General features: G+C 49.7%; 58 protein-coding genes (2 of these 58 cut by a window edge). 19 read left to right on the forward strand and 39 right to left on the reverse strand.

Annotated features, from left to right (window positions below; genetic code table 11):
- The 4 genes from rpiA to KJS69_RS19080 all read right to left on the reverse strand — a co-directional run.
- A protein-coding gene (rpiA, locus tag KJS69_RS19070; protein WP_213585376.1) for a ribose-5-phosphate isomerase RpiA crosses the window boundary here: on the reverse strand, positions 1 to 636 show its 5' portion. Its footprint begins 48 nt before the window's first position; 636 of the gene's 684 nt are visible here — the first part of the coding sequence; its start codon is at positions 634 to 636; its stop codon lies off the left edge, out of view.
- Between the two features lie 101 nt (positions 637 to 737).
- Complete coding sequence (locus KJS69_RS19075) at positions 738 to 1,217, reverse strand: class I SAM-dependent methyltransferase (RefSeq protein ID WP_306434419.1); 480 nt, start codon at positions 1,215 to 1,217, stop codon at positions 738 to 740.
- Positions 1,151 to 1,357 carry a hypothetical protein gene (locus tag KJS69_RS29740; RefSeq protein WP_249730613.1) on the reverse strand — a complete coding sequence of 69 codons (207 nt, stop codon included), beginning with the start codon at positions 1,355 to 1,357 and terminating at the stop codon, positions 1,151 to 1,153. Before KJS69_RS29740 ends, KJS69_RS19075 begins: the two co-directional genes overlap by 67 nt.
- Before the next feature lie 106 nt (positions 1,358 to 1,463).
- Positions 1,464 to 2,240, reverse strand: a complete 777-nt coding sequence (locus KJS69_RS19080) for a hypothetical protein (protein ID WP_213585377.1) — start codon at positions 2,238 to 2,240, stop codon at positions 1,464 to 1,466.
- A gap of 249 nt (positions 2,241 to 2,489) precedes the next feature.
- On the opposite strand from KJS69_RS19080, the gene KJS69_RS19085 reads away from it, so the two are divergent.
- Positions 2,490 to 4,847 carry a type IA DNA topoisomerase gene (locus tag KJS69_RS19085; protein ID WP_213585378.1) on the forward strand — a complete coding sequence of 786 codons (2,358 nt, stop codon included), beginning with the start codon at positions 2,490 to 2,492 and terminating at the stop codon, positions 4,845 to 4,847.
- A gap of 600 nt (positions 4,848 to 5,447) precedes the next feature.
- Positions 5,448 to 5,819, forward strand: coding sequence for a VOC family protein (locus KJS69_RS19090; RefSeq protein WP_213585379.1), 372 nt, complete (start codon positions 5,448 to 5,450; stop codon positions 5,817 to 5,819).
- Positions 5,820 to 5,957: 138 nt separating this feature from the next.
- Here KJS69_RS19090 and KJS69_RS19095 read toward each other — a convergent pair whose 3' ends face one another.
- The 9 genes from KJS69_RS19095 to KJS69_RS19135 all read right to left on the reverse strand — a co-directional run bounded on the left by KJS69_RS19095 (position 5,958) and on the right by KJS69_RS19135 (position 15,256).
- On the reverse strand, positions 5,958 to 6,440 hold the full coding sequence (locus KJS69_RS19095) for a GNAT family N-acetyltransferase (protein ID WP_213585380.1): 483 nt from the start codon (positions 6,438 to 6,440) through the stop codon (positions 5,958 to 5,960).
- Positions 6,441 to 6,448: 8 nt separating this feature from the next.
- Positions 6,449 to 7,426: an N-acetylmuramic acid 6-phosphate etherase gene (murQ, locus tag KJS69_RS19100; protein WP_213585381.1), complete on the reverse strand. Its 978-nt coding sequence runs from the start codon at positions 7,424 to 7,426 to the stop codon at positions 6,449 to 6,451.
- Between the two features lie 82 nt (positions 7,427 to 7,508).
- Positions 7,509 to 8,381, reverse strand: a complete 873-nt coding sequence (locus KJS69_RS19105; RefSeq protein WP_213585382.1) for a carbohydrate ABC transporter permease — start codon at positions 8,379 to 8,381, stop codon at positions 7,509 to 7,511.
- 21 nt (positions 8,382 to 8,402) lie between these two features.
- Entirely contained in the window at positions 8,403 to 9,365 is a 963-nt protein-coding gene (locus KJS69_RS19110) for an ABC transporter permease (protein ID WP_213585383.1), read from the reverse strand.
- Positions 9,366 to 9,520: 155 nt separating this feature from the next.
- Entirely contained in the window at positions 9,521 to 11,134 is a 1,614-nt protein-coding gene (locus tag KJS69_RS19115) for an extracellular solute-binding protein (protein WP_213585384.1), read from the reverse strand.
- 893 nt (positions 11,135 to 12,027) lie between these two features.
- Entirely contained in the window at positions 12,028 to 12,984 is a 957-nt protein-coding gene (locus tag KJS69_RS19120) for an MBL fold metallo-hydrolase (protein WP_213585385.1), read from the reverse strand.
- Positions 12,947 to 13,816: a protein phosphatase 2C domain-containing protein gene (locus tag KJS69_RS19125; protein WP_213585386.1), complete on the reverse strand. Its 870-nt coding sequence runs from the start codon at positions 13,814 to 13,816 to the stop codon at positions 12,947 to 12,949. The genes KJS69_RS19120 and KJS69_RS19125 overlap by 38 nt, the downstream gene beginning before the upstream one ends.
- A gap of 19 nt (positions 13,817 to 13,835) precedes the next feature.
- Positions 13,836 to 14,453: an NUDIX hydrolase gene (locus KJS69_RS19130; RefSeq protein WP_213585387.1), complete on the reverse strand. Its 618-nt coding sequence runs from the start codon at positions 14,451 to 14,453 to the stop codon at positions 13,836 to 13,838.
- Between the two features lie 35 nt (positions 14,454 to 14,488).
- Complete coding sequence (locus tag KJS69_RS19135) at positions 14,489 to 15,256, reverse strand: DeoR/GlpR family DNA-binding transcription regulator (protein WP_249730614.1); 768 nt, start codon at positions 15,254 to 15,256, stop codon at positions 14,489 to 14,491.
- Between the two features lie 198 nt (positions 15,257 to 15,454).
- Between KJS69_RS19135 and KJS69_RS19140 the strand changes: the two genes are divergently transcribed.
- Positions 15,455 to 16,567, forward strand: coding sequence for an RNA-guided endonuclease InsQ/TnpB family protein (locus KJS69_RS19140; RefSeq protein ID WP_213585388.1), 1,113 nt, complete (start codon positions 15,455 to 15,457; stop codon positions 16,565 to 16,567).
- Between the two features lie 303 nt (positions 16,568 to 16,870).
- Here KJS69_RS19140 and KJS69_RS19145 read toward each other — a convergent pair whose 3' ends face one another.
- Genes KJS69_RS19145 through KJS69_RS19160 form a run of 4 tightly spaced genes read right to left on the reverse strand, consistent with a single transcriptional unit; the run spans position 16,871 to position 19,824 of the window.
- Complete coding sequence (locus KJS69_RS19145; RefSeq protein ID WP_213585389.1) at positions 16,871 to 17,596, reverse strand: hypothetical protein; 726 nt, start codon at positions 17,594 to 17,596, stop codon at positions 16,871 to 16,873.
- On the reverse strand, positions 17,593 to 18,303 hold the full coding sequence (locus KJS69_RS19150; protein WP_213585390.1) for a fluoroquinolone export ABC transporter permease subunit: 711 nt from the start codon (positions 18,301 to 18,303) through the stop codon (positions 17,593 to 17,595). The genes KJS69_RS19145 and KJS69_RS19150 overlap by 4 nt, the downstream gene beginning before the upstream one ends.
- A complete protein-coding gene (locus KJS69_RS19155; RefSeq protein WP_213585391.1) occupies positions 18,304 to 19,158 on the reverse strand; it encodes an ABC transporter ATP-binding protein in 855 nt (284 codons plus the stop codon).
- Between the two features lie 60 nt (positions 19,159 to 19,218).
- Complete coding sequence (locus tag KJS69_RS19160; RefSeq protein WP_249730615.1) at positions 19,219 to 19,824, reverse strand: TetR/AcrR family transcriptional regulator; 606 nt, start codon at positions 19,822 to 19,824, stop codon at positions 19,219 to 19,221.
- A gap of 372 nt (positions 19,825 to 20,196) precedes the next feature.
- On the opposite strand from KJS69_RS19160, the gene thyA reads away from it, so the two are divergent.
- A complete protein-coding gene (gene thyA, locus KJS69_RS19165) occupies positions 20,197 to 21,030 on the forward strand; it encodes a thymidylate synthase (RefSeq protein WP_213585392.1) in 834 nt (277 codons plus the stop codon).
- A 145-nt stretch (positions 21,031 to 21,175) separates the two neighbouring features.
- Here thyA and KJS69_RS19170 read toward each other — a convergent pair whose 3' ends face one another.
- Positions 21,176 to 21,616 carry an Hsp20/alpha crystallin family protein gene (locus tag KJS69_RS19170; RefSeq protein ID WP_213585393.1) on the reverse strand — a complete coding sequence of 147 codons (441 nt, stop codon included), beginning with the start codon at positions 21,614 to 21,616 and terminating at the stop codon, positions 21,176 to 21,178.
- A 425-nt stretch (positions 21,617 to 22,041) separates the two neighbouring features.
- On the opposite strand from KJS69_RS19170, the gene KJS69_RS19175 reads away from it, so the two are divergent.
- Positions 22,042 to 22,494, forward strand: a complete 453-nt coding sequence (locus KJS69_RS19175) for a DUF441 domain-containing protein (protein ID WP_213585394.1) — start codon at positions 22,042 to 22,044, stop codon at positions 22,492 to 22,494.
- 110 nt (positions 22,495 to 22,604) lie between these two features.
- On the opposite strand, the gene KJS69_RS19180 is transcribed toward KJS69_RS19175, so the two are convergent.
- On the reverse strand, positions 22,605 to 23,636 hold the full coding sequence (locus tag KJS69_RS19180; protein ID WP_213585395.1) for a LacI family DNA-binding transcriptional regulator: 1,032 nt from the start codon (positions 23,634 to 23,636) through the stop codon (positions 22,605 to 22,607).
- Positions 23,637 to 23,739: 103 nt separating this feature from the next.
- The gene (locus KJS69_RS19185) at positions 23,740 to 24,477 is read right to left on the reverse strand and encodes a glucosamine-6-phosphate deaminase (RefSeq protein ID WP_213585396.1); all 738 of its coding nucleotides are present in this window, start codon (positions 24,475 to 24,477) and stop codon (positions 23,740 to 23,742) included.
- 549 nt (positions 24,478 to 25,026) lie between these two features.
- On the opposite strand from KJS69_RS19185, the gene KJS69_RS19190 reads away from it, so the two are divergent.
- From KJS69_RS19190 to KJS69_RS19205, 4 genes are all read left to right on the forward strand, one after another.
- Positions 25,027 to 25,953, forward strand: coding sequence for a carbohydrate ABC transporter permease (locus KJS69_RS19190; RefSeq protein ID WP_213585397.1), 927 nt, complete (start codon positions 25,027 to 25,029; stop codon positions 25,951 to 25,953).
- The gene (locus tag KJS69_RS19195) at positions 25,950 to 26,774 is read left to right on the forward strand and encodes a carbohydrate ABC transporter permease (RefSeq protein WP_249730616.1); all 825 of its coding nucleotides are present in this window, start codon (positions 25,950 to 25,952) and stop codon (positions 26,772 to 26,774) included. Before KJS69_RS19190 ends, KJS69_RS19195 begins: the two co-directional genes overlap by 4 nt.
- Positions 26,775 to 26,800: 26 nt before the next feature.
- Entirely contained in the window at positions 26,801 to 27,589 is a 789-nt protein-coding gene (locus KJS69_RS19200) for an endonuclease/exonuclease/phosphatase family protein (RefSeq protein WP_213585398.1), read from the forward strand.
- Between the two features lie 123 nt (positions 27,590 to 27,712).
- A complete protein-coding gene (locus tag KJS69_RS19205) occupies positions 27,713 to 29,140 on the forward strand; it encodes an ABC transporter substrate-binding protein (protein WP_213585399.1) in 1,428 nt (475 codons plus the stop codon).
- A 198-nt stretch (positions 29,141 to 29,338) separates the two neighbouring features.
- Here the strand turns inward: KJS69_RS19205 and KJS69_RS19210 are convergent, their stop codons facing one another.
- The 5 genes from KJS69_RS19210 to KJS69_RS19230 all read right to left on the reverse strand — a co-directional run bounded on the left by KJS69_RS19210 (position 29,339) and on the right by KJS69_RS19230 (position 32,827).
- Positions 29,339 to 30,127 (reverse strand): VOC family protein, encoded by a 789-nt coding sequence (locus KJS69_RS19210; protein ID WP_213585400.1) that lies wholly within the window; start codon positions 30,125 to 30,127, stop codon positions 29,339 to 29,341.
- A gap of 13 nt (positions 30,128 to 30,140) precedes the next feature.
- Entirely contained in the window at positions 30,141 to 30,563 is a 423-nt protein-coding gene (locus KJS69_RS19215) for a VOC family protein (protein WP_213585401.1), read from the reverse strand.
- A 4-nt stretch (positions 30,564 to 30,567) separates the two neighbouring features.
- Entirely contained in the window at positions 30,568 to 31,086 is a 519-nt protein-coding gene (locus KJS69_RS19220; RefSeq protein ID WP_213585402.1) for a GyrI-like domain-containing protein, read from the reverse strand.
- 15 nt (positions 31,087 to 31,101) lie between these two features.
- Positions 31,102 to 31,596, reverse strand: a complete 495-nt coding sequence (locus KJS69_RS19225) for a GyrI-like domain-containing protein (protein ID WP_213585403.1) — start codon at positions 31,594 to 31,596, stop codon at positions 31,102 to 31,104.
- A gap of 619 nt (positions 31,597 to 32,215) precedes the next feature.
- Positions 32,216 to 32,827 carry an HD domain-containing protein gene (locus tag KJS69_RS19230; RefSeq protein WP_213585404.1) on the reverse strand — a complete coding sequence of 204 codons (612 nt, stop codon included), beginning with the start codon at positions 32,825 to 32,827 and terminating at the stop codon, positions 32,216 to 32,218.
- Positions 32,828 to 33,084: 257 nt separating this feature from the next.
- On the opposite strand from KJS69_RS19230, the gene KJS69_RS19235 reads away from it, so the two are divergent.
- The 4 genes from KJS69_RS19235 to KJS69_RS19250 all read left to right on the forward strand — a co-directional run bounded on the left by KJS69_RS19235 (position 33,085) and on the right by KJS69_RS19250 (position 35,484).
- A complete protein-coding gene (locus tag KJS69_RS19235; protein WP_374706678.1) occupies positions 33,085 to 33,603 on the forward strand; it encodes a DinB family protein in 519 nt (172 codons plus the stop codon).
- Between the two features lie 152 nt (positions 33,604 to 33,755).
- Positions 33,756 to 33,968: a helix-turn-helix transcriptional regulator gene (locus tag KJS69_RS19240; protein WP_213585406.1), complete on the forward strand. Its 213-nt coding sequence runs from the start codon at positions 33,756 to 33,758 to the stop codon at positions 33,966 to 33,968.
- Positions 33,965 to 34,396: a branched-chain amino acid ABC transporter substrate-binding protein gene (locus KJS69_RS19245; RefSeq protein WP_213585407.1), complete on the forward strand. Its 432-nt coding sequence runs from the start codon at positions 33,965 to 33,967 to the stop codon at positions 34,394 to 34,396. Before KJS69_RS19240 ends, KJS69_RS19245 begins: the two co-directional genes overlap by 4 nt.
- Positions 34,397 to 34,584: 188 nt before the next feature.
- The gene (locus KJS69_RS19250; protein WP_213585408.1) at positions 34,585 to 35,484 is read left to right on the forward strand and encodes an amidoligase family protein; all 900 of its coding nucleotides are present in this window, start codon (positions 34,585 to 34,587) and stop codon (positions 35,482 to 35,484) included.
- 244 nt (positions 35,485 to 35,728) lie between these two features.
- Here the strand turns inward: KJS69_RS19250 and KJS69_RS19255 are convergent, their stop codons facing one another.
- From KJS69_RS19255 to KJS69_RS19265, 3 genes are all read right to left on the reverse strand, one after another.
- Positions 35,729 to 36,715 carry a phosphotransferase enzyme family protein gene (locus tag KJS69_RS19255; RefSeq protein ID WP_213585409.1) on the reverse strand — a complete coding sequence of 329 codons (987 nt, stop codon included), beginning with the start codon at positions 36,713 to 36,715 and terminating at the stop codon, positions 35,729 to 35,731.
- A 174-nt stretch (positions 36,716 to 36,889) separates the two neighbouring features.
- The gene (gene abc-f / locus KJS69_RS19260) at positions 36,890 to 38,920 is read right to left on the reverse strand and encodes a ribosomal protection-like ABC-F family protein (RefSeq protein WP_213585410.1); all 2,031 of its coding nucleotides are present in this window, start codon (positions 38,918 to 38,920) and stop codon (positions 36,890 to 36,892) included.
- Positions 38,921 to 39,091: 171 nt separating this feature from the next.
- Positions 39,092 to 39,244, reverse strand: coding sequence for a hypothetical protein (locus KJS69_RS19265; RefSeq protein WP_213585411.1), 153 nt, complete (start codon positions 39,242 to 39,244; stop codon positions 39,092 to 39,094).
- Between the two features lie 319 nt (positions 39,245 to 39,563).
- Here KJS69_RS19265 and KJS69_RS19270 point away from each other — a divergent pair, with 319 nt between their 5' ends.
- Together KJS69_RS19270 and KJS69_RS19275 are read left to right on the forward strand one after the other, a co-directional pair.
- Positions 39,564 to 40,058: a PH domain-containing protein gene (locus KJS69_RS19270; RefSeq protein WP_213585412.1), complete on the forward strand. Its 495-nt coding sequence runs from the start codon at positions 39,564 to 39,566 to the stop codon at positions 40,056 to 40,058.
- Positions 40,055 to 41,548, forward strand: coding sequence for a PH domain-containing protein (locus KJS69_RS19275; protein ID WP_213585413.1), 1,494 nt, complete (start codon positions 40,055 to 40,057; stop codon positions 41,546 to 41,548). The genes KJS69_RS19270 and KJS69_RS19275 overlap by 4 nt, the downstream gene beginning before the upstream one ends.
- 311 nt (positions 41,549 to 41,859) lie before the next feature.
- Here KJS69_RS19275 and KJS69_RS19280 read toward each other — a convergent pair whose 3' ends face one another.
- Positions 41,860 to 42,045 carry a hypothetical protein gene (locus KJS69_RS19280; RefSeq protein WP_213585414.1) on the reverse strand — a complete coding sequence of 62 codons (186 nt, stop codon included), beginning with the start codon at positions 42,043 to 42,045 and terminating at the stop codon, positions 41,860 to 41,862.
- Between the two features lie 159 nt (positions 42,046 to 42,204).
- Here KJS69_RS19280 and KJS69_RS19285 point away from each other — a divergent pair, with 159 nt between their 5' ends.
- Positions 42,205 to 42,462, forward strand: a complete 258-nt coding sequence (locus tag KJS69_RS19285; RefSeq protein WP_213585415.1) for a hypothetical protein — start codon at positions 42,205 to 42,207, stop codon at positions 42,460 to 42,462.
- Between the two features lie 25 nt (positions 42,463 to 42,487).
- The gene (locus tag KJS69_RS19290) at positions 42,488 to 43,930 is read left to right on the forward strand and encodes an FMN-binding glutamate synthase family protein (RefSeq protein WP_213585416.1); all 1,443 of its coding nucleotides are present in this window, start codon (positions 42,488 to 42,490) and stop codon (positions 43,928 to 43,930) included.
- A 231-nt stretch (positions 43,931 to 44,161) separates the two neighbouring features.
- Here KJS69_RS19290 and KJS69_RS19295 read toward each other — a convergent pair whose 3' ends face one another.
- Entirely contained in the window at positions 44,162 to 46,114 is a 1,953-nt protein-coding gene (locus KJS69_RS19295; RefSeq protein WP_213585417.1) for an electron transport protein, read from the reverse strand.
- 179 nt (positions 46,115 to 46,293) lie between these two features.
- Here KJS69_RS19295 and KJS69_RS19300 point away from each other — a divergent pair, with 179 nt between their 5' ends.
- Entirely contained in the window at positions 46,294 to 47,340 is a 1,047-nt protein-coding gene (locus KJS69_RS19300; protein ID WP_213585418.1) for a hypothetical protein, read from the forward strand.
- A 67-nt stretch (positions 47,341 to 47,407) separates the two neighbouring features.
- Here the strand turns inward: KJS69_RS19300 and KJS69_RS19305 are convergent, their stop codons facing one another.
- The 9 genes from KJS69_RS19305 to KJS69_RS19345 form a co-directional block, all read right to left on the reverse strand.
- The gene (locus KJS69_RS19305; RefSeq protein WP_213585419.1) at positions 47,408 to 48,238 is read right to left on the reverse strand and encodes an alpha/beta hydrolase family protein; all 831 of its coding nucleotides are present in this window, start codon (positions 48,236 to 48,238) and stop codon (positions 47,408 to 47,410) included.
- A 386-nt stretch (positions 48,239 to 48,624) separates the two neighbouring features.
- Positions 48,625 to 49,485 (reverse strand): inositol monophosphatase family protein, encoded by an 861-nt coding sequence (locus KJS69_RS19310; protein WP_213585420.1) that lies wholly within the window; start codon positions 49,483 to 49,485, stop codon positions 48,625 to 48,627.
- A 177-nt stretch (positions 49,486 to 49,662) separates the two neighbouring features.
- Positions 49,663 to 49,857 (reverse strand): hypothetical protein, encoded by a 195-nt coding sequence (locus tag KJS69_RS19315; RefSeq protein ID WP_213585421.1) that lies wholly within the window; start codon positions 49,855 to 49,857, stop codon positions 49,663 to 49,665.
- Positions 49,858 to 50,017: 160 nt separating this feature from the next.
- The gene (locus KJS69_RS19320) at positions 50,018 to 51,289 is read right to left on the reverse strand and encodes a methyl-accepting chemotaxis protein (protein ID WP_213585422.1); all 1,272 of its coding nucleotides are present in this window, start codon (positions 51,287 to 51,289) and stop codon (positions 50,018 to 50,020) included.
- A gap of 117 nt (positions 51,290 to 51,406) precedes the next feature.
- Positions 51,407 to 51,553 (reverse strand): hypothetical protein, encoded by a 147-nt coding sequence (locus KJS69_RS19325; protein ID WP_213585423.1) that lies wholly within the window; start codon positions 51,551 to 51,553, stop codon positions 51,407 to 51,409.
- 457 nt (positions 51,554 to 52,010) lie between these two features.
- The gene (gene uvsE, locus KJS69_RS19330) at positions 52,011 to 53,069 is read right to left on the reverse strand and encodes a UV DNA damage repair endonuclease UvsE (protein ID WP_213585424.1); all 1,059 of its coding nucleotides are present in this window, start codon (positions 53,067 to 53,069) and stop codon (positions 52,011 to 52,013) included.
- Positions 53,070 to 53,158: 89 nt separating this feature from the next.
- Entirely contained in the window at positions 53,159 to 53,479 is a 321-nt protein-coding gene (locus KJS69_RS19335) for a hypothetical protein (protein ID WP_213585425.1), read from the reverse strand.
- 34 nt (positions 53,480 to 53,513) lie between these two features.
- Positions 53,514 to 54,659, reverse strand: a complete 1,146-nt coding sequence (locus tag KJS69_RS19340; protein WP_213585426.1) for a D-alanine--D-alanine ligase — start codon at positions 54,657 to 54,659, stop codon at positions 53,514 to 53,516.
- Positions 54,660 to 54,713: 54 nt separating this feature from the next.
- Positions 54,714 to 55,769, reverse strand: coding sequence for an amidase domain-containing protein (locus tag KJS69_RS19345; RefSeq protein WP_213585427.1), 1,056 nt, complete (start codon positions 55,767 to 55,769; stop codon positions 54,714 to 54,716).
- Positions 55,770 to 56,266: 497 nt separating this feature from the next.
- On the opposite strand from KJS69_RS19345, the gene acnA reads away from it, so the two are divergent.
- A protein-coding gene (gene acnA, locus KJS69_RS19350; protein WP_213585428.1) for an aconitate hydratase AcnA crosses the window boundary here: on the forward strand, positions 56,267 to 57,671 show its 5' portion. 1,313 nt of this gene lie beyond the right edge of the window; only the first 1,405 of its 2,718 coding nucleotides appear in the window; the start codon lies at positions 56,267 to 56,269; the stop codon falls past the right edge of the window.

Below are 57,671 nucleotides of genomic sequence, written 5' to 3' on the forward strand. Positions count from 1 at the left end.
TCCACCAACGATAACCAGATCCGACCTGTTGACAAAAAGGCCATTCTCCACTACCCCCGGAATGGAATTCAACCGAGTGCTTAGCTCCTGTGGCTCCTCTATAGCTGTAAAACGGCAATCCAATATATAGTTTCCATTGTCCGTCAGGAAGGGAACTTCGTCTTGATAGCGCAATTGAAGAGTACAGCCCAGCTCGCTAATTTGTCGGCGAGTGACCTCCCAGCCATAAGGAACGACTTCAACCGGTAACGGAAATCTGCCCAGAACGGGAACCGTTTTGGACTCATCCACAACTATAATGAGCTTTCGCGAGATAGTGGCCACCATTTTCTCCCGCAGCAGCGCTCCTCCCCCGCCTTTAATCAGGTTGAAATACCGATCCACTTCATCGGCTCCGTCTATTGTTAAATCCAATTCCCGGGTTTCCGAAATGTTAAGCAGTGGAATGCCGAATGCCGCGGCAAGCTCCCCTGTTTTCCTGGAGGTAGGTACGCCCTGAACACGCAGCCCTTCCTTGACCCGCTTCCCCAGTTTCTTGAGGGTCCAGTACACGGTCGATCCTGTGCCAAGACCGAGAAGCATCCCGTCTTCGATATACTCTACCGCTTTTTCTCCAGCGATCTGTTTTCCATCCATACAAGCACCCTCCGAAAAATTAAGGCTTTAAGTAGAAAAAGAAGAGCCGCCCCCGTCCCTGCTGCTCTTCTAGTTTGCCATTCTATATTCCGTATAATTAGTTACTCGCCTGACTTCCTCAATATAAAAGATTGAAAGTGCGGATTTCCCTCCTCTAGTTGAACCTTATTAAAATACTCCAGGCGAAAATAGGGCTTAACCAAGGCTTGAACACTCTCATCGGAGCGAAAGGCAAAGAAACGCTTCGGCTCGCACCAATCCTCTTCCCAAATCCCTTCGGAGTCTCGTCCCCCATAAAGTCCGAGATAGAACACCCCGCCCGGCTTCAGAACCCGTCTGATCCCGGATAAAACGACCCCCATCTCATGATTGGGAACATGCAGCAGACAATTTAAAGCATAGACAGCGTCAAAAGCACCCTCCGGAAAGTCCAGCTCATAAAAATCCATTACATGGGCGTCCAGCCCCTTCGCTTTACAAAATCGCACCATTTCCGAGGACAGATCAATACAGGTCACTTTATGCCCCTGATCGCTAAAAGCTTCCGCATCCTTGCCTGTTCCCGCTCCGATTTCCAGCAGGCTTGTTTCTGTTCACTGTGCAGCAAGTTCATAAAGTTCTGTCTCTCCGCGAGCTTCCATTTCGCAACCTCCGATTGGGATCGCCGCAGCGCATCTGCATCATAAGATTGGGCTAAACTGATTTTCGCTTCAGAATTCATTCTCCGTCACTCTCCTCAACTGGAAGTATAGACCCATTATACGGAACACATGTTCCGATGTAAATCATTTACGGTTCCACAATTCCCCACATCCAGAAAAGACGATTCATTCCTCTACGTGCCACAAGACTTCAAAGCTTCCTCTTAATCCGTCTCCCGTTACGACCCATTTATAAACTCCCGTTTTCGGAACAGAGAGCTTCCATTTCCCTCCGCCTGCTTCCGTGAGGCCCACATACTGATTGTGGTCGTTCAGCATATGAAAACCATAGCCGCCTTCATTCTCACGATGGAAACCGATAGAGATCGTCAGGCTCTGACCTTCCTTCGCCCTCACCGGAATTTCGTGCTTTCCATTAAAATAGCTGAAGCTCGCTGAATAGCTGGAAGCCGTCCGCTCTTCCTCCCAATCTGCTTTTTTAGTAAAATCTAAATTCGCCGCAAGAAGAAAGAGCAGCGGTAAGCCGACAGCAAATATGTATTTGAAAAGAGGATTCTGCCTGGAGGCATACGTTCCGAAATAAAAGATCAAGGCACAAGCCGCGCCGACCGTTCCGGCGAATAGAGTATAGCCGTTTACTTCTTTGAAAATAAAAAATGCAAAGCCTGCAATGACATACAAGCCAATTTTTACAAGCAGACGCGGGAAGCCTCTCAGTCTGAATGTGAGCCCATCTATGACGAAAGAACAAGCTATGCCGTAGCCAAAAAAGAGGCCCCAATACATCCAGCGGGAAAGCTCCTCACTCCATTGAAACAGATCAAATCGCGACGCCTGCAGTATGAAAGCGAAAAATACAGCCATGGATAACCCCGCTCCCGCAAGCTTCGTCAACAGGAAGGGAATTATTCCGGACCGCAGTCCTTTTGTATACAAGACCATTCGAGCACCCCCATGGAAGCTTATTCTGATTTTACCTCATATCCATGGCTGAGTCTCTATAATTATGCGGCTTAAGGAGACTTCAGACGAACCTATCCTTTGGCGATAAAATATCCTCTAAACGCGGCCGCCTTTCGAAATCTTTCGATAAGAGATTTTCCCAATGCCGACAATATAGTTGTCCGCCCTCGTTCGCACTGGTGTACAATAACAAGAGAGGAATTTAACAAAACGCAGGGTGATGATTTCGTGAAAACGTTAGTAATAGCCGAGAAGCCCGACATGGGCAGAAATATAGCCAGGGCGATCGAGCCGAAGGCGGTTAATAAAAAGACACATCTCGAAGGCGAGCGATACATCATAACTTGGGCCATTGGTCACCTGGTTGGCCTGGCGGAGCCGGACAAATACGACGACCGTTACAAAAAGTGGAGAATCGAGGACCTGCCGATCATTCCCGACTCCTTCAAGCTGGTAGCTTACTACAAGACCCGGTCGCAGCTCAAGGTCATCTCCGAGTTGGCGAAGCAATGTTCCGCGATAATTAATGCCTGTGATGCGGGACGGGAAGGTCAGCATATTTTTGCGCTCATTCAGCGTCATCTGAAGCTCAGACACCCGGTGCAGCGGCTATGGATTTCCGACCTGACTCCGGAGACGATCCGCCATGGCTTCGCCAATCTGAAGGACGGCTCGGAATTCGACAATCTGACCAAAGCAGCCAGAGCCCGCAGCGAAGCGGATTGGCTGGTCGGCATGAACGGATCGCGGGCTTTTACGACGAAGCATCGCGAGCTTCTGTCCGTCGGCCGGGTGCAGACTCCCGTGCTTGCCCTTATCTATGATCGGGAGAAGCAAATCGAAGCCTTTAGCTCGCTTACCTATTACGATGTAGAAGCAAGCTTCTCTCAAGAGAACACGAACTACTCGGGCAAATGGCAGGGTGAACGGATCACCGACCGCAAGCAAGCCGAAGCGATCGCGGCCAAAGTCAAGGGCCAAACCGGGAAGATAGCCAGCTATGAAGCCAAAGACACCCGGGAATACCCCTACAAGCTGTACGATCTTACTCTGCTGCAGCGGGAAGCTAACGGCAAATACGGCTTTACAGCGAAGAAAACGCTGGATCTGGCGCAATCGCTATACGAAAAGCATAAAGTGATCACTTATCCGCGGACGAATTCCAATTACGTCACCGAGCAGAACATTGCGGAAATGCACCGGGCGCTCACCTCCTTGCAGGGAACGAGCTACGATTCTCTCGTGCAGCAGGCTTCCCGATCCTTCGTTCATAAGAACAACCGCTATGTCTGCAATCCCGCCAAGGTAGAGGATCATCACGCCATTCTGCCTACGGCCAAAAAAGCGGGGAGCCTGTCGGCCGATGAACAGAAGCTGTACGATATGATCGTCCGCCGCTTTCTGTCGCATTTCTACCCGCCGGCTCAATATAAAGTACACACGGTCCTGACCGAGGTGGAAAAGGAGCTGTTCAAAACGACGATCAAGCAGCTTCTTGATTTGGGCTGGAAGATCGTCTACTCCGGCTCCGAAGACGGCAAGAAAAATTCCAGGCGTAACAAAGAAGAAGAGAATGAGGAAGTCGAAACAGACGAGTCTTTCTCCGTCGATAAGGCGCTGGAAGTGCTCTGCACCGGCTCCGCCGTGCAGGAGAAGGAAACGCAGCCGCCGAAGCCGTTCACCGAAGGAACGCTGCTGAAGGCAATGGAAAGCGCCGGCAAGCAAATCGAGGATGAAGAGCTGCGGGAAGCGATCAAAGATTCCGGCCTGGGGACCCCGGCCACCCGGGCCTCGACAATTGAACGCTTGAAGCAGGTCGGCTACATCGGGATGCAGGGCAAGCGGATCGCGCTCACGCCGAAGGGACGCTCGGCGGTGGAGTTGATCCGCGGAGCCGGCATCGAGCTCTTGACCTCGCCGGAGATGACCGGCCAGTGGGAGCGGCGGCTGAACGAGATCGCCCGCGGCCAGGCGTCCGACACCGCGTTCATGGAGAAGGTGAAGGAATTCACCGTCCATATCGTGAACAAGGTGCGCAGCCAGCCGCAGGCCGATCAAGCCGCCTTCGCGCAGCCGGAAGCGCCGGCCAAGGGCCGCTCCCGCGCCGCTGGCGGAACGCGCCGCCGCACCGCCGCGGGGGCGAGCGCTGGCACAGCCGGGGCGCGCCCGGCGGCGACGCGTGCGGCAGCAGGCGAGGCCGCAGCGAAGCCGGGCAATGCCCGCGGAGGCGCCGGCACGCGCACGGCAGCAGGCGCAAGCGGCGCACAAGCGGCCGCCCGCGCCGGTGGCGCGGCGAAGTCGAGCGCGGGCGTGATCGGGCTGTGCCCGCGCCCCGGCTGCGGCGGCACGATCTTCATGGGCAGCAAAGGCTATGGCTGCAGCAATTACAAGCATGGCTGCGGCTTTGTCATTTGGAAGAAATCCAAATTCGGCAAAACTTTAAGCGACACGATGGTGAAATCACTTATCCAGAAAGGCTCGACGAACAAGCTGAAGTTCAAAAGCAGCTCCGGCCAATCCTACGAAGGAAAGTTGATTTTAGCTGACCGGAATACCGGAGATCTCGGTATGGAACGAGTATTTTAAATTGCCCATACTCTATAATAGTCCCAAAAAAGCCGGGCTCACTGGCTCACTAGATCATAACCAACTGAAAATAAACAAAAATCGAACAACAACCTCCTTCTAAATGCCTCCATCTGAATGGAGGTTTTCTCTTTTAAGGCAACAAAACTAGAACGGGTCAACCTATATTCAACATTTGAAAACCTGGATACGAGTGTGTTTTATGCTCCGATTCCGGTACCAGAAACTAACCCATAGATTTCAGTCTGTTGAAATAGCGACACTAATGCACTGCTATTCATTTATACGATTTTTCGTACAAAGATGGCCCTTTCTCCGTACTTGTGCGCCCATCTGTATGATATTTCGTACAAACCGCACTTGTTCGCATCCATCTTTCGCTCATTTGTACGTCTATTTGACTATGCAAGGGGCCCGGTGGATAGGGCGCATACCAGCCACGGTAGATCTTTTTCAACAGTCTGAGATTCTCCGTTCACCTTCTCGAGCTTCGAAGTCTTTAGCCTCTACCCAAAACTACGCGTATATGGTAATATGTGGACATAGGTTCATTATGCAATACGAAGTTTCATCTAACGAAACAAAGGAGGGATTTTGAAAATGATCTTCATTAAACGTCTGGACCATGTCCAAGTGTGCATACCTGTGGGAAAAGAGGAGGTCGCGCGCTCTTTTTACGGCGGACTTCTAGGTTTAAGGGAAATTCCCAAACCCGAATCATTAATTCCAAACGGCGGTCTCTGGTACGAAATCGGGGATATTCAACTTCATATTGGCGTCGAGCAGATGGATAACGAACAATCCAAACGTCACCCTGCCTTTGAAGTGGAGAATTTGGATAAAATTCGCGAGTACTTGGAACAACACGGGGTGATTACCCAGGATGAGAAGCCTATTCCCGTTGTCCATCGCTTCTCATTCTTTGATCCTTTTGGCAATCGGATCGAATTCTTGGAGAAATACTCTGCCTAACCATCGCTGACTGTGACAAGGAAAAATCAACCCTATCTAAAAAACCCAATCAAACCCGGCAAAGGTTTAATTGGGCTTCGATCGAACTCTTCAGCTACTTCGTACAATGGTCATTGCCAGAACCATCCCTGATTATCTTTACCTGTTCTTCGCTCCGAGAAAATCGCGGTAAATCCCCGGAGTCGAATCTGGAATGAGAACCGCTCCGACGCTATTCTCATAAAATTGAGCAGGTCCGACACCGCCAATGATCGCGTACACGTAGCCGGCTTCCCTCATGCTGTGGAGACTCTTGAGCAGCAGCGCTTTGCCGATGCCTTTGCCCTGTTCCGAATCCAGCACGCGAGTGGGCCCGAAGAAATTAGGCGCGGTAGCTTCATAGCAGGCATAACCGAGGATGTCCGCGCCCCGGGTGGCAAGATAACAGGTAATCGGAGTCCGGGAGAAGCAAACATCACATTCCCCTGAAGCATGGAGGCTGGAATGTTCCGCCACCCACTCGACGACGCGATGCTTATCCGGGGCCAGTGCCCGGTGGATGCGAATGCCCTCTCGCTCCAGCCGGGCGAGAAGCTCCTCCTGGGGAGGCAGATTTAGTAAATTAACAAGCATGTCGGCCATGTTCCGGTTCACTCCCCCTTCGATATGGCACCATCGCCTGACCCGCCATCCTCCCCGTTCCCGTTTCCCGCTTCCAAACGGCCCTTCCCGTTGCGGATCGCCGCTTTGAGTCTGCCTTTATGCCGCTCCAACAGCTCGGCTGCTTCTCCGACATCTACACCGATTTCCAGCATCAGAATGGCGGTCTTCACATGCATGCCGGCTTTATTCAGCGCTTCGGCCGCCTGCTTCCAGGAGACGCCGGTCACCTCGCGCACGATACGTATAGAGCGGTCATAGAGCTTGCTGTTGCTGGCCTTCAGATCGACCATCAGATTGTTGTAGACTTTGCCCAGCTTGATCATAACGCCGGTGGTCAGCATGTTCAGCACAAGCTTCTGGGCGGTGCCGCTCTTTAACCGGGTGGAGCCGGAGATGACCTCCGGACCGACTACGGGCGCGATGCAGATGTCGCACAGTTCGCTCAATCGGGAATTTTTGTTGGTGACGACGCCCACCGTTGCCGCTCCGTTCTCCTTGGCCTGGCGAATGGCGCCCAGCACAAAGGGGGTGGAGCCGCTCGCGGTGATCCCGACGACCACGTCGCCCGCACCGATCCCCTTCTCCCGGATCAGGCGCGCCCCGCTCTCCGGGTCATCCTCGAAGCCTTCCACGGCAGTCCGGAGAGCGATATCGCCACCGGCGATGTAAGCCTGAACCAGATCGGGATCGGTCCCGTAGGTAGGCGGACATTCGCTGGCGTCCAGCACCCCCAGCCTCCCGGAGGAACCGGCTCCCACGTAGAACATTCGCCCTTCGTTCTGCAACGAGTGAGCCAGCAAATCGACCGCTTGGACAATGGCATCGATCTCCTGACGGACCGCTAAGGGAACCCGCTGATCCTCCTCATTCATCAGAAGCAGCATTTCCCGGGTGTCGCACTCGTCGATAGAGGCGGTAGCGGGATTGTTCATTTCCGTTGTCAATTGCGCGAAGTATGAAGTCATTAGTCATCCATCCTTTTCTGGACGCAATAGAGTAAGATTCTGTCGCACGCCCTGCATTTAATAAGAATGTTGTGTTCTGAGATCAACCCTTGACCGAGCCGACCGTCAAGCCGGCGACGAAAAAGCGCTGAAGCAAGGGATACAGAATGATGATAGGCAGCGTCGAAGTAATGATGACGGCCGATTTGATGGACATCGCGATGGTGCTCTTGTCCGCCGATCCCGCCCCGTCTCCGACCATAGCCGTCCCGTTGACAATATTGCGCAGGAACAGCATGACCGGATACTGATCCGTGTTGAGGTAGATCAAGCCATTGAACCAATCGTTCCAGAAGAAGACCGCGGTGTACAGCCCGATCGTTGCCAGCGCCGGTGTGGACAGAGGCAAGATAACTCGCCTGAAGATTCCGAAATAATCCAATCCGTCGATGATGGCGGCTTCTTCTATTTCCGTGGGGATGGCCCGAAAGAAGTTGATCAGAATAATCAGATTGAACTGGTTAATGGCAAAGGGCAACAAGATCGCCCATACCGTACCGGTAAGATGAAGACTAGAAATAAGCAGATAAGTCGGAATCAGCCCTCCCGAGAAAAACATCGAGAACACGATGAGCCTCATAACGAGCTTATGCCCTTTGAGAAACCGCTTCGACATCGCATAGGCGAATATAGTGGACATGAACAGGGCGATCGCGGTTCCTCCAACGGTATAGAAAATCGTATTGCCGTAAGCTCTGAAAAAGTTGGGATAGGTGAATATCTGGATGTAAGCTTGAAAATTCAGCCCGACCGGCAATAACGTAACTTTATTATTGATGATCGCACTGGGGCTGGACAGGGATAGAGCCAGCATATAGAGAAACGGAACAAAACAAATCAGAATGACCAGAAACATGACAGCATAAATGAGCACATCAGCGATTGACAGAGGACGAAGTCTTCGTTGCTTGAACATGGAGTGCCGCTCCTTTCCGAATTAGTAGATGCTTTCGCCAGTCGCTTTCCTGCTGAGCCAGTTGGTGCTGGAGACCAGGATGACACCGACAACGCCGCTGAACAGTCCGATCGCTGTGGCGTAAGAGTAGTTCTGATTGGTCAGACCGGTACGGTAGACGAGGGTGTCGATAATGTCGCTCACCATGGCATTGGATGGCGTATACAACAGCAGCACCTTCTCGAAACCGAGACTCAGGAGTGAGCCGACATTCAGGATCAGCATGACCATGATCGTTGACATGATCGAAGGAATGGTCACATAGATGACCTTCTGAAACCGGCTGGCCCCGTCGATATCCGCCGCTTCAAACAGCTCCCGATTGACACCGGTGATGGCGGCCAGATAGATTATGGCGGTCCAGCCCGTATACTGCCAGGTTTCGCTGAGAATATAGATCGGGCGGAAGTATTGCGGCTCATTGACGAAATAAATCGGCTCCATGCCAAACAGATTGCCCAGCACCCGGTTAAGCAGGCCGGAACTGGGAGACAGCAGCTCGCTCAGAATGGCGATGACTACGACCGTAGAAATGAAGCGGGGCATGTAAGATACCGTTTGCACGAATTTGCGGAACCGCTTGGCACGAACTTCATTCAACAGCAGGGCAAAGATGATCGGAATCGGAAAATTGATCAGAATGTTCCCGAAAGACAGGATGATCGTATTGTAGAAAGCGCGCCAGAATGCCGGATCCTGGAAGAAGCGTTCGAAGTAGGCCAATCCGACCCATTCGGATCCGTACGGCCCCATCCCCGGACGGTATCGCCGAAAAGCCAGAATATTGCCGATCAGAGGCGCGTATTTGAACAGCAAAAAATGACTCAAGGGCAGGAGCATCATAATATAAAGCTGCCAGTAGCGGCGAAAATGGCGCCTCGCAGGAGGACGGGGGGCTTCGACTTCACGGGCGGCGGACTTGGAGAGAACTGTTGGATCGGTCATATCATTCACCTTCTTCGCTTGGTTGAGAGACGGCATGGCGCGCATTCCCGAAATAGTAAAGACCTGCTATTGAAAATGTCGGTCAACCTGTGACTCCATTCTCCCCAGCAGGTCTTTATTCATATCATTTGCATCGGAATTCCGGAATCCTGGAATTATTTCAAATTGTCGTTGTACAGTTGAGCAAAGCGTTCGATTTGCAAATTTTTCATTTCCTTGACATATTGATCCCAATCTTTATCCAAGTTCTTCTTGCCGGTCAGGAAACCGTCAGCCCAGACTTCAAAAGTATCCGAAAGAGGAGTCTGCAGCGAACTGGCTTCCTCAGCCGTCATATCGTCGAACATCGGTGTTGGAGGAATGCTCTGGATGGCATTGTCCATAGCAGCAACTGTAGCGTTGATTTCACCGTAATTTTCGTCGTATTTCGTCATTTCCCTGGCATTAACCCATACCATCTGGGTAACGTCGGAACCCGCTCCATATTTCAACTGCATTTCCTTGTAGATCCCGTTAGGCGAATTGACAATTTCATCGGCATATTTGATGGTGTTGCCATCCATCGTGTAGGTTTGGCCTTCTACACCGAGACACCATAATTTAGCGCCTTCTTCGGAGTAGAAGATTTCGTCAATGGTCTTCACCAGACGTTCAAAATCCGGACGATCCGCCGTTTTCTTAGGGAACAATATGCCGCTGCCTGTACTGCTCTTCGGCTGATGATGCGCTCCGGCAGGACCTTCCAGAGGAGGGTACATCTGCAGCTTGAATCCTTCCTCTGTCGCCGCACTTTCTACTCCGCCGATTTGGTCGTAATAGGCATAGGTGGCAAAGGATTTGCCGGTAGCCAGCTTCTGAGACCACTTGTCGCCGTCAATGGGATCGGCCATCTCCGGATCCAGCAAGCCTTCCGCGTACAGCTTGGAGAAGAACGTCATATACTCCTTATATTCGTCGCTGATGGCACCGGGGAAATAGGTTTGGTCCGCGTAATTCCAGCTCAGCGTATTGGTGCCCGAGGCTCCATTCTTACCGACGCTGATGCCATAGGAAGGCATCGTCATCCGGTACAACACCCGAGGCCCGGCGAGAATCGTCAGTGGATAAGAATCCGGGTTCTCTTCCTTGAATTTCTTCAGAACGGTATACAAATCATCGAACGTCTTAGGCGCATCCAGCTGGTATTTCTCCAGCAGATCCTCCCTCATGATGAGACCGCCGTCATAGAAGGGCTTGTCGTATAGCGAAGGCAGGTAATAGCGTTTGCCGTCCTTCAGATTAAGGTCCTCCACTTCCTTCTCGAGACCGAACTCCTTGACGCGGGCATTGAAATTGGGCGTCCAGTCGGAATAATCGCTGATGGGTACGATAGAACCATTCAGAGCAAGGGAGGCATTCTCCCCTTTGGTGGATTGATACAGGATCACGTCCGGAGCATTGTTGAGTGTGTTAAGAGCGAGAGAAACCTTCGTTTGATAATCGGCGATCGGAATCACTTCATAATCGATCTTTACGTTGTAGCGTTTTTCTACCTCTTGGATAACCAGCCAGTCTTTCTGAAAGGGCAGCGTGGCGTTGTCCGAATAGAAGACTTTGAATTTAAGCGCTTCTTCCGAATTCTCTGGTGCCTTCCCTGTATCCGGGCTTGGATTTGCGCTTGCTGGCGGCGAGGAGGGGTCACTGCTGTTGCTGCTGGTGTTACATCCTGTAAGCGCTGACATAATCATGATGGATACAAGGGTGATAGAAGCCATTTTCTTCTTGATCATTCGTGTGTTGACCTCCCTAATTTTTAATATAAAAACTGTAACAAAAGCAGTTTGGGCGATTCCCAACTTCCGGCAAGTTGCTCAAAGTAGTTTGGAATAGTGCCCTATTCGGGTTCGCTTGAGCGAATGATAACATATTTTGTTTCTGCGGTCAATGGTGTTTCGTGAAACTTTATTTCAAGCTCGTCAGGACTTTCTTTCACTAGCTTGCGCTTGCTAAGGTTTATACGGGGGATCAGTTTGTTTATAATCAAGCCTTTGAACCTGAGCGACGAAGAAACTGATATTTATATCTGCCTTCATGAACAAATAGAGGAATTATCAGGCGAAGCTCCCCGTCCGGATCACAGACTGTTGGATTATCCTGCCACTATTCAGGGGGCCGGTCTATTATAACGAAGGAAAATTCATCCAGCCCTGATCGGCTTCTGCTGCAAATGGATTCCGATGAATCTGCCGATATGGATTGTTGGTGCTGATGGACTTTTTAATACCGATCTACTCGGCCCTCGCCCCTCCTTTTGCCTGTTATCCCCTTCAATCAGGAATCATTCGCGGGAATTGCACATTTAACTAACTGAGCCAGAGGGATATTACCTACAAGGTCACTGAACTAAGGGGATATTCCTCCAAAAGGCTGCCTGAACTAAGGGGATATTCCTCAAAAGGCTGCCTGAACTAAAGGGGATATTACCCAAAAGGCTGCCTGAACTAAGGGGATATTCCTCAAAAGGCTGCCTGAGCTTAAGGGATAGAGGTCAAAAGCAGCGAGGATGGCATCCTGAGAACAGCTTCTTAGATTGGACTAAAACCACTCCTTCATCGAGTTAATAAAATCTAGCGGACATCCGCCGGCACAGCAAGGGCAGAGGCCCATTCCCGCCTCTGCCCTTCTATTCGTCCCGCAAGGTTTCACCATGGCGGAGGCATCTGAGCCTATCCGCCGGCAGACCCCTGCGCTGCCATTCGGCATACAGCCGATCCAGCGCTTCCTTGGGCGTGTCGTCTGCCAAGCGGAAGGCGCCATAATGCATGGGCACCATCACCTTGCCCCGGCAATCCTCCAAGGCTTGTACCGCCTCTTCCGGAGTGACGTGCTGCATAGCCATGAACCATTCCGGCTCATATGCTCCGATCGGCATGAGCGCATAATCGATGTCGAATCGCTTGCCGATCTCCCTGAAGCCGCGGAAATAGCCGCTGTCTCCAGCAAAGTAAATGACCGGCTCCGGCTTCCTCCCGCAGATGACCCAGCCTCCCCAATGGGAGGTGTTCGTATCCGTCAATGTTCTGCGGGTCCAATGCTGAGCCGGGACGAACGTAAACGTCACTCCGTCCTTGCTAACCTTATCCCACCAGGAGAACTCCTCCGCTGTCTTAAAGCCCTTCCGCCGCAGTTTGTCCCGTAAACCGACCGGGGCATAGACGACAGGTTGCCCAGGCAGCTTCCTCAAGGAAGGAAAATCGAGATGGTCATAATGCCCGTGCGAAATAAGCACCACATCCATATCCGGAAGCCTGGAGATGTCCAGTCCGGGCGGAGCCAATCGTTTGGCGAAGCCCATTCGGTTAGCCCATACCGGATCGGTCACAATGTTCAGACCTCCGATCTGAATCAGAAAGGTGGCATGTCCGATCCATGTGATGGATACTTGCTCCCTGTTGCTGCGCAAATAATCCAGATCAGGCACAGCCTGCGGAACCTGATACGATAAATCCTTCTTCTTCGCCCTTCTTTCCTTCTGCCACTGCCGCAGGCTGCTGAATGAATTTTCGAGCCTGACCCCGTCCATATTTTCGTAGCGGGGCCGTTCAGTCCTCCAGCGTAATCCAGATCCCCGTTTTGTCATCTGATTTTTTGAACCTCGGATATTTCCTTCCGTCCGCGTCTGCTTCTTCAAGAGATATCAGCCAATCAGCGTAAGCTGCCAGCCCTTTCCGCATAATTCGCTCCGTCAATTCACGGAATTCCGAGGCTGTCTCTCCTTTCTCCTTTGGCAAAAAAAGACCGTCTGTAATCAGAAGAAGAGCCTTGAGCTGAATCCGGTTAATGCGGCCGTACTCGAGCAGATCTTCCAGTTCAGGCTCCCCGCTAACTACAGAATACCCTTCCAAAGTATTCAATTTCAAGCGATTGCGCTGAATGGTGGGAATGACAAACTGCCTTAGCTCCTCACGGGTCGTTATTCCCTGCTGCTGGCCTTCCTGCCAGAGTTTCTTCGTCTCCTTATCAATATGGGCCACTTGATCATGCGTGACGACGCGGATCGTTCCGTCCTTGTATACCGCGATCAACATGCAATCCCCAGCTTGAACGTATTCAATCGAGCGTTCGTGAATTCGGACCGCGGCCAGTGCAGCCGTCCATAGCTGCCGCTTGTCGGAGACATCGATCCCGCTGTGCACCATGGCCTCCCGCAGCCGACGGTTAGCCTCCAGAACCGCCTCGTCCAAGCGGAAGCTTGTTCCCACCGTCTCCCCAAGAGCTTCCAAATGCTGACTGATCAGCATGGAAGCGAGCTTGCCTCCGGTTTCTCCTCCGGGTCCACGATATGGGACCAGAGAGGTCGAACCGTCCACAACACCATATAAAGCCAACGAATCGTTTATGACCAAAGCATCCTCATTCCACTCATTGCTTCCTTTTATCGATAGCTGCTCTTTGTTCCATGGTGTATTCATCAGTAAGCTCCTCCCCCAATCAATCTATGTGAACTGGCTTATCTGGATGGCGGCCGTACTCAAACATCATGCGCACTTGTGACTCGGTATTCCGCTCCACCGACAATTCCGGCAGCTCCTTGTCCCCGAAGAAGCCGATCTTGCTCGTCTCCGTTCCGGTTTGGGCTGCTCCCCCGACGAGCTCACAAAGGATAAATATTTTGTAAACATGATATGGGGATGGCGGATGCGGGTAAAACTTCTTATCGCAGACAGCCAGTAATTTCACCGGCTTCACTTCATAGCCCGATTCCTCCCGGACCTCCTTCACCGCTACTTCACTAGGGGAGAGTCCTATGTCCGCCCAACCGCCGGGCAGCGACCAGCAGCCGTCCATCTTCTCCCGGACGAGCAGCAGCTTGCCCTCCTGGAACACCACTCCCCGCACATCCACCTTCGGTGTCGCGTATCCGGTTTCATTCGCGAACAGTTGGGTCACTGTCTGCATGTCGACTCCTGTATATTCGGACATAATCTCGGCACTCAGCCTTCTAAGCTCCTCGAAACGCTCCAAATCATATACGTCCTTCGAATAGGTCAGGCCCGCCTGAGCAATCGATTGGATCTGCTTGGCCCATTCCAGCCACTTCGGCTCCATCGCACTTCCCCCTCACAATTTTTATGCAATCGTAACTATGGTGCTGATACCGTGACGACTTCAATGCCTTGCCCGTCCAGCTTACTTAAAACCATCTGATCATCCGTATCCGTTAGGACTACGTCGATTTCCCCCAGCTCGCACACATTATAACGGTGTACCCGGTTCCAGTGGTTTTTCCCGATCAGCAGTATCTTTTGCTTAGAATGCCGGAGGACCGTCTGCTTTAGCTCCAGACTATCCTGCAATGCGGCGCTCACCTTCCAGTCCGGCGAGATCCCCGAGGTTCGCAAGAAGCATTTGTCAAAATTCATCTGCTGAATCGTTTGCAGGGCAAAGAAACCATAGCCAGACTCATCCTCCGGATGGATCGTACCGCCAACATGGATCAGCTTTACCTTCGCGGCCAGCTCGGATAAGCCATGAATGCTGTTCGTGACCACCGTGACCCCGGGCATGGGCTCCATTTCATAAAACATGAGATTGGTATAGCTGGAAGACTCGATAAAGATCGTATCCCCGGGCTCAATCAGCGCGGTGGCCGCCTTCGCGAACGGCTTCTTCGCTTCGGCTCCTCCCCTGTCCTTATAAGCGATGAAGGCAGAGGCTTTGGAAGGCAGCAGCGCCCCTCCGTATGTCTTTTGCACAAGTCCTTGCTCATCGAGCAAACGGAGATCCTTACGGATCGCATCCTCCGTAACGGAAAAGAGAACGGCCAATTCCTTTACCTGAACCCTTCCTTCCTGCTGGATTAAATCGACAATCCGCTTCCTTCTTTCCTCGGTAAAGAGCATTTTGTTCATGATCTGCGTAAAGGATACTCGCGACTTGAGTCGTGAGAGGAATTTGCGCCCTTCTCTTATTAGTCACGCCCCTTTACTCCTCCTCTTTTGATTCTTATTTCTGAATTTCCGCTTCAAACAGGAACATATGTTTGATATAGTGAAATGTGTAGGATACAGCTTAGCTGATAATATTAACACGAAGCAAGGTGACTTGAGTTGAAGATCACTTTAACCGCCAAAGTGAAGATCTTGCCCGCTCCTGAACAAATCGATGGGTTACGACAGACTTTACGAGCTTATCGTCTGGCAAGTGATTACCTGTCCAAGCTTGTATTTGAAGAGAAAATTCTCTCCAAGACGAAGCTGCATCAGTTGATGTATCGAGAGTTGCGTTCTACCTTTTCCTTGCGATCTCAAATGGCCCAATCAGTCATGCGAACGGTGATTGCTCGGTACAAGTCATTAGTCGGCAACGGCCACCTCTGGACATTCGTCCGGTTCAAGAAACCGGAGCTCGACCTCGTTTGGCGTCGAGATTACTCGCTTGCGAAGCGGATGTTTTCCATCAATACCGTGCATGGCCGCATCAAGGTGGCTTATGAAACGAAAGGCATGGAAACGTATTTCGATGGATCCTGGTCCTTCGGGACCGCCAAGTTGGTCCACAAGCGAGGGAAGTTCTTCTTACACCTTCCAATGACCAAAGAAGTGGAAGAAGTCTCGGATCCATCTTTGAATCAAGTAGTCGGATTAGACATGGGCGTCAATTTTATCGCGACCAGCTATGATTCCCAAGGTCAATGTACGTTCTTTCACGGTAGACCCATTAAGAATAAGCGCTCGAAGTACAAGCATTTGCGAAAGCAGCTGCAGCAACTGGGGACAGCCTCCGCTCGCCGTAAGTTAAAGCGGATCGGGGGACGAGAAAACCGCTGGATGACAGATATCAATCATCGGATATCCAAGGCACTCGTCCGCCGATATGGGGCCCATACGTTATTTGTACTGGAAGACTTAACGGGCATTCGAAACCGTACAGAGCGGGTTCGGGTCCAGGATCGTTATGAAACCGTCTGTTGGTCCTTCTATCAGCTGCGCCAGATGATCACGTACAAGGCCATCCTCCATGGAGCCAAAGTGATCGCGGTTGATCCCCGTTACACCTCACAAGCCTGCCCCAAATGTGAGCATACAGAGAGAGCCAATCGGGATAAGAAAAAGCACCGCTTCTGTTGTCAGAAGTGCGGGTATCGTTCGAATGATGATCGCATTGGCGCCATGAATCTTCAGCGCATTGGAATCCAGTACATCGCTGAAGTGGCTGTGTAGGTATACCTATGCAGTCGGGCAGCAGTCAACCTGCCTATGGTAACGCCCCCCCAAGGAAGGAGGCTAACCGCCGTACTCACTTCCGGGCAGTTACAAGCTCGTGACTTGAGTCATGAGTTGTTGACCCTGACTCCACCATTCTATTGCAATTGTTTGGTATTGATGATGAGCATTTTGTATTATTTAACCTTAAATATTGGATATCATTTAGTATTGAAAAATATTATTATGTATTGTTTGGTATTATTGTATCCTGATAACAATTCAACGTCAACTGGAAATCGGACGATATCATTCCCGCGACTAATCATTTCTCCGCGCATAACGGCGATAGAACCAGCCGATCAGCAGCAGATGAATAGCAAAAGCCGCCGAATAAAACCAAACGGTATAGGGCGAAGCCTGCTGTCCGGCCCAGTAAGCTTTGGCTATCCAAAAAGAAGGAAGCATGGAAGTCAGCCACGACCACGGTTCGGGGGCAAAATAAATTGCAATAGGTGCGGCCATTGTAATCCCGATCCCTTTGGACAAGGCGAGCCCCTCCACTTTGTTGGCCGCAAAGGCAAGCAACAGAAGCGAGACGGCGGGAGCCTGCAAGGAAAGAAGCAGCGTTAGAAGAACCAGTTGGACAGGGGAAATACGAACCAGATCGATAAAATAAACGAAAAAGACGGTATATGCGGCGGAGAGCAGAACAGGAGAACTCAACCGATAGATCAAGTAGCCGGATTTGGTCAGCGGAGTGACAGCAAAATAGGAGATGAGCTGCTCGTCTCTCTCATCCAGCATCAGAAACCCGGCGATCATTCCAAGCATAAGCGGGAGGAGCAGAAGGGTTTCGATCAGAATAAGGTCATAGTAGACGGTCAGGTCCATCACCCCGGCATGACCGAGCCATTCTGTCAAAAATCTCAAGCTGTGGCGGACAGCAACAGCAAGAATGAGAGGCCCTGCGAGAGCCATCACGAGCATCGGGTCCCTCATGATATTCCGAGCGTCAGCGGCGGACAACGAAACATATTTGTTCACCGGGCTCCCCCTCCTATCTTCAACACAATATAGTTAGTAAAGGAACGTTTAGCCCATACATAAGCTAAGCCAATCCATATTAACAGCACCAATAACCCATACACCATTTCCCACGCCGCCAACGGATGGAATGGAGAGGCTATTAGCAGCAGAGTGCCCTGGGTCGGCAGCAAATAATAGAGCGGGGAATCGAAAAGCTTCATGTACCCGAGAACAGGAACATAGAAAAGAATCGAGTACATAGGAGAAACGAGAAAAAAGCCATTCAGCGTCTCATAACGAACGGCCAATCCCAGCCCGATCAAGGTAAAGAATGCCGAGGTAAGGAAAATTCCAGCCAAAAATAGTCCGCTGATCTCCTCGATCCCGAATGAGGAGACATGGACAGCGGTTCCGCTAAGAGTCGAAAGCATGGCCAGCGATAGCGTCTTGGCCGTCATGTATTCCCTGACCTGCAAAGGGGTGACGAACAGATTATCGTAGATATTCTGTCCCTTCTCCAGCAAGACGATCCCGCCGATAAAGAAGAAACCGAGAGCGCTCGGATCGGTAAAAATGACAATAACCGACAGCTCAGACTTGGCCCCGGCCGGCACCAACGACAACAGCAAGCTGTACATGACCGTAATGAGCAAATACGCCAAATAAAATCCTTGTCTGATCTGAAACTTGACATCATGCCCCCAGGCGGCTAGCGTTCTTCGCATCTAGTCCAGCTTCCTTCCCGTCACATCGATAAAAATGTGCTCCAGAGTAGCTTCCTGACTGTGCATCGTCTCAATCGGCTTATCCCGGATGATATTGAGAAAACGGCTGTTCCTCCCAATGCATTTAAGGGAGAACTCCTCCGTTCGGCGCTCATCGTTTTCCTTGTACTCCACCACCAGCTTCTTCACTCCTTGTCTCAGCTTGAGCTCCCGGGGGGAGTCGATCAGCGGAATTTGCCCGTCCACAATAAAAGCTACCCGGTCGCAAAGCTCCTCGGCCGCGTTCATGTTATGTGTAGTGAGCAGCACAGTTTTGCCTTCCGCCTTGTGCCCGACAATCAACTCCTTCACCAGCTTGGCGTTAACCGGGTCCAATCCGGAGGTCGGTTCGTCCAAGAACAGCACTTCCGGGCGATTCATCAGCGCTCGACACAGGTTCAACCGCATCTTCATGCCTTTGGAAAAGCCCGATACCTTCTCGCGTCCATAGTCTTCCAAGCCAACCCTGGCCAGTAAACGCTTCGGCTCCTCGGTCTCGCAGGAATAGAGGGATCGGAAAAAATTCAAATTTTCCAACGCAGTAAATCTCGAGTAAAAATTGGGGAACTCAAAAGCAACCCCAATCCGTTCAAAATAATCGGCCTTCGCCTGCCGCAGCTCCCGCCCCATCACTCGAACGCTTCCTCCGTATTGCTTCAAAACTCCGATCAGGATCTTCTGAATAGTGCTTTTTCCCGCTCCCGATGGTCCGAGAAAACCAAAAATCTCTCCCCGGCTGATATGAAAATCAACACCTTTGATTGTATTAGTACGGCTCCCTGCGTAAGCATAGGTTAAGCTGCTAACCTCAATCACGGCTTCTCCCTCCCCTTCCTTCTTCCGCTGCCCTGTGCCCCACGAATAAGGAACGGCAACCTACTTTGTCATCAATCCATCTGCCATCAATTCAATGAACAGCTCCATCGTCTCGTCGTACACGTCTTCCCCGATCAGCCACTTCTGCATAGTCAACAGAATGAGCGAGCGAATCAGGCTGACGATAATTTCCGGCTTATGAGAGGTCAGCCAGCCTTCTTCTTGCCAGCGGCGGATAAAAGGGAGAGCAACATCGGCATCCTTGTCAAAATGGGCGGCCAGCTTCTCGGGGGGAAGCTTCCTCACCAATTGCTCCATAACCTCCTCCTCATACAACTGGCGAAAAAACGGATTCTCTCCCATCACCGACAGCGATTTCCGCAGGAAGCGGACGAACCTTTCCTTAGTCATCACCCCGGTCTCTTCCGTCTCCTCCAGAAGCTGCCGGCGGACCTTCTCCTCCTCCAGCTCCAGCAGCTCGAAGTACAGCTCCTCCTTCGACGGATAGAATAGGTAGAACGTTCCCTGCGCGATTCCCGCAGCCTTGGTCAACTGCTCAATACTCGTTTTCTTTAGCCCGTACACCCCAAAGCATTCTTTACCCGCTTCTACAAGCCGCTCTCGAATGATCTCTTTCTCCCGTTCACTGAATTTCCTGGCCATCATGATCACTCCACATATATGATTCTATGAATAATTTTATTTTATATTCATAGTTAATGATAGACCAATCCTTTATTGCCGTCAATAGTTGAATAATTCGGATAAAAGTTTGTTAATATATCCAAAAAGTCTTGCGTACCAACGATCTCACCTAGTTTTCCCCTACAGGTGTACCTGCTATCCTATGAGTGTACCAACGGGATTCCAACGAGTTTGGCCATTACAGGAAATAAATAGACTAGAACCGTTCGAAACAGCATCAGCTGCGGGCATCATTCTGGAAAAAAACTGTTGCTAAAAATCATCTGTAGTTGTTCTGCTAAACTTGATAATATAGAGCAAATAGATCATATAACCAATAGAGGAGTGAAACCGATGGCGATCGCCGATCAAGTCTATAAAAATCTGGTAGCCGATATTTTGGAGAATGGGGTGTGGGATAAGGATCACGAAGTGAGAACCGTTTGGGAGGACGGGACTCCCGCGTATACCAAAAGTTTAATATGCAAGCAACTCCGGTTTGATAACTCGGAGGTTCCGATATTAACGACCAAAAGAGTGCCTTGGAAATCAGCCATCCATGAAATGCTCTGGTTTTATGTTCAAAGAACGAGCGATTGCTCTTACCTGGATCAATATAAGGTAAAGCTATGGAAGGAATGGACCAACGCCAACAACAATATTGGCAAAGCCTACGGTTATCAATTGGGCAAGCCCATCATGCTCAAGGGAAAGATTACCAACCAGATCGACCACTTGATTGACCAGTTAAAAAATAACCCGGCATCAAGAAGACACGTTATTTCCTTGTGGAATATTGATGATCTGGATCAGATGGAGCTCTATCCCTGTGTCTGGAATAATCAGTGGCTCGTCAAGCAAGGGAAGCTTCACTTGATCGTTAACGCCAGGTCCAATGATATTGGATTAGGCCATCCTTTGAATGTTTTCCAATATTATGTATTGCAGCGAATGATAGCCCAAGTGACAGGCTACGAGTTAGGAACTCTGACCTTCAATATTAATGACGCTCATATTTATGAAAGACATATAGAACCGCTGCAAGAACAGCTTCACCGGGAAGCCTACCCCGCGCCTACGCTATGGATCAATCCGGACATCCAGAGGTTCGATGACTTTACTATCGATGATTTCAAGTTGATTGATTATCAATACCAGCCCTCGATTAAAATGGAAATCGCCATCTAATTTTTGTCCCTCTCAAGCGTTAACGGCTATTGCCGTCTTGTTACGGCGGAATAACGTATCGCGGTGAAAACGCAAATGACATGCAGATGAGCATGTCATTTGCGAAAATGCGGTAATTAGGGTTGAAGACATGCAAAAGTACACGTCAATGAAATTGGACATCAATTTTTTTCTTGGTATCTCCTTGTACTTTGGGCATGCGCACTTCAAGAACTCCGTTCTTATAAGTTGCCTTTACCCCTTCGGAAGAAACGGCAGACGGCAGGGCGATAGACCGTTGAAAACGGCCGACAAAGCGTTCCTTCCTGTGCATGCTCTCTTCCTTCACTTCGTTCACTCTGTTCACCGATCCACTGATCGAAAGCACATTATTATCGATATCGATCGTCACATCTTCCTTCTTCTCCAGACCTGGAATGTCGCATGTCGCGACCACTTCACTTTCTGTTTCGTATACATCGACATTTAAATTGCCAAAGCTGGATGCCCCTGGCTTGAAAATAGAAAAATCATGGGTAAAAAAACGGTCCAGTTCTCTTCTTACGTTTTCAAGCTGGCGGAAAGGATCATGAGGAACTATAGGCATGTGCAAAACCTCCATCATATTTTTTTCTATATATGTGGCACTAAAGAAAGAGATCATTCCGTTCCGAAGGAAAGTGCCTCCGAAGCTTCAAATCATCATACTCCTTTCCCCAAAAGTGAAGATGGGTTCCGAAGCCATTCCGGGTACTTTTCGGGGACCCCTGCCCAAACATTATTGGAAGGGCCTTCGGATGGTGGGAATACAAAGCCAAAACTCGCCCTGGAAGCATCTTTCCTTCTCCACTCCATGATCTGTGAAATCTTTAGTTCAACTAATATAGATTACTATTTCCCAATAATGGAAGACTAATGCACTGCTTTAAATTGTCGAAATCGTCCATCCTCAAAGGAAAGACTTGATTTCCGGGAGAACGACATGTATCCTAAATCGATAAATAAGCTTTTATTTAAAGGAGCATCCGTAGCATGGCTAATGTAGACACTACCTCTTTATTGCTGCTGGCATTGGCCGCGTTGGGGCTGTTCAGCAACAATACACCCGTTTCGATCGCCATGATTGTCCTTCTTCTGCTGCGGGTCATGAATCTCCACCAGACCTTCCCGTGGATCGAGAAATATGGCTTAAGCATCGGCATTGTCATCCTGACGATCGGCGTCATGTCCCCTATGGCGAGCGGCAAGCTGACCATGCAGACGATTCTGCAATCTTTCTTACATTGGAAGTCTCTTCTCGCAATCTGCATCGGGATGCTGGTCGCCTTCCTGGGCGGCCGTGGGGCTGCTCTCATGACTAATCAACCGACGGTCGTGGCCGGGCTGTTGATCGGAACGGTCCTTGGCGTCGCCTTGTTCGGCGGAGTGCCCGTCGGGCCATTGATTGCCGCAGGCTTATTATCGCTCTTGATCGGCAAATCCTAGAAGTCCTATGAGCAGCAGCAGGAAGAGTAACCAGACAGACGGAAGGGCTTCCCATTATAAGCAATAAGCACTCGGGAAGCCCACTCGCTAAGCCAGCTAATTTACCTTCTTCATTTCCCCAGTCTCGCCACCGAACGCCGCTCGACCAGCTTCGGCTGCAGAACCATATCCAACTCGCTCTTGCGGCCGCCTCCCAACATTTCCAGCAAAATTTTGCACGCCAGCCTTCCCATTTCGTAATCAGGCTGCTTAATCGTGGTCAGCGGCGGAGTCGTCATTTTGCCAAATTCGATCCCGTCAAAGCCGATCACCGACATATCTTCCGGCACCTGTATCCCGTCATTAGCCAATTCATTAATAACGCCAAAAGCGGTCATATCGTTACAGGCAAAAATAGCCGTAGGCCTTTCCGGCAAATCCAAAAGCTCGCGGGTCAGCCTTTTGCCGTTATCAAATTCATAGATGCCGTCATACACATGCTCATGCTCAGATACCCGGACCATCGGCTCCAAGCCATGCTCTTGCATAGCATTCAAGTAGCCCTGATGAATACTGATCCGGCTGGGGCGGTTCAAGGGCGCGGTGACATAGCCTATTTTCTTATGGCCTCGAGCTATTAGATGCGAGGTGGCCATGTAACCGCCTTTAAGATAATCGAACTCGATTTGACAGACTCCTTCGGCATCGATTTTCTGATCCAGCGCAATGACATTCAGCCCCATATCGATAAAAGATTTCAGCAGTTTGGTATCCAGTGATATGGAAGAAATGATCAGACCTTTGACCTGCTTCTCAAAAATCGTCTGTAAATAGTCGATTTCCAGCTTGGGATCGTGGTGCGAATTGCATAACAGCACCTGATATTGATTTTCCCTTGCGATTTCTTCAATTCCTAGAATAACCGACGAGTAGAAGGGGTTCGTTATTGAAGGAATTATGACCCCTAAAGACATGCTGGTGTTAGTTTTCAACTGCTTCCCCAGCAAGTTGGGAATGTAGTTCACTTCTTGAGCTATTCTCAATATTTTCTCGCGTTTGGCGGCGCTAACCGGATAAGTACTGTTGCTGAGCACTCGGGATACTGTCGCGGAAGACACATTGGCCATTCTCGCTATATCATGAATAGTTATTGTTTTCTTCATTTACTAGACTCCATTTCAGGGTAATCGATTTCTAAATTATATCAAAATTACCTATAGAAATGAAGTGCGGGACGATTATCCGGGTATTAACCGACAGCTAAAGTCAGGGCCAAGCAATCATTTCCGCCGAAGACTCTTTATCCAGATAAAGTCTCCAATGGGGATGCGTTTTTAGAATCGTAGAAGGAACCTCAGGAGTTACACTGCTCTGCAACGTTTGGCGAATTGCCTTCGCTTTTACTTGATGAGGGACACAGGATACAATCTGTTTGCTTTGCAGAATTTGGTGAACTGTCATCGTTATCGCTTGCTTCGGAACTTCATCTATACTTTTGAACCAGCCTTCCCTTACCTGCTGTTGTTTGCAGGCATCATCCAGGTCAACAATTTTATACGGCTCTTTCGTGTGAAAGTCCGCCGGCGGATCATTGAAGGCAATATGGGCATTCTCCCCGATTCCGATTAACGCCAGATCGACCGGATATTTTGCTATCTCTTCATTCAGACGCTGGAGCTTCTCGTGGACGTCCTTCTCTCCGTCAACCAGCCAGTATTTATGCACTCCCGTAGGCTGGAGAAAACGTTCCTTCAAATATTTCCTGAAGCTCGCCGGATGGTCTTCCGACAGCTGGACATATTCGTCCAGATGGAACATCTCCACTTTATCCCATTCCAGCTCTGCTTTTACAAAATGAGTGAAAAAATCAAATTGAGACGCGCCAGTGGAAAGTAATATTCTCGCCCTCCCGTTCGCTTTTAACGTCTCCCGCATAATCTTTTCACAATACAAAGCCGCCGCCCGTCCCATTAAATCTGAATCTTCAGATATATGAATCAACAACGAAGCTAACCTCCTTTAGATCAAAAATATGTTGGCTTTTATAACAAATAAAAATACAGTAGAAAATAATAGTAATCGATTACTATTTCTCAGTATAACATAGCTTTCCTTATCCGTCGATATCGGAAAGGCCTCATGTGGAGAGATATCAATTCATTCAAAAGAACTGGGAAAAACCGCATCCGAAATGAACGGGAAAATGCGAAATTCAATTTAGTAGTGTTTAGGAATACAGGTTTAATTAAACAGCAGTACACAATTAGAGTGATGTGCGGATATCGTTTCGTTATAGCTTATTTGGGAGGCGCTTTCTCAAGCCCGAACATGCTCCCAAAATGATGTCCATTTTTTGCCATTTTCCTTGATCTATCAAGCAAAATAAAAGATAAAATTTTTATGAAAGCCTTTTCTAACGGACCGGCACTTTTATGCCTTTTCTGAATAATCTTAACATAATCACTACATGGTTTTGATGCTCCTATAACTATTGTATTCCATAATAGGAAGCATCGATTGGTTGTCTATCCACGCAGCGGAAAGGGTGAAATTATGAACACCGCATTAACTGATAATACTCCCCCCCTTCATCCAAGGTCAGGTCGGAAGAAAGGAAAGAAAAGAATAAGCCATAGTATCAAGCCCTATTTATTTTTGCTGCCTTGCTTGTTTTTTGTCGTTTTATTCACTTACTACCCCTTCGCCAAAACATTGCATCTAGGGTTTACCTTGGTGGATATGAACGGCGATCCGGTTGAATTTGTTGGGCTGGAAAATTATATCGAGGTGTTTAAGGATAAGCAATTTGCGAGAACGCTTCTAAATACTTTGAAGTATACAGTGGTCACCATTCCCGGAATATTTGTGATCAGCCTCACCCTGGCGCTGCTGGCGGAAAAGAGAAGAAAGGGAAGCACAATTTATCAAGTGATGTTTGCCCTTCCGATGGCTGTCTCGATGTCCTCCACGGTCATGATCTTTCAATTATTAATGAACCCGACCATTGGAATGTTCAACTATATTACCGGACTCGGCATCAACTGGTTCGGGGATGAGAATTACGCCATGCTGGGTATTGCTATCCTCAGCATCTGGATGGGACTCGGCATCAATTTCTTGTTTCTGCTAGCCTCCCTTCGCAACGTTCCGCAAGAATTACTGGAATCCGCCAGCATTGAGGGAGCAAATTATATACAGCAATTTACTAAAATTAAATTCCCTCTGATCACCCCGACAGTTTTCTTTCTGATCTGCACCGATCTTATTGGAGCGCTGATGGTTTTTGGACCTGTCATGATCCTGACTAAGGGCGGACCGATGGGATCTACCGAGACGATGATTTACTGGATGTACACCGAAGCGTTCGAGAAAGGTAAATATGGATACGGCAGCGCGATAGCCGTCATTATCTTTTTTCTCGTCATGCTGTTTACGCTGCTCACCTTTATCTATGAAAGAAGAGGGGTGCATTACTCTTGATCCGTCAGAGGACGCTGTCCGTACTCATGCCGCTAATCGGGTTCCTTGTCGGAGTTATCATTATTTTTCCAGTCATTTATTGTGTGGGAGTAAGCTTTATGAGCCCGGATGACCTGAGCTCCTATCCGCCCAAGCTGTTTTCCAGCAAGCTGTATTGGGAAAATTACATGACCGTATTTACGGCGACCCCCATCTTGCGATTTATGTGGAACTCCTTTTTTATCGCATTCGTGTGTACCATTGGGAGACTGATTACAAGCAGTCTGGCGGCATATTCTTTCGTTTTTTTCAATTACAAAGGAAAGCATTTCTGGTTTCTATTCATCCTGGGAACGATGATGATCCCCGGAGATATGCTCATTATTACCAACTACATTACGGTCGCCAAATTGAATTTAATCGATACTTATTCGGGAGTGATCGTGGTCATGCTGGCTTCGGCGGTGTATATGTTTATCCTTCGCCAGCATTTCATGACGATCCCTAAAGATTTTAAGGATGCGGCGTTTGTCGACGGTTGCGGTGATCTTCGTTTTTACTGGAGCGTGGTGCTGCCCGTCTCCCGGCCGATTCTCTCCTCTATCTTCATTGCTTCCTTCATCAATCTTTGGAATACGTATTTATGGCCCTTGATGGTAACGAATGCGGAAGAGATGAGAACCGTTCAGGTCGGGATTACGATGCTGCAGTTCGAGGAAAGTATGGTATACGGACCAGTTATGGCCGGAGTCACAGTTATTTTGATCCCCTCCATCCTGGTGTTCCTGATCTTTCAGAAGCAATTGGTCTTCAGTATTTCATCCAGTGGAATTAAAGGATAAACCGCTTAATACGGGAGGAATAGCTTATGCAAACCATCACAATCATGACCTTCAATCTTCGGGTCGATGTCCCTGCAGATCCCTTTGTATGGGAGCAAAGAAAGCATTGGGCGGCTCAAATGATAGAGGAGCAGGCACCGGATCTTCTTGGCACACAAGAAGCGAATATTCCGATGCTCGCCTGGCTAACCGAGCGATTCTCCCCTCTTTATGAAGTTTATGGGGTTAACCGTATCGCCTCAGAGGAGTGGGGAGAGTTCAGCGCTGTTTTCGTTAAAAGGGATAAGTTCTCCATCGTCAAAAAAGAATCCTTCATGCTTTCCGAAACCCCGGAAATCATCGGCAGTTCAGGATGGGATGCCCGCTGCGAAAGAATATGTTCCTGGGTGGAGTTGGCTTTGGCGAACGATACGGAGCCGGTATGGAGATTTTTCAATACCCATCTGGACCATGTGGGCCGAGTGGCCAGACAGGAGGGATTAAAGCTCATTACCGCCCGAATCAAGGAGCTGAATGAAGAGCGCCCGCTGCCCTTCATCCTTACGGGAGATTTCAACGATGTGCCGGAGAACGGACTGTTGAACCTGATTCATGAGCAGCTTCCAATGATCAGTTGTTATGACCTCCTGACCGAGGAGGAAAAACAGCATTCTCTTACTTTTCATGGCTATCGCGGCGGAACGAAAGGAGGCCCCATAGATTATATTCTAGGCAGTCCGGATCATCCTTTCCTGTCGACGACTATTATTCGAGATCAAGTCGAAGGGGGTTATCCATCGGATCATTATCCTGTCCTCTCTACCCTGCAATTCTAGGCAGTCATCTATTACTGCTGCGCAACAGTCGACCTTCTATATTTCAGCACTATATGAGCAGTTAGACAATTAGGCTTATACGCAGGCAACTGAAAACAACCTAACGACATGGAGGTAGCCATAATGAAAAAGCGCATCCTATCCCTTGTTACTATTCTTGCTGTAACGTTAGCCGGTTGTGGAGGAAGCGGCGGAGGAGGGGCTTCAACTGGAGCCAACTCCCCTAAACCGAACAACAACCAGACGCAAACCGGCACTAATCCGTCTGCACCAGCGGATAAGGGGACGATTCAATTAACGTTCTGGCATGCTATGGGCGGCGCCAATGAAGCTGTCGTCAAGCAGGTGGTTCAGCATTACAACGATACCGCCGGCAAGGAGCAAGGGATTGCTATAACGCCCGTCTTCCAAGGAAGCTATCAGGATTTGATGAAAAAAGTGAGAGCCGCCGTCCAAGCGAAGGATACCAAAAATCTGCCGGATATTGTTCAAGTTCCCGCTTCGGATACCGCCTATATCAAAGATGTCCCGAGCTTAGTTCCGGCCCATGTCTTGATCGCCAAAGATTCTTCCTTCAACATTAAGGATCTGGAGCCCAATGCGTTAGCGTCCTTCAGCTTTAAAGGAGAGCAGATGGGTGTTCCCTTCGCCAACTCTACCATCTTGCTGTATTACAATAAGAAGATGTTTGAAGAGGCCAGCCTGGACCCCGCTCAACCGCCCGCAACGATAGACGAATTAGGTCAATACGCGCTTAAGCTGACCAAGAAGAACGGCGATCAAGTAGCGCAATGGGGCTTCTCCGGTACGCCTGACCTGTGGCATATGTCCAGTTGGATCGGTATGCAGGGCGCCGGCTCCTATATTGGAAACAATAAGAACGGCCGGGAGGACACGATGACCGAGATCGAATTCGATTCCACAGGCACGATGAAGCAATTTTTAACGGAGTGGAAAAAAGCGATAGACTACGGCGGAATCCAGACGGGGACAGACGCCAACACGACCGAAGAATTTGCCGCCGGCAAGCTGGCCATGTTCCTCGCTTCGACCGCGGCGTTGAGAGGCGTGCTTAATGCCGTCGGAGATAAGTTCGAGGTAGGCACCGCCTTCTTGCCGCGGGTACAGGAAGGAGATCAAGGCGGAGTAGCCGTGGGAGGTTCAGCGCTATATGTGATGGACCGGGGCGATCAGGCCAAGATTGATGCGGCCTGGGAATATCTCAAATTCAGCGTGTCCCCGGAAACCCAATTGATGTGGCATACCGGGACCGGTTACTTCCCGGTGAACACGAAGACTTACGATCTGCCGCAAATGAAAGAGCATCTGGACAAAAATAAGCTATTCCAAACCGCCATTGACCAATTGCATGCTTCTTCTCCCGAAACCCAAGAGCCGTTAGTCGGGGTTCCGACGGAGTTTAGCCGGATCATGAAAGAAGAGATTCTGGCCTACGTCCTGGGAAGAACCGAGCTGGATACAGCGGTTCAAAATATGGCGGAGGCGAGCAATAAAGCCTTGCAGGATTACAATAAAGTAAATAAAAAATAGTGCAGCCAGGCTAAGCGAACCGCCGGCAAGCGATAAAATGGAAACTAAGAAGCTGACATCCTTCCCTGAGGCGTCAGCTTCTTCCGTCTAAGCTTCTAAGCTAAGCCGGTGCTTCATCGGACATTAGCAAGCATGGAGAACCCATCATATTGAATAACTGGAACATGACTTCACTTTCCACTGCTGTACCTCATATCCTCACTCTTCCTCTTGACAGACCATAACCAGGTTGCCGTCCGGGTCCGTGAGTGTGAAGTACGCAACGCCCCCATGCCGCTCAATGTCATGGAATATGCTCATGCCGTGCTGGGCCGCGTAAACATAGGAAGCTTCAATATCGTCCGTGTCGAACATGAACGGGATTTCATACGTCTCCCCGCGGCGATAGCGGTTATCGTCAAGTAAAATATGGGCGCCTCGCGAAGTAGGCAGCACGTAAATGGAATCGTCCGTTTCCTCTTCACGAAGCGGCATCCCCAACAAGTCGCTTATCCAGGCGGCCGCCGATTTCATGTCGCGTACGTTGACGAACACCCCGCCAATGCGCGGAATAATGGGGCTAGCTCCTTTAAACGGCTCAAATTCTTGACCGCCATCCTCCGCCCAGCACGCCATATAAGCCCGGCCATCCGGGGACCGGAAGTTGAAATAAGCCATGCCCGGATGCCTGTTCGGCTCATGGATCGGTTCGGCTTTGCCCTTCACGTAGGCATAGGCTTCATCTATGTCGTCGCAAGCGAACATAATGAGCGGCTTCATGTCCTCACGCCAATTCGGATCCTTCCGATTATTCTCGTTATTATCCAGAATCAGGCCCGTCCCGGGAAGATCAAACCAATAGACGGGCCCTCCGTTCAACCGCTCGTCATACAGCGGCATGCCAAGCAGCTCGCTGTACCATTCTGCCGCGCGCCGCAAATCCGATACATGCAGGAATATACTCGCTATCCGATCTTGTAACGGAAATGGATTCGTTGTAGCTTTCATACGGCCTTCCCTCCTATTCAGGCTGCTGCCAGGCTTGAAATTTATTGCCGTCGGGATCTTTAAAATTAAGCTGCAGCCCGCAACCTCCCTCGTCCCGGATTTCCTCCTCCATCCAAACGCCGGAGACCTGTAAGGAAGCATAAAGCGAATGAATGTTATCGGTTTCAAAGCAGAGCGGAAACATCTCAAAGGGCTCCCTGTCCTCCGACCAACCCGTCGTCAGAAAGGTCAACGGCGTCCTATCCGGGCAAGGGAGCAAGAACAGCCATTGGCCGTCCCCCATAATCATAATCGCGCCTCTTCCGGGTTGAACCGGTGAACGCAGCTTCAAGCCAAGCACACGGCCGTACCATTCCGCGGCGGCTTCTGCATCAGATACCGGAATATAGGCGCAATCGATTCTTTTCAACATCGCTTTCTTAGTTTGGCTCGTCATCGGATTATGACTCCTCTGCAGAATTAGCCAGCGCCACATAAAGATCAATTTCATTATCGGGCTGTTCCGGTTTATAACGCTCGTCCCAAATTTCGAAATCGAACGAATCCGGATGGCGGCCATTCTCCCTCATCCATTTCCCATAAACCAAATCATAAGTACGGCTCAGCTCAGACTCAAGCCCATAGTGAGTCACCTTAACATATTGCCGCTCGGGAAACGAGCGGACGGCCATCCCCTCAGGCGGAGCCGTCTCTTCGGTCACGACATATCCGATGTATTGGGTAAAAGCGTCTACTTGCGCATTAAAGCCCGGTTTATATGGATAGACCTGCACCAAATAGACATCGTCGGATAATCGCGATACAATCTCTTGCTTCCTGTTTAGAACAGTCTCGTAAGCTTTCTTGCCCAGCTTCTGTTCCATAATCTCTACTAGATTAGCAGTGAAGGTCACTCCAATGATGGTAAAAGCGGGCTTGGCAACGACGGCCGGCTCGGCCGATGGACTCACATTGGACATGCATTAATCCTCCTTCTATTTAGGTGAAATAGGAAAGTACAGATCGATTTCAGAACCAGGGTCAGTCCGGTTCCGGTAGCGTTGATCGTAGAATTCAAACTCATATACGCCGTCGTAGACATACTCAGACTGGGGAAGCCAGGAGGTCCAGAAATATTCGAAGCCTTCACCCAATCCGTCCAGTTCTCCCCGATAAGTCACAACCGCATAATGCGAAGCCGGGACCTCTATAGAGACCATTCCTTCGGGCAACTGGCCGAACGAGGTGACCCCGATGGCCGCCGTGTACGTAAACGGATCCCCCGGCTTAATCTCGGGAGTTTGTCGAATGAGTCCGTAGCCTCGGAATCCGACCGGATTGGCAATCTCACCGGCGCGCGAGTTAAGCTGGTCCCACAGCCGGGCAATGGCATTCTCCGATGGCTTCACATCGGGATCAGGCTGTACCTGCTCTTGCAGGCCTACCGCCATAAAAGCAGGCTTATACACCCGTTTCGTTTCAATAATCACAGAACAAACCTCCTTGAGCTTGTCGTTGAAATTGCTCACGGCCTCGTCATACAGCAAGGTGAGGGAAATCATGGGCAGCAGGCAAACCGGAAGATACAACCGTAAACGGCTACCGCCGTCCTTTAACGGTGGATCGACGTTTGCGCGGTGAATTATAAGCATGATTATAAGTGTAAATCTCATAAATCCTTATAATTATGAAAAAAAACACCGGAACGTTCTGTTTCGATTCGCGGTGCCAGTTGACTGATATGCGTATTTCACGAAAATTCTATGATGCTTATATCTTCCTTCCCGCTTCCAAATAGTATAAGTACGCAGTCCGAGAGTGCCGCTTGCAACTTTGGATCCATTATATCAGAACAAATGTTCTAAATCAATCTCTTTATAGTAAAATTTTACAAATATTCCTGTGGTGGCTTACTATTGAATTCAGCTCTCCAGCCTGAAAGTCGTATATTTCATGCCGGGATAGAATCCCAAACCAACATACTATCCTTAGACCAGATTTCCATTGGCATCCTCCTGGCTTTAAACAGATCCACGATTGGTAGAACTAGTTACGCGCTAAAAGCTGTCATCCTTTCCGATGACGACCGCGTTTGGGGCCTCAGAATCTCTAATAAAAAATCTCTCCGTTGCACTCCAAAGCAAAGCGCTCCTGAAACGTTCTTTCGAACTCGATTCTGTCGTCATATATTTTTTGGGACAGATCATAATTTAAAAGTGCTCGGCTATTTTCTATGTATTCCTGGTGCTCCTTGCTATCCCACAAGGCAACAGCGTCAAATACATTTTCCTCCGTGTGCGCGCTGTACATAAATTTAAGCCATATTTCCAAAGAGCCGAAATGATCCAGTACATCCGCATCCTGTACCAGCTTCACATAGAAGGGCTGCCCCTCCCGCTGTCTGGCATTATGAAGCGCGACCACTTCGGAAATCTGCTCCAGCTCTTGTGCCGTGCAGTACTCATTCAACAAATGAGGAATGAGCTGCGCTCCCATTTTGCCATGCGGCTCAATTCCTTTGGCTACATCATGGAATAAAGCGCCTACATAAATAATATCGTCCTTGGAGCTGTCCTCCGGAAACAAACTTTTCCTTAAGTGAATCGCCATATTGGCCACTCGCTGACCATGATAAAAGATAAATCCGCGTTCCCTTTGCAAATGCGATTTTCTGCGGCTCATCGTTTTCATCGCCACTTCTTTTATTTTCTCGATATCCATCGGGCAGCACATCCTTCTTATACTTTTTTAACCGTTCAAACCGCAGCAAAAGCCATTGCATAAGCCAAAATTCCCTAAATTCAGCAAGTTAACCTAATTGTAAATGAAAGGAATAAAGCAGTCATTCTATTTTTTCAGTATAACGATTTGTTCTCAAGATCGAAGCCCAATGGGATGGTATACTTATCTTATGACCTGTTTCGGATTAGCCGTTGCAAAACTATACTTACGATAAATTGGAGGGTTCCTGAATGAATATGGAAAAAATCTACCTAATTACCGATATTCCCGGTTATTCACCCCAAATCAGCCGTTTGCTATCCATGATCAACTACGCCAGACACACTACCCTCGAATCTGTCAAAAATCTTACTGTGAAAGAATTGGATTATTTGCTGGATTCCAAGAGCAACTCCATTGGAGCTTTACTGCTGCATTTTGCGGCGGTCGAATACGCCTACCAAGTCTCGACTTTTGAAGAAAGAAAACTGTCCGAAGAAGAATTATCCGTATGGGGCGCCGCACTCGAATTGGGAGATGAAGGACGGAATAAGATTAGAGGCCATGATCTGGACTTTTACCTGGATCGGCTAGATGAAGTGAGGACAAGAACCTATGAATTATTCAAAACCGCAGACGATAGCTGGCTGGAGCGGGAAAAAACTTTCTGGTACAATAAGCCGGCCAATTATTATTTCATGTGGTATCACGTTTTTGAAGATGAAATCAATCATAGGGGTCAAATAAGAATGATCGCAAGGAGACTCAAGGGTTAACACAATTAGATCAAGCTCTCCCCAATATTCCGCACCATCCATCCGGGCGCTTAAAGATATACAAATCTTAGCAGCCCCATCCCCAACATAATGTAATATATATATTGAATTTTGTTTTATATATGTTACAATTCCTTTTAGAGGAGGAGACAATGAGTGTGGATAATCGAGTAAGAATAGCCCGTGTTCAAATGAACATGACTCAACAGCAATTAGCCGAAAAGACCGGAGTGACCCGCCAGACCATCAGCTTGATCGAAAAAGGGAAGTACAACCCTTCCTTAAATCTATGTCTGGACATATGCTATGCCGTTAATAAATCGCTGGATGAATTATTTTGGAAAGAAAGGAAGGATGGAGAATGAAAATTAAAGACGAGCGGTTGACCCTTCAAGGGTTAAAAAATATTCGCATCGCCTTTGGCTTCCAAACCTTATGTATATTGGGGATTCTGGTTTATGACGGGATCGTTAAAGGGATTACTCATATTACAGATAATCCGTTATGGTTGGTTGTCATTGGCACCGGGGTTATTTTAGCGTTCTTAAATTTAAGAATATCGCTGGATGTGGAAGAAACGAAGAAGAACAAAAACAAGCGAGAAGCTTCTTATGTCCAGAAAATCATTCTGGCTTTGGCCATAGGAGTCATCTTTGGTCTGATTACCTATCTGTCTCCCGGGGGCACACTGGAACAGGCTTTAATTATTGGGGGGGTCCTGTCCGCATGCTTCCTGCTTTCCTACTCCGTTGTCCACTACTTGAGAAAACAACGTAGTGAGGACGACGATTAACTTGATGGCAGGAAAATACAGCCAGCTTGTAGAATAGGCTACGAAAGATGCATCATGGATTCAGGATATCAACTTGGAGGAGGCCTCCCCATGTTCAAAGAAAAGATTCCCTGGTAATGCCGAGGCCCACCTTGCCTCACTCTCCTCTGATGCTCAGGCGGATAACTAATGGTGAGAGGGTGGACACAGTGTGGTATAGAAAGCTGGATTGGAAGGAACTTCGTTTCGGAGTTGAAATCGAATTTATTGGAGTCGAGTTTCCGGACCAGGTGGACTTGCTGCCAGGCTGGGAAATGTCCCTGGACGAAAGGCAGATAGATGAAACCGGAATGGAATCGGGAAGTGAGCTCAAGCCTCCCCCTTTGCACTGGGGAGAACGAGAACAAATTCGCGAAATGCTGAATCGGTTGAAAATGCATGGGGCTACCGCCAACTGGAGCTGCGGATTACATGTTCATATCGGTCTGGAGCCGTGGGGACTGCCGATGGTTATGGCCTTGCTGGATACCGCTCTGGCTGTTCAGGAAGCTTTACAAGGCTTGCTGCGCACAAGTGAGCACCGGCGGATCTATTGCCCTCCGGTTACTGATGAAATGAAGAGACGTTATATGTTATGGCAGGAGCGTTCCGCGCTTCGCTATCAGGGCCGGCCCCAATCCCATCGCTGTGGATTGAATATGGCTTCATGGTTCGATATAGGAACCGTCGAAATTCGGTACGCTAACGGGTCCTTGGAATATGACGAAATCATTCGCACGGTCGAGCTTTGCTTGCGCTTCGTCTCGGCTGTAGGCGCAGGAAGCGAGCTCCCTGACGACCCGGTTCGGCTTGCACTCGCACTGGGGGCTCCTGCCGAAGGATATCCGCCTCCCGCCACCCCTCCACGCTGGTACATGGAAAGAGTTTGGCTGGAGGAGGCCCTGATTCCGGTATTCGCTCCAATGGCGGAACGTCTGGTCCCGGAGGGTGAAATTCACCATATTCTGCCGGTTCCGGAAGGGATTCTGGTCGCTATTGAGAATCAAGAGGGGAAACTGCATAAGTATACCTTCCGCCCCTCCGGCACAGGATGGGAGCTGTTGACTTAACTGCATTTGCGTGCTGCTTAAAGGCGGCACGCCCGGCCTAGCCTTCAAAGGACCTACTCAGAACGAGAGCTCGCTTCCGCAGCTCTCGTTCTCTGTGCACAGGGTCTTGTCTGTAGGCGTTTTTTATATTGCATCCGCATGCCAGCGCCGCTGCGCACACCGGGGAATGCGCGTTCACCAACAAGACTTTCGGTGATCCGCCAAACCATGATTCTTAAACCAAGCATAGAGCAGGCACGCCTGTCTACAGCAAATGATAAATGGGCCGCTCCTCCAAAAACGGAGCTACCCTATTGGCGCAAAAGGAAGGCAGCCGCTCCCGCATCCAAGGATGGACCGAGGTATTCATCATATGGAATGAATAATAACCGAAAATATTCAGCAGCATGAAGCCTTCGAGCAGCTTCATCGTATCGCCGCCGGAGGAAGGGAATTCCGCGGCATAGCCTTCCATGAAATCATCCCGCCGCTCGGACGGGACGCTGAGCACACCGCCGGCCGCATCATACAAAAAATAACCGTAGCCGTACAGGCAGTAATCTATCAAGGTGAAGCCTTGATGGGTCACGATGACATTGGCCCGGTTAATGTCGGCATGGATGATGCCCCATGTGTCGGGAGCCGGCGGATAGCCGCGAAGCCGCTCGTTGATGAGCTGGAATGCTTCGCTCATCCTGCCGAAATCCGCCGGCGCAAATATGCCGCGCTCCCGGCCGTAGGCCAGTCGTTCCAGCATCGCCTCGTTCTCCGTAATGCCGGCGTAAGCGGGCCTGCCGCTGGCCGGATCCGGCGTGTATCCGCTCGTGAAGCGGTGCAGCATGCCGACCTGGCCTCCGTATCGCAGAGCTGCCTCTCTCGGCGCAAAATCCTCAGGCTGCGAGTCTCGCCCCTCCAGCCATTGCAGCATCGTGCAGTGAACAGCCCCGTCCCCGTTCCTCATCCGGGTGACAAATTCTCCTTCACGATTACGGACAGGCTTCTGCACGTTCAAGCCGGAGCTCTCTCCCAGCGCCTGCAGCAGCTCCATCCCCCCATTCAGTCCTGGCTTGGAATGCTGCAGGCCGTGAAGCCCGGTGTGAACGGGCTTATGGATCCGCAGAAGATAGGATACACCGCTGGAGCCATCCGTGATTTTGTAGGTCAAATTTTCATTGTGGCGAATAAAAGCAATTGTTGGAGAGGGTACCTCGTAATGCGACAACGCGTCGGCCGCAATGGCCTGATGATCCATCTTTATCGTCCTTTCCCTTTGGCCCATGCAGGCTGCCTGCGGCCATCATTTTCCTGCTCATCTAGCCTCACCCGATGATGTCATTGTCTTCTCGAATCGTCTGCTTCGGCTCGTCGTGACCAGCCGGCCGCCCGGGGAATACGTATCTTGCCGTCTGCTTTTTATCACGGAATTCTATTGCTCGGCTTCCAGCCAAATCCGGTAAAGCTCATCCAAGCGCTGTTGAAGCTTGGCCCTTTCCTCGAGAAGCGGGTTCCATTCTTCAGCCGATTCCCAAGTCAAGGAGGCCAGCTGCTCATCCAGTGCCTGAATACGAGATTCCGCTGCAGAAATCTCCCGTTCCCACTCTTCAGGCGAATCCGGCGGGCGTCCCCCGGGGAGGGAAATTCTCCGACTCGCCAAGTGAGCGGCCCTTGGGCTTGCGGGGAGAGAAGCCCCCGCCTTCTTCCGGCCGCTTGCCTCAGCGCTTCCGTTGGCTCCCCGCCGGGAACTCGCCCCCGGTTGGCCTCCTTCGGACCGCCGGTCTTCCTTGGCAGGCTGCTTAACCATTGGGGCATCCCTTACAGCTGCCCATGCCGCCAGCTTCTCCCGGTACTCATCATAATTCCCTTCATGAACGGTGATAGCCCCTTGCTCCAGATTCCATATTTTACGGGCCATCCGATTGATGAAGTACCGGTCATGGGAAATGGCAAGCAGCGTTCCGGGGAAATCCTCCAACGCCTCCTCCAGCGCTTCCCGCGAATCGATATCCAGATGGTTGGTCGGCTCATCCAGCAGCAGCAGATTCGGCTTGCGGAACATGAGCAGCGCCAGCCGCAGCCGGCTCCATTCTCCACCGGACAGATTAGCTACGCGTTTGAACACATCCGCTCCATAGAACAGAAATCGGGCCAATTCTCCCCGTGCCTTGCCTTCTTCCATAGCGAGCTCTTCGCGAAAATATTGCAGTACGGTCTTATTTTCCGCCGGAGGGGCTTCCTCCTGCGCCAAATATCCAATTTGCACACGCGATCCGATGCGGATTTCGCCTTCATCCTGCTCGGTCTGCTGGAGCAGCAGCTTGAGCAGCGTGCTCTTGCCCGCCCCGTTAGGGCCAATCAGAGCGACCTGCTCGCCATACAGAAGCAGGGCACTCGCCCGGCTCAACAGACAGCGTTCGCCATAGGCTTTGCTTACCTTGTCCAGCTCAAGCACCTGACGGCCGGAACGGTCTTCCTGCTGCAGCTGCAAGTCCATCGCCCTGCGCTCCAATATCGGCCGCTTCAGCTTCTCCATCCGATCCAACGCCTTCTGCATAGAGGCCGCTCTCCGATGAAACGAAGGATTAGGAGGATTGGCGCGATTGCCCCATTCGATCAGCTGCTTAATCGTTTCCTGCATTTTTTTGATCTTCTTCTGCTGCTCCTGATAATCCGCGAACTGCTTGAGCAGGCGGGCTTCTTTTTCCTGCTGATAGCCGCTGTAGTTGGTGAAATAGACGATGGCTTCACCGTCTTCGATCTCGATCATCTTGCCCGCGACTTTGTCCAGAAAATACCGATCATGGGATACCACCATCACCGTGCCGGAATACGAGCTCAAGAACGTTTCCAGCCATTCGATGGCGTTCATGTCGAGATGGTTGGTCGGCTCATCCAGCAGCAGAAGATCCGGCTGCGTCAAAAGCAGAGAAGCCAGACCCACCTTCGTTTTCTCCCCTCCCGACAACGATGCGAAGGGTCGGTCATATTGGTCGGAGGCCACGCCCAATCCAGCCGCTATCCGTTGGATGGATGCCTCCATCTCATAGCCCCCGCCCTGCTCGAATTGCTCCAGCAGCTTGCCGTATTTCTCCAGCAGGGCGCCCAGCATCCTCTCATCCGCAATGACGGAAGCGTCAGCCATCCGGACCTCCAACTCCTTCATTTCCGCTTCCCATTGCTTTACATCCTTGTATGCCGAAGCCAACACGTCGTAGACGGTCTGGCCTTCTTGATCGGCCGGAACCTGATCCAGCAGGCCGACCTGAGTTCCCTTGCGGATAAAAATCTGACCCTGATCGGGTGCCAAGGCTCCCTTGAGCAGATGAAACACCGTCGTTTTGCCCGTTCCGTTACGGCCGATCAGGCCGACCTTCTCTCCTTCTCCCACTTCAAAAGAAACATCCGACAGCACCTCGTTGGCGCCGTAATATTTTTGCACATGCTGAAAGCTTACAATCATCGTGATCCTCCTCCGGGCAGCCGACTCCCCGGACCGGAACCTATGAACCCCGCAACTCAAGCCTGCATCTTTCATCCAGCTTCGCTTGCGTATGGGGGGATCTAAAGCAGCCTAAACAAAAAAGACCACAGGGAACACTTCCCTGCAGCCTCAATGTAAAAGATAACCCGTTCAGGTCAAGGCAGGAGAGTCTTTCGCCAAATTGTCGTATTCGTATAAGCCAAAATAGACAGACGTATCCCGTTGCAAGATTTCAGCATGAGTAATGCCAAATAACGCCATCGGCAATTGGCTAATCCGCAGTACGGCAACATCACGATTCATCTCCTACCTCACCTCCTGTCAACTCTTCGAACGAGAAGAGTCCATAATTAGTTAACATTATATCCCAATGAACATGATTCGTAAAGTTCGCAGCGTACATTTTCCTAAATTAGAAATTAGCTCCTGGCGAATCGCGGGAGTTAAGGATAATTTAAGACAGAATTTCTGACGGCTTAAGAAAGAAAACTTATAATAAAGTAGTGCAAAAGCAAAGTCTCTCGTTTAGAAGCAGAACGGCCCCGGAAGTCCAATTTTTACAAAATTAGACTAAATGCAAAGTTATAAAACATAGCAGGTTAGAAATAGAGGCGGTGATTTTATGTATTCTCAAATAAGCGCACCTGAGCAACGTTTATCCAAGGATGCGGTCAAAGTATGGATCCTGAGTGAAATGATTACGAATCTAATCGTGCTCATTATTATCGGGGTTTTATTTTACCTGGACTATCGTTTTTCCTGGAAAGAATGGGTTGGCTGGATTCTGATAGGGGTGACCGCGATCTATGTGCCGGCAGCCGTCTGGTCATTCATCAGCCCGTTCCTGCTGTATAAAAGCTGGCGCTATGATGTGAATGAAGAGTTTATCCAATTAAAATCAGGTGTATTAAACGAGAGGCATGAGCTTGTCCCGATGACCAAAATTCAATCGGTGGCAACCAAACAAGGGCCGTTACTTAGAAAATACGGACTCTGCTCCGTTTCCATTGAAACGATGGGGTCTTCTCACTCCATTCCGGCTCTCTCTAAAGGGGTCGCTATCCAATTAAGGAATCAGATTGCGCAATTTGCCAAGCTCAAGGAAGTGGAACAATGACAAAAGCCAAACGATACCATCCGCTTACCCTTCTTTTGGATCTTTGGAAATTAATCCGGAACTCCATTGTCTTTGCCCTTTTTTTATTCGTGATCAAAGCCGGCTCGGATTCGCATTTCATTACCTTTGGCAGGATTATTTTTTTGCTGGTTATCGGAATTTCCCTTATTTCCATCCTCTTGAAATGGTTCACCCATAAATACGAACTCGATGACAGGTCCTTTCATCTTTACAAAGGAATTATCAATAAATCAGAACAAACCATTCCTTTTTCCAAAGTTCAAAACGTCAATCGTCATACTTCTTTATTCCATCAAATTTTTAAAATGACTTCTATTCATTTTGAAACTGGAATGGCCGGGGAGGAGGCCACGGTGGAATTCAAGGTCATTCCTCCAACGGAAGCCGATCGAATGGAAGCGCTAATAGCAAATGCTAACCGGGAGGAACGGACGGATATTCAGGCGGGCCATGATATAAAGCCGGCCCCATCTAAGGCAGGTGCAACCAATCGGATCATTCATTTTGAACCGACAAAGAAGGACATTCTAAAGGCGTCCTTTACCTCTTTAAGCTTTTTGGTTCTGATACCTTTAATGGGTTCTGTTTATTTTAAAATCAATGAAGTTTTTCATATAGAGGAAAAAGCCGTAGGGATGTTTAGGAGTATCCTGAGCTCTTGGTGGATGGTGACGATCATCATCCTTATTCTCGGTATGGCTTCTACCGCTTTCGGAATTGCGCGGACCTATATCAAATATGGAAAGTATCAAATCTCCACTGATCCAGAGCGTATCTACATTACCAAAGGGGTAGTCGATGAAACCGCCTTTTCCATTTCAAAAGATAGGGTGCAGGCCGTCGAGATAACACAATCTCTGTTGAAAAGATGGCTCGGACTGGCCGAAGTAAAGCTAACCAGTGCAGGCAGTTCCGGGGAAAATTCGCTTGAAATCAACTCTCTCTATCCTTTTCTCCCTGTTAGACGGGCCTATGAATTGGTATCGGAAATTTTACCAGCTTATAAAGTGACACAGAAGATGATGCACCTCCCGACGAAATCCTTGGGGCTGCGCTTGTTGCGGCCAAGCTGGATCTGGATCATCGCAACGGCTGTCCTTTTTTATTTCAAACCAGCTCTTTTAAAAGTGGAGCAAGCCTGGTGGATTCTGTCTGCGGCCCTGCTCATTCTTGTTGCGGCAGCGAGATTGCTGGATTTCTTCAACACACGTTACATTTTGAACGATCACTTTATTCAATTTAAAACCGGCAGTCTGGCTACCTCTTTATTCGTGTCCAAACGGGACAAGGTCATAGAAGTCCATGTAACCCGGAGCCTATTTCAAAAACGGCTGGGCCTCGCGTCGATCGAAACCATTAACCGGGCCAAACCGGTTCATCACGCTGGTGTGACTGATGTGCCCTTGGAGTTTGCTGAATCATTCTATACTTGGTATATGAGACGTAGAAATGAAATAAAAGTGGAATGATCATGTTGAAACTTTTATAAGCAGATTTGCGGCACCAAACGGTAAGTTATTTAAAATGGCCAAACGCGAGTCAAGACTCGTCAACCACCCGCCTGATCAAGAATATGCAAGAAGGCGAAGGACATGCAATAATGCATGTCTTTTGATGTAAATCGGCCAAATATCAAAAAGACGCGCAAATCTGCAGGTCATTACCGCTAAAAGCCCAAAATCAACCGAAGTCGATAATTTCTACTGCACAAATGCATGTCTTTAGCGTAAATTAAGCGGATTCCGCCCAAAGGCCTGCAAATTTGCCGGTCATTATGCTTTTACCGGTCATCCCCGGACACCGCACCACAGCACCAACCTCCGGCCGTCCCGGCCTCCCCCTTCACCGTTCGTTTTCTCTTCAACAGCACCATTCCGCTTAACAGAATCACCAAAATGATCCCGTCCAGCATTCCAACCATTCCAATTCCCAATAAGAATGACCCGATTAGAGTATAATTTCGCACGTCCGGCCACTCTTCCTTCCTGCATGGAAATTGCCGTTAATAGCCTACCCGACTTTTGGCAATCTACTCCAATGCTCCCTTTTGAATAAATAATGGAAAGGTTAATCAGAATAGTAAAATCAAGCCACTATTCTAAAAGAAGAAAGGACTGGAAACGGTATGGATAATCACGAAAACCAGCTTAACGATTCGCTCGAATATGTCCATCACGAACTTCAACGCGTGCAAACGATTGCGGGCACCTTATCCGCGGTCGAGACCCGGCACTTCAAGGATTTGACGAACCTTGGAGACGACCGGCTGAACCAGATCGCAATAGAGGAACAGAATGCCGCGCGTCAATTGGGCGAGGTCAAGCAAATATGCCTGTCTTTGGCCCAACGGGTGGAAGAGCTGAAGAACAACATGCAGCAATAGAACAGATACTACAGGAGAGCTGAACATGTTCAAATGGGTAAGCAATATCATTAGAAGTGCCGTCAATGAAAGCGTGGATAAAGCGATCGAAAGAATCGCGAGGGATCAGTATACCGAAAATCTGTTTGAGATGTTCCCCTCCACCAAGAAGGTCGGTCCTGTTCCCTTGATGGAGATTATGATGCGGTCCAAATCCGGTCTGCCGCCTGCAAGACCGCTGGGAAGCCATATCCGCTTTTCCCCTTGGGAGAAGCTGCTGTTTAATCCGGTTCATCTGCATCGATTCCCGACTCCGGAAGACGTTCAGATCAATACATCCGTGACCATAGGAAAAAAAGCCCGGAAACCGCTCACGATCTCCATCCCCATCATGATAGCAGCCATGTCTTATGGAGGAGCGCTTAGCAAGAATACTAAAATTGCCCTTGCCCGCGCAGCGACCAAGATCGGAACGGCTACCAATACAGGGGAAGCCGGTTTGCTTGAGGAGGAAAGAGAAGCCGCTTCTCTTCTCATCGGTCAATACAACCGCGGAGGCTGGCTGAATACACCCGATAAGTATACCCGTATGGATGCTGTTGAAATCCAGTTGGGTCAGGGGGCTCAAGGATCCAGCCCGCAGCGGACGGCTGCCAAAAATATAGGCGAGGAATTCCGGGAGGTGTTCGGCATCCCCGAAGGGGAAGATGCCCTCATCCATTCTCGTCTGCCTGGCGTGGATACGAAGGAGCAATTTATAGCCCTTGTCAAAAAGCTGAAGGAAGAGACCGGCGTACCGGTAGGGCTGAAAATAGCAGCTACCCACTTTCTGGAGGAGGAGCTGCAAGTCGCCCTGGAAGCCGAGGTCGATTTTATAACGCTGGACGGAGCCGAAGGCGGAACCCATGCAGCCGCTCCGATTCTGGAAGACGACATGGGACTGCCAACCTTGTATGCCGTTACGAGGGCTTCCAAGTTTTTGACACGCAAAGGAATGGCCGGGGATATAAGCCTTATTGCAACCGGAGGGTTAGTGACTCCGGGGGACTGCCTGAAAGCGATCGCTTTGGGAGCGGATGCCGTCTATATGGGGACGGCTGTTATAATGGCTCTGATCAGCGATCAGATGACGAAGTCATTGCCCTTCGAGCCCCCCACAAGCCTCGTTGTCTACAATGCCAAAATGACGGATCAGCTGGACCCGGACCGGGGCACCGAAACTTTGGTTAACTTCCTTAACGCCGCTGCACGGGAGATGGAGCTTGTGTGCTATTCCCTCGGCAAGACGAGCTTGACGGATGTGACCGCAACCGATTTATGTACACTCGATCCGTTTATGGCCAAGGCAACCGGAATAGAGCTCGGGTTCATTTCCCATGAGGAACAGGGACAATTTTTTGCCGGACTGGAGCCTTTCCTTCCGGCAGTACCAGGTATGACTAACACGGAGCCGCAGCCGCCGGCGGACGAACCAAGCCCGCTGCATTAGCTTGAAACATCGATATCAATTAAGGGACCGCCCAGGTTGAGATGGGACGGTCCCTTTATGATGACTGCTGCTTTAATTATCGCATGTAGTGAATGACCGGGGCCTGGCCATTTTCAGCAGCAGCTTTCAACGGCAAATCCCTCAAATCCCTCTTTCCCGTCATCTTTTGTTTGCATAATAGGCTGCGAAGGCAACTCAAAAATTTATGGCCAGGGTTAATCACCAGACCTATTATTTAAGGGAGAGCAGATATTGAATCAAGGCATCCTGCTGCTCCTTCGTAAATCCGGTGGTAGAATCCACCCAATGCTCATGGCCAATCCCGGCCACATGCACTTCCTTCAGCGCTTGCGATTGCTCATTGGCGACAATGACTTGCTGTCTCAGATCCTTATCGATCAACGCGCGCAAACTATTGGCCGGGTCCGGCTCGACTCCTTGCAAGAAGGTGCCGGGAATCCCCACTTGCGTAAGGTCCGGGCCAACGGCAACCCCTCCGTCATGCAGATACGGGGCTGTCCAGCGGAGCCCGATCAGCCCTTTGACCTTATATCCTCCCGGAGAATCTCCCCAGGCAAAGGCCAGCTTCATTTGCTCCGGATCCAGATGGCCGGTAGGGACTTCAAGCACCTTCGCATCACGCGGAACCGGAACCGGGGTATCCGGGGTAAACATCGTGGTTGGTCCAAACAATTTCTCCGTTTTCTTAAGCGCCTTGGCCCTGGACGGTTCCGTACCGATGATCGCGGACGAAATCACACGGTTGTTGGTGAAGGCTTCTCCGGCGTGGCAGGAAATACATTGCGCACGTTGAAAAACCGTTCGTCCCAACTCCAAGACTTCAGCATTCGTCTTCTCCTTGCGGTCAGGAGGTACCAATGTATTCTGATATGCCGCCATCCCGTTGACCTGCTCCCCTACTTTAAAGCCGCGCGAGCTAATATATAACCCGTCCGGAGCCATCAGTGACAAGTTGGGGAAGGACGGGGGCTTGATCATTTCATTGACACCCGGCGCCCCTGGAGTCGGATCTACCTTGGCAAAAAACTCCGAAGGCTTTAAGCCGCTTCGGGGATCATAGCGAAATTTGGGGTTGGCCGAATTCTGCAGCAGCGTCGCCAGATAGACCTCCTTGTCCAGACCAAACAATTCCGGGCTCGCTTCCACTTGTGCCAGAGAGTCCGAGTTCTGGGCATGCACATTATTGCTGAACGCGCTCAACCCGTGGAAAGGGCCCGCCGCGGCAAACCCGCTCCATCCATAAGGATGACCGCCCTTGGTGAAGGAATCCGGAATCTGGGACGGGTTGCTGGTCATATCGATAGTGGAATCGAAATTGCCCGGCGGCCATTTAACCAGATTCTCATCCACCGCCTTCTCCAGAGCAGCCGGGTCGGGCAGTGGGGCCGTGCGGTTGTCCGATGTCGGAACGGTCCGGTTCAAATCCTTAATAAATTTAGCGACGTTATCGACATCGGTATGTGTGAAATAGGCGCTGGAGTTAGTAGCCAAGGCAAGAACAAGGCCGGCATTGAGATCGGAGTTCGGAGCTCCTTCGATGACCTGCTTCGTTTCCCGGTCGACGGTGGCATGACAGGCCATACAGCTAATCCCTACCTTCAATCGGCCTTGCGAGAATTTGACCGGCATTCCCAAGGGAGCATAGGCTCCCTTGGGAACATCAATTCCCGTATCGACTTTATCGCCTTTTTTATAAACCTTGTCTCCTATGGTCGCATCCTCCGCCAATTCCACCCTTAAATTCGAAGTCCCTTGTCCTTTAAGCTTCATAATAGCCTTGGCCATATTTCTGATCGTCAGCGGACCGTCCACAATGCCAACGATGTCCGTCAGAAAAACCTCGTTGCCAAAGGTTTCCTTGTACAAAGCTTTCCTCCCCAGCTTCAACAAGGCCTCGTCGATCGGAATAGCCCCATTTTCGGAGGAAAGAAAGGGGCTTCCCGCTTGCATGGAATCGGTCTCCTGCTTCATAATGGACTGGCCCCATAAATCATATTCCTGCCCGCTCTCTCCCATCATCCGGGCTTTAATCGACGGCGGATTTACGACTTTGCTTGCCGGGGGAACATAGGCATATTCGGGCTCCCACCACAAAAGTAGAGCACACCCCGCGCCCAATATTAGAATGGGCAGCCCTATAAACAACCATCGCTTCCTTTTCATATATAACTCCTCATTGTCTCTTTGTCTCTGGTTAATACCATTCGTTGTATAGGCTTTCCCCAAATTTTGCAGCTATGCAAAGGTCCTCTATTCGGTAGCTGGATTGTATTAAAAATCATACAAGGACTGGACAAAGAGGCCTGACTACCCGCTATACTAGACTACAAGGGGGGAAAGGCATGAATGAACAATATCAACTAACAATGACGGAACGCGACGCAATTCTGGAACAGTTATCCGATGAGCAGAGGAGCTTCCTGGCAGACACTTTAAGACGCGGACGAAGAACGATATTCGCTCAGAAAATGGCTGCCAAAAAAGGAGCGCGCATTCCGGAAACCGCTACATATGAAGAAATCGAGCATCTGCTGGAGGATTGGATTTATATAGGCTATATTGATGCGGGTGTCCGCGATCCTGACTTAAGGTGTGAATGCGGTGCTTCCCTTCGCTACCAGCACCATGTGGAGAATAAAAGAGATGGCCGAGTGCTGAAGCTCGGCATTAAGCATCTGGAGGAGCATACCCTCATCGATGCCAAAATTGTTAGCCAGATCGTCAAAGGCTTCGATGCTCTCGATGAGGAGCAGTTTGAAGTATTAATTAAATTTCGGGACGGTTGGGAGCTCTCCGACTATTTTTCCCTGCCTTTTCCCGAGGGGTTCACATTGTCCAAAGATATGGCCAGTCATCTTCAAGTACAATTACCGCTGTTGGATAGACAATTAGTGAGGCTGCAAGAAAGCTTGAGGAAGTTTCGCGAGGATCAGCCGGCGGCTCCCGCCATTCCGACTGCCCATGCCCGGCCTTTGGTTGAGTCCGCTGCGAAACCTTACCAGGAGTCTCCGGCTGTAGAATTGGAGGAGGACTCGCAATTATCGTTTGATTTATTCGATATGGAGCAGAATAGCGCGTTTGCGGTTAGCCCCCGTACGGCTGCTTCGCAAGCCTATGATGCGGCGATTCCCGAACTGCCCGCACGTCTTCAGGGCGCTATTCGCGGCCACCTTCTCCAAGGAGTCCGCTCTACCCGCATCCTGTGTGAAATATTAATTCAGCATCATGGAGCGGAGGACGCCCGGTACATTACGGATAAGCCGTATATCTTTCCTCTAGTAGCCATGCATATCGACCGTAATCTCGTGCAGGAAGGAATTTGCCGTTTGGTTTCGAAGGATCACGAGGACCGAATCTATGAGTTGACCGGCTCAGACGGCCCATCTTAGTCCAACGTCCTGCATTCACATGAATCATCCAAAGCAGGACAGATCATTCCGGATTCGGCTGCTTATTCTAAATCATCCAATCGTTCCATTCCTCGCGCCGTTTATTAATCGAGTGCAGCCATTCTGTCGTTTTTTCCAGCAGCTGACCGGTTTGTTCCGACGAGGAGAAAGTGTGATTCGCTTGAAAAATCACTTCCTTATCGCATTGGCCAAGCGATCTCATCCAGAACATTTTCTGATAGAGAAAGCAGTAGTCGACGGGAACGTCTTCGTCCGCCGTACCGTGGATAACCAGCACATCCCCACTGAATCGCCCGGCTTCCTGAAAAGGATGCTGACCGGTCATCGACTCGAAATAATGGGAGGTCAGCTGGAATCCGTTATAATCGGATTTACCGGACTTGATCGCCTGCTCATAGACTCGATCGCCTACGATTTTCACAATATCGCTGAGCGGGTTAGCGACCGCAGCCCAGAGTACGAGTGAGCGAACGCGTTTATCCCGCGCCGCAGTAAGAACAGCCACCGCACCGCCCAGACTGTGACCCAGCAGAATAACTCTCTCCGGATCGACACAGTCAATCTCCAATCCATAGTCGAGCACCCTGCGGGTCTGATCGATTAAATCGGTTAGACCCTGCGCTCCATATTCTCCGCTGCTTTCGCCGCAACCAACGTAATCGAAGCGAATGACCATAAAGCCTTGCCGGCTTAGCTGACGGGCAGTCTTGACGAAGAGCCGATCGGTTCCCATCCGATTGCCAATAAACCCGTGGCAAATGATAACAAGCGGCCAGCGGCAATGATCCGCATCCTTCCCACCATCCCCCACCACCGGATAATGAATGGTGGCGGTCAAGGTCTCTTCCTTCCACTGCATCGTAAAATGACGCTCCATTCTGCGTCCTCCCTCTCCATAAGCTTCTGGTTGTCCATTCTCATCTATAATACATAATTCCCATCTGTTTACTATGTTTAATTCAAAGATACCATCCCTTTGAAAGAAAATCAATAGCTCCAGTGCTAATTCTCTTCCCACAAGATTATGTCTGCTCGTATAAATAAGTGAGAGTTCAAGAAGCCAACTTTGGGACACCCTCTACAAAAACAAAAAAACCACCTATTAACGGGAAGTTAATAGAATGGATAAGTCGCCCCTTGACCAGATAGGTTCAAGAGGCTCAATGAGTATAGCAAGCATGTCTTCATCGCTTGCCTGGATACTGGATAAAGGTGGAAATAACATCGGCGGGAACCGTATTGGATTCTGTCGGCCATTGGACTTTAGTTATCTCCCAAGGCGCCAGCCTGTTTCAATGCTCCCCTGAACTCCTCATGAATCTTGCCGTTGCTGGCCAACACATGACGGACGGACAGACTATAGGGAGCTCCTTTCGTATCCGTAATGGTTCCTCCCGCCTCCTGCACAAGCAGCGCCCCGGCAGCTAAATCCCACGCATTCAGACCGATTTCCCAGAAGCCGGACAGCCTTCCTGCCGCTACATAAGCCAGATGAAGCGCCGCAGAACCAGCCGTGCGTACATTCCTTACTTGCGGTACGATCGCCTGAAGTCCAATCATATTGACAGGCAGAGCGCTTCGATCCGCCGGAAATCCTGTTCCGATGAGGCTGTCCGACAGCCGCATCTCGTCAGAGACCCCCATCTTTTGTCCCCTTAGATAGGCCCCTTTACCTTTTTCCGCTACAAATAGTTCATCGCGGCACGGGTCATAAACAACGCCTACAATAACCTCCCCCTTGTAAGCTAACGCGATGGAAACCGAGAAGAACGGAAAGCCGTGCACGAAATTGGTCGTCCCGTCGATCGGATCGACAATCCATAAATACTCTGTATGCTGATGAGCCTCGAGAGCTTCAGCCGCCGCCTCCGGCCCCGGTTCAACCCCTTCCTCTCCCAAAAACGAATGATGGGGAAAATGAGTCATAATCAAGTTCCGAATAAGTGCTTCTGAACCCTTGTCCACTTCGGTGACGAGGTCGTGGGAGGACATTTTAGTGGCCAGCTTGGAATGCGCCCCGAGCTTCGTCTTAATCCATTCTCCGGCTTTTGCCGCTGTATTGACCGCGACAGCCGTAAAGCTTTTACTTCCTACCGTATACACTTCCCTGTCCCGGGTACTCAAGTTTTATCAACTCTTTCTATATTATTCATTAATCAAATTGGCATCCTAAGGCTCATTTATACTCATAAATCTAGTATATTCCATAATACGCTTCCATTACTAGGACGTTTCAATCAGGAAAGGCAATCTTATGCAAATTCCGCTCTATCCCACCAAAACTATTCTCCAAGTCTCTGTTCATTTCGCCCCATCCGGCCTTCGGTTCCGCCCCCATCTTAACATATCTGCCATAGGGCGGGCAAAGAGGACGAGAGTAGGCGGGAGCAGAGAAGAAAGCTCGATCATGCCAACCATAAAAAAAACAAACCTTTGCCCCTCGCCTATTAACAAAGCGCATCGGTTCGTTTTAAGATTCCATAACACTTTTGCCATGCGTAGCCACCGTTCCCACTTTACTTGAGGACTGGTCAACGCTTACCCGTCCATAGTTCCACTAGCGGACACGAATTCCTGCCAATTTCTAACGATTATCTTTCAGTGGCATCGTTTCTATGTCTATCCCGATGCCGGAATCAGCAGCAGCTATCACCTCTTATAACCGAAATACTTTGACCTTGCCATTCAATGAATCGGCGTGCTCCTTCAGTACCTCAGAGGAAGAGGCAATTTCCTGCATGACCGCTGTTTGCTCCTGTGTCGACAGGGCTACACGTTTGGCCCCTTCCGAGATCACCTTGACAATCTTGGCAATTTCTCTTGTCTCCTCCAGTGTGTTCTCGATCTGTCGCACTTGATCGGAGACAACCTCGGCAATCCGGTCCACTGATTCGGTGGTTTCGTTAGTAGCTGCCGTAATTCGGCTGAGAGCCTGCTTGACTTGTTCTCCTTTGGAGCTTTCCTGGTCGACCATTTGAACCTGATTAGTTATATTGGAGACTACATGAGCCACATGCTTCTGAATTTGCTGAATAAGCTCGTTAATACTGCTTACAGCCGAAGAGCTTTGTTCAGCCAGCTTGCGAATCTCTCCCGCTACAACAGCAAATCCGGCTCCATGTTCCCCTGCTCTCGCCGACTCAATAGAGGCATTCAAGGCAAGAAGATGAGTCTGATCCGCGATTTCACCGACGACAAGAGAGATGTTCCCGATTTCCACCGCATTGCGATCCAGCTCTTGTACCAGATCGATCGTCTGTTGATTGGCCTGAGTAAGCCCAAGCAGTCCGTTGACCAAGGAATGGACCACCTCTCCGCTCTCCTGAATAGCGCCAACCATGTCATGCGCCAGCTGCAGCGCTGAATTGGCTTTATCGCTTACATCTTCAGCAGCCCGGGTAATCTGTTCCACCGAGGTGAAGGTGCTCAGCGTCGATTTCTCCTGCTGGTCTACCCCTTGCGCTATATCATCGATCGTACTGGCAATCGTTTCTACCTGATGAGCGGCTTGGGTGATGGCTCCGCTTAGTGAAGCTGCGTTCTGATTAGTAAAGTTAACGTTATTGGATACTTCAGCTATCATTTGTTTTAAATTATCCACCATCGTATTGAACGAGACACTCAAGGTGCTCATCTCGTCCTTGGAGTGATGAACCGGTAAAGTAACCTGCAGGTTCCCCTTGGCCGCTTCGTTAACCGCTTCGGTCAGCTTCAGCAATGGCTTGATAAACCAGTTGGCCGCGAGCCATCCCAAGAATCCCGTCCAGAACACCCCCAGCCCTAATATTATGGAGATATATAACCAGTCCGACATACCCGAGGCAATGAAATCTTTGAGCACAAAAATAAACAAGGCACTGGTTCCATATGTAGTCAAGGATACCAAAGTAATACCCAGCACCATCTTTTTGACAATCCCGAATTTCATTTCTGCGACCACACTCCCAATTCATAAAATAGAGTTTATGACTTTTCTCCTATATTATCGGTAATTGAGAGCGAGTCTTGAATAGATTTACCTATTTTGTTCTGCGGTTAATATATTTTAATCCGTTTCGTCGGTCTCCCCTCCTGAAAATGGGGGCTGCTCCCCAATTCGGCCATAGGCTCGCCAGGTCTGTTCCATTCTTTCACGAATTCGGTTGATTAGCTCCAACGGTTCCTCCACCAGGACATCCGGACCGAAGCCCAAGCTCCCGCTCCAGATTGCACGCTTCGGAACTATGGGAGGCTGCAAATTCGCACTTGAGGTTGATGCTCATGTCAGCAGGGGAAATATCAGTTTTCATATTGTAATGGGGCGCGGTAAACACTTGTGGAATTCAGGTGCAAAAGTACCTCTTATTTCAACATTTTACCCATTTATGGAAATTCAAAGGTAAAAGTATCTCTTAATTTATTCAAATTTGTCAATTTTCAAAAAATCATGGAAATAAAGAGTATTTTTACACTTTAATCTCAAAATATTTAGACATTGGAGGGTTAAAGCGCATATTTGCGCCATAATTTCAATTTCCGACACAGGGGAACGAATTTGGGACGAATTTGAGTAAACCTCGACGGAGCAAAACTCGACATGTAGCCAAGCCCCATAATACCGGAGAAGTATCTAAGGAAACATGCTCCGGCGAAGAATCACTGCATGTAGTTTATTCAATCTCGATCGTGGCCTGATCCACGACTCGGACATTCGCCTCTTCCTTGAGCTCGTCCATGAGTTGGAACAAAGCGCCATCCTTCTTTTTCGCTTCGATCATCACATCGAGCCGCGGAGTAATAGCTGCAATAGGACGCAAAAAACCAAGCAGCTGATTCCGATCGACATAATCGGCATGCGCTCTCGGTTCTTTACTGCTCCTCGGGCTGGATACATGAATTTTGGGAGGCAAAGCAGGCAGCAAGCCTTTCTTCGAAGACCCGTTCATTCCCTTTCCGTCCTTGACGGGTTTGACCGCTGTTGGCGCTCCCAAAGGCTCGGCTTGCTTCCGCTCGGGCTCCCATGTTTTCAATATTCGTGGCCAGAAGTCCAAAATATCCGCGCCTCCGTCGTTCACCTGATGATGATGAATATCGAGCACCATCGGCACTCCCAAGCTTTCGCAAGCCGTCAGTGTTTCGAGGGCGGTATACGTTTTATCATCATTCTCCAGAGTAAGGCGGCGTTGAATCGAATCGTCCAGCCGGCGGAACTGCTCGATGAATCGATTCAACGACTGCTCCCTGTCTCCATAGGCGCCTCCGATGTGAATGTTGCATTTGGCCGTCTCGTCCAGTCCCATCGCATCGAGCATCCGGACATGCCTGCGCAAATCGTCCACAGAGCTCCGCACCACTTCCTCCCGGGGACTGCTTAACACCGTATAGTGATCCGGGTGGAAGCTTGTCCGCATCCCATTCTGCCTGACATAATCCCCCACTTCAGCGAATTTATCCGCAAGAATAGGAAAAGGATTCCAATCTCGCAGCATTTCATGGCCGATAAGCGGGATCAGTCTGGAAGAAAACCGATACATATGAATGTCATAAGCCCGGTTATGGCGCAGCAAACGGAGCGTATTATGGAGATTTTCTTCCGCGATTCTTTCCAGCTTGCGTACCGCTGCCTCCCGGTCGGGTAATTTGGCAAATTGGGTAGCAGTCATCGTTCGGGAAGGAGAGGCGTTCTTAACCACTACGGACATAGCGACATACCCAAAACGAACTATCAACGGGATCCCATCCTTTGACATTACGGATAGGTATAAGCTTCCCCTTCCTTCCCCGGGTTATTTGCGCTTGGGGAAGATCAGCGGAAAGATTAAGCTTTCCGTTCACCGAAGTACATTTCGTGAGCAAGCGCCGTCTGCACTCTGGCTTCTTCGTCCGTCAGCTTGCGGACCAGCTTCATTTCTACCGAAGTAACCTCGTTCCCCTGGAAATTAATTTCGGACACCGAGGCAAAGATCTGCACAATAGCGATCGCCTTGTTTTCCGGACTGTAGGCAATCACTTTCTGCCCAGTTGGATAGACCCGAAAACCGCTTTTTACCATCTTGGTCATGCCGTATTCCAGAAGCTCATACATTTCCTGCTCCGATTTAAACTTGCATACCGAATTGAACTCTGTCAGAAATCCCATCCGTATTCCCCTTTCCAGAATATGATATTAGCGGTTATTCATCATCAAGAGTATATTGAATGCTGTTTTTGTCCGCATGTCTCTGGAACGCGAGCATGACCAGTTCATCCAGCAGCTGTTCGTACGGCTTGCCAGATTCCTTCCATAACAGAGGATACATGCTGAACGGCGTAAATCCCGGCATCGTGTTAATTTCATTAATATACAGTTTGCCGCTCGATCTTTCAATGAAAAAATCGACCCGGGCCAGCCCGGACCCATCAATCGCCTGGAATGCTCTAATGGCGAGCTCGCGAATTTGCTGAGCCTGGTCAGCGGGGAGCTCCGCCGGAATAATCATGGCCGACTTCCCGTCAATATACTTCGCTTTATAATCATAAAATTCATTCGACGATACAACTTCGCCCGGCACAGACGCTTGCGGCTCTTGATTGCCAAGTACGCTTACTTCTATCTCACGCGCCTGAATGTACTCTTCCACTATGACCTTGCGATCATACTTAAAAGCCAGATCGACCGCCTCAAGGAGCTCCTCCCGAGTCGAAGCCTTGGAGACCCCTACGCTCGAGCCCAGATTCGCCGGCTTGATAAAGCAAGGATACCCAATCGCCACCTCAATCTCCATCAAAAAGAAAGCCTGGTCCTTCTCCCATTGATTTCTTGTAAAATGACGGAAGATACATTGGGGAAGGCCCTCCTGCGCAAAAATTTTCTTCATCATCACTTTATCCATCCCTACCGCCGAAGCGAGCACTCCCGCTCCGACATAGGGGATATTGGCCATCTCGAGCAGTCCCTGCAGCGTTCCGTCCTCTCCATAGGTGCCATGAAGCAAGGGGAACACTACATCCATCGCCCCTCTCGACTCTTCGGTTGCGGCAACCGCTGTATTCGCTCCTCCGCCGGAGGCAAATAACGGCATCAGGGCCATTCCGGAGCTGGCGTTCATTGGGGAGCCCGAAGTCTCCGCGTTGGGTGAAATTAAGGCCTCTACATGGTCCACCGGGCCGTTCAGCGCTTTGCCGGTGTGCCATTCCCCTTGCTTTGTAATATAAAATGGAATGATTTCGTATTTAGAATGATCGAAGGCCTGAATAACGGCCAGTGCGGTCTGCAGAGAAACATTATGTTCTCCCGACTTCCCTCCGTAAACGAGCCCAACCCGTATTTTTTTATCCATGTGTACCTCCGGTTAAGTATAGTCAAAGGTGATTAGTCTTAAGATGATAATCGATTACAACCAATCCGGAATATGATACAGGCGGTAATCGGTCCGGTCGGTCCAGGCGTAAGAGTCCCGGTAATCCCAATAACGATGCTTGCTGTTGACCGTCTGAGCATTGACCAAAGGGGAGCCATCCGCGGAGAAAGCGGTGACGATCGTCGTATGCTGGAATCGTCCATTCCCATCCCAGTCATAGCAAATGATATCTCCCAGCTGCAGCTTCTCCGGAGAAGAGACCCGCTCCCCTTTTAACCCTGCTTTACTGCTGGACAAGTGCCAATTTAACCCATGGGAGACCGCCCAACTAAAGCTCCAAAGCTCCTGTTTCCCGCTTTTTCCCCGGTACCACCAGCCGGATTCTCTTTTTCCAGTATAATTCATTGGTGCGCCGCCTGCAAAGAGGCATTGGGAGACATAATTCGTACAATTCACGTCAAAAGCCAAGTATTCCGGGTTATAAGAATCCCACCATAGATCCGCATAGCGAACAGCCGCTTCCCGGTGATAGGGGGCCATTCTATGCTCCGAGCTTTGTCTCGGAAAGATATTCCGGTTTAAATACGGGGGGGAGAATGTTTTCCTTCCGGTCAGGAACCCCGAGTCTCCATCTTCCGGTTGACTGATCGCCTCCCAATCTCCCATGTAAGGATTGGCGGCATATTGTACGATGGCCGAATCGAATTCCCCTTCACTTGAGGCAGGGAGCTCTACACGACTGATGATCCAATGGCCACCTCTTTGCTTAAGCGTCAGCTTCTCCCTTTCCATCCGTTCTTCGGTTTGCCTACGATTCAACACGTCATATTCCAGGCTCTTTCTCAATTCCACATCGGCTGTTACAATCCCTTCCTCTTCTTGGGAATAGATCAGCTTGACCTTCGTTTCACTCTGCACCGGCGTCAGCTTTCTTTCCCGGTGGACGGCACCCAGCCGGCGAAGATGCTTAGACAGCTTATCCAAATATTCTTCATCCCACAAATACGGAAGCACCGGTTTAACGGCATAATCCAACTCCATCCGATTGCGGCTGTCAACATACTCATATATAAGCGATTTCCAACTCATGCTTTTCCCCCCTGATTGAACGGCGATTCAGCATTGTATAGGATCTGCAAATCATTTAGGATTCCGGATGAATGCCAGTCATTCCTTCAGCGCAAAAGTACGGTTGGTTCACTATATGAGAAAATAATTTGGAAAATGTTTATTTCCGTTAGATAGGAAAGAATGTAAAGAGGACTATCCGCTAAACCAACCCCGCAAAGTGACGTATAGCCTTCGAAGCTTATTCCTGTTACTTTCCGGGGAGCCCCAAATATAAACTCAATAAACTCTTTATCCGCCAAGCGAAACGGCTGCCGCCGTCCTTTAACGGTGGATTGATGTTTCACGGTGAATTATAAGCATGATTATAAGTGTGAAGCTTATATCTTATAATTTAAAAAAGGGTTTACTGTACCTTCGGGAAAAGGTATACTATAGATGTAGCTTTATTTGTGAAATCGAATTTCACTAGATGAAACGATTCCTGATTTTTACTACTATTTAGGGGGGATCACTCCATGTCGAGAAAAGACCACTTTTCTGTCAAAACATCTCTGACGGTGAACAACCAGGAGTATGCGTACTACAGCTTAAGCAAGCTGGAGGAGAAAGGCTTTGGCTCGATTTCGAAGCTGCCTTTTTCGATCAAAGTCCTGTTGGAGGCCGCCGTTCGTCAATTCGACGGTAGAGCCATTACCAACGAACATGTTAAACAAATCGCCGGCTGGGCTGAAAACAGCGATAACAATAAAGAAATTCCTTTCATTCCCGCACGGATCGTGCTGCAAGACTTTACCGGCGTACCGGTTGTCGTCGATCTGGCGGCTATGCGCGCAACCGTTCAACGGGCTGGCGGAGATCCGAAGCAGATTAACCCGCTCGTCCCTGTCGATCTCGTTATCGACCACTCCGTAATGGTAGACGCCTTCGGGAATAAAGAAGCTCTCGCTTATAATGAGCAAATCGAATTCGAAAGAAATGAAGAGCGTTATCGCTTCCTTCGCTGGGCGCAGACGGCCTTCGATAACTTCCGTGCCGTTCCGCCAGATACCGGAATTGTCCATCAGGTGAACCTGGAGTATCTTGCTTCCGTAGCTGCCACGAAAACTATCGATGGAGAAGTTGAAGTTTATCCCGATTCGTTGGTAGGTACCGACTCCCATACGACCATGATTAACGGTCTCGGCGTCGTAGGCTGGGGAGTAGGCGGAATCGAAGCCGAAGCAGGTATGCTCGGACAACCTCTATACTTCGTTACTCCGGAAGTTATCGGATTCAAGCTGATCGGCAGCTTGGCGGAAGGCGCTACCGCTACCGACCTGGCTCTTACTGTAACCCAGATTTTGCGTAAAAAAGGCGTCGTCGGCAAGTTCGTCGAATACTTCGGCCCCGGCTTGGACAGCTTGTCCCTCTCCGACCGTGCCACAATCGCTAACATGGCGCCGGAATACGGGGCTACCATCGGCTTCTTCCCGGTAGACGAAGAAACCTTGAAATATTTAAGATTGACTGGCCGCAGCGAGGAGCAAATCTCCCTTGTGGAAGCTTACTACAAAGCTCAAGGCCTGTTCCGCACAAGCGATACTCCAGATCCTCAGTATACGGATATCGTAGAACTGGACCTGTCGACTGTCGTGCCTAGCTTGGCCGGACCGAAGCGTCCGCAAGACCGTGTAGAGCTGACCGAAATGAAGGATTCGTTCAACACGATTGTCCGCACTCCTGTAGACAAAGGCGGCTACGGATTAACCGAAGAGAAGCTGGCTGAAGAGGTGCAAGTATCGCATCCTAACGGCGAGACGTCGACAATGAAGAACGGAGCGGTTGTTATCGCCGCAATTACAAGCTGTACGAATACCTCCAACCCGAGTGTCATGGTCGGTGCCGGATTGGTAGCCAAGAAAGCAGTCGAGCGCGGACTAA

Source organism: Paenibacillus sp. J2TS4 (assembly GCF_018403245.1).
Taxonomy (GTDB): domain Bacteria; phylum Bacillota; class Bacilli; order Paenibacillales; family NBRC-103111; genus Paenibacillus_L.

Coding starts and splice junctions, on each gene's coding strand:
- KJS69_RS19335 (WP_213585425.1), bottom strand. CDS start 53,479: ATGGGATTTCTGACAGAGTTCAATTCGGTATGCAAGTTTAAATCGGAG.
- KJS69_RS19115 (WP_213585384.1), bottom strand. CDS start 11,134: ATGATCAAGAAGAAAATGGCTTCTATCACCCTTGTATCCATCATGATT.
- KJS69_RS19080 (WP_213585377.1), bottom strand. CDS start 2,240: ATGGTCTTGTATACAAAAGGACTGCGGTCCGGAATAATTCCCTTCCTG.
- KJS69_RS19090 (WP_213585379.1), top strand. CDS start 5,448: ATGATCTTCATTAAACGTCTGGACCATGTCCAAGTGTGCATACCTGTG.
- KJS69_RS19130 (WP_213585387.1), bottom strand. CDS start 14,453: ATGGAGCCGAAGTGGCTGGAATGGGCCAAGCAGATCCAATCGATTGCT.
- KJS69_RS19240 (WP_213585406.1), top strand. CDS start 33,756: ATGAGTGTGGATAATCGAGTAAGAATAGCCCGTGTTCAAATGAACATG.
- KJS69_RS19305 (WP_213585419.1), bottom strand. CDS start 48,238: ATGGAGCGTCATTTTACGATGCAGTGGAAGGAAGAGACCTTGACCGCC.
- KJS69_RS19295 (WP_213585417.1), bottom strand. CDS start 46,114: ATGAAAAGGAAGCGATGGTTGTTTATAGGGCTGCCCATTCTAATATTG.
- KJS69_RS19160 (WP_249730615.1), bottom strand. CDS start 19,824: ATGATGGCCAGGAAATTCAGTGAACGGGAGAAAGAGATCATTCGAGAG.
- KJS69_RS19220 (WP_213585402.1), bottom strand. CDS start 31,086: ATGTCCAATGTGAGTCCATCGGCCGAGCCGGCCGTCGTTGCCAAGCCC.
- KJS69_RS19200 (WP_213585398.1), top strand. CDS start 26,801: ATGCAAACCATCACAATCATGACCTTCAATCTTCGGGTCGATGTCCCT.
- KJS69_RS19315 (WP_213585421.1), bottom strand. CDS start 49,857: ATGGCAAAAGTGTTATGGAATCTTAAAACGAACCGATGCGCTTTGTTA.
- KJS69_RS29740 (WP_249730613.1), bottom strand. CDS start 1,357: ATGAATTCTGAAGCGAAAATCAGTTTAGCCCAATCTTATGATGCAGAT.
- KJS69_RS19265 (WP_213585411.1), bottom strand. CDS start 39,244: ATGAATCGTGATGTTGCCGTACTGCGGATTAGCCAATTGCCGATGGCG.
- KJS69_RS19290 (WP_213585416.1), top strand. CDS start 42,488: ATGTTCAAATGGGTAAGCAATATCATTAGAAGTGCCGTCAATGAAAGC.
- KJS69_RS19230 (WP_213585404.1), bottom strand. CDS start 32,827: ATGGATATCGAGAAAATAAAAGAAGTGGCGATGAAAACGATGAGCCGC.
- KJS69_RS19175 (WP_213585394.1), top strand. CDS start 22,042: ATGGCTAATGTAGACACTACCTCTTTATTGCTGCTGGCATTGGCCGCG.
- KJS69_RS19270 (WP_213585412.1), top strand. CDS start 39,564: ATGTATTCTCAAATAAGCGCACCTGAGCAACGTTTATCCAAGGATGCG.
- KJS69_RS19180 (WP_213585395.1), bottom strand. CDS start 23,636: ATGAAGAAAACAATAACTATTCATGATATAGCGAGAATGGCCAATGTG.
- KJS69_RS19275 (WP_213585413.1), top strand. CDS start 40,055: ATGACAAAAGCCAAACGATACCATCCGCTTACCCTTCTTTTGGATCTT.
- KJS69_RS19205 (WP_213585399.1), top strand. CDS start 27,713: ATGAAAAAGCGCATCCTATCCCTTGTTACTATTCTTGCTGTAACGTTA.
- KJS69_RS19285 (WP_213585415.1), top strand. CDS start 42,205: ATGGATAATCACGAAAACCAGCTTAACGATTCGCTCGAATATGTCCAT.
- KJS69_RS19300 (WP_213585418.1), top strand. CDS start 46,294: ATGAATGAACAATATCAACTAACAATGACGGAACGCGACGCAATTCTG.
- abc-f (WP_213585410.1), bottom strand. CDS start 38,920: ATGATTGTAAGCTTTCAGCATGTGCAAAAATATTACGGCGCCAACGAG.
- KJS69_RS19170 (WP_213585393.1), bottom strand. CDS start 21,616: ATGCCTATAGTTCCTCATGATCCTTTCCGCCAGCTTGAAAACGTAAGA.
- KJS69_RS19135 (WP_249730614.1), bottom strand. CDS start 15,256: ATGAACAAAATGCTCTTTACCGAGGAAAGAAGGAAGCGGATTGTCGAT.
- KJS69_RS19245 (WP_213585407.1), top strand. CDS start 33,965: ATGAAAATTAAAGACGAGCGGTTGACCCTTCAAGGGTTAAAAAATATT.
- KJS69_RS19095 (WP_213585380.1), bottom strand. CDS start 6,440: ATGGCCGACATGCTTGTTAATTTACTAAATCTGCCTCCCCAGGAGGAG.
- murQ (WP_213585381.1), bottom strand. CDS start 7,426: ATGACTTCATACTTCGCGCAATTGACAACGGAAATGAACAATCCCGCT.
- KJS69_RS19120 (WP_213585385.1), bottom strand. CDS start 12,984: ATGACAAAACGGGGATCTGGATTACGCTGGAGGACTGAACGGCCCCGC.
- KJS69_RS19150 (WP_213585390.1), bottom strand. CDS start 18,303: ATGCGAAGAACGCTAGCCGCCTGGGGGCATGATGTCAAGTTTCAGATC.
- KJS69_RS19235 (WP_374706678.1), top strand. CDS start 33,085: ATGGAAAAAATCTACCTAATTACCGATATTCCCGGTTATTCACCCCAA.
- KJS69_RS19340 (WP_213585426.1), bottom strand. CDS start 54,659: ATGGATAAAAAAATACGGGTTGGGCTCGTTTACGGAGGGAAGTCGGGA.
- KJS69_RS19255 (WP_213585409.1), bottom strand. CDS start 36,715: ATGGATCATCAGGCCATTGCGGCCGACGCGTTGTCGCATTACGAGGTA.
- KJS69_RS19105 (WP_213585382.1), bottom strand. CDS start 8,381: ATGTTCAAGCAACGAAGACTTCGTCCTCTGTCAATCGCTGATGTGCTC.
- thyA (WP_213585392.1), top strand. CDS start 20,197: ATGGCGATCGCCGATCAAGTCTATAAAAATCTGGTAGCCGATATTTTG.
- KJS69_RS19215 (WP_213585401.1), bottom strand. CDS start 30,563: ATGACGAGCCAAACTAAGAAAGCGATGTTGAAAAGAATCGATTGCGCC.
- KJS69_RS19210 (WP_213585400.1), bottom strand. CDS start 30,127: ATGAAAGCTACAACGAATCCATTTCCGTTACAAGATCGGATAGCGAGT.
- KJS69_RS19125 (WP_213585386.1), bottom strand. CDS start 13,816: ATGAATACACCATGGAACAAAGAGCAGCTATCGATAAAAGGAAGCAAT.
- KJS69_RS19190 (WP_213585397.1), top strand. CDS start 25,027: ATGAACACCGCATTAACTGATAATACTCCCCCCCTTCATCCAAGGTCA.
- KJS69_RS19320 (WP_213585422.1), bottom strand. CDS start 51,289: ATGAAATTCGGGATTGTCAAAAAGATGGTGCTGGGTATTACTTTGGTA.
- KJS69_RS19345 (WP_213585427.1), bottom strand. CDS start 55,769: ATGAGTTGGAAATCGCTTATATATGAGTATGTTGACAGCCGCAATCGG.
- KJS69_RS19110 (WP_213585383.1), bottom strand. CDS start 9,365: ATGACCGATCCAACAGTTCTCTCCAAGTCCGCCGCCCGTGAAGTCGAA.